The organism is Nocardioides sp. YIM B13467 (assembly GCF_042788075.1).
GTDB lineage: Bacteria > Actinomycetota > Actinomycetes > Propionibacteriales > Nocardioidaceae > Nocardioides.
Genome location: NZ_JBHZPJ010000011.1, coordinates 1 through 55,229, shown reverse-complemented (window position 1 = coordinate 55,229; position 55,229 = coordinate 1). Strand labels below are relative to the sequence as shown.

58 protein-coding genes and 1 tRNA gene (1 of these 59 running past the window's edge) are annotated in these 55,229 nt (G+C 69.3%); 45 read left to right on the top strand and 14 right to left on the bottom strand.

Translation table 11 applies throughout. The features are described from left to right. Window positions 1-448: the 3' portion of an NAD(P)-dependent alcohol dehydrogenase gene (locus ACFX43_RS03210; RefSeq protein WP_378816932.1), read on the top strand. The gene continues 659 nt to the left of window position 1, outside the view; 448 of the gene's 1,107 nt are visible here — the last part of the coding sequence; its start codon lies off the left edge, out of view; it ends in the stop codon at window positions 446-448. Between the two features lie 92 nt (window positions 449-540). Further along, the gene (locus ACFX43_RS03205) at window positions 541-1,842 is read left to right on the top strand and encodes an MFS transporter (RefSeq protein ID WP_378816929.1); all 1,302 of its coding nucleotides are present in this window, start codon (window positions 541-543) and stop codon (window positions 1,840-1,842) included. 64 nt (window positions 1,843-1,906) lie between these two features. Here the strand turns inward: ACFX43_RS03205 and ACFX43_RS03200 are convergent, their stop codons facing one another. Beyond that, on the bottom strand, window positions 1,907-2,377 hold the full coding sequence (locus tag ACFX43_RS03200; RefSeq protein ID WP_378816926.1) for a winged helix-turn-helix transcriptional regulator: 471 nt from the start codon (window positions 2,375-2,377) through the stop codon (window positions 1,907-1,909). A 96-nt stretch (window positions 2,378-2,473) separates the two neighbouring features. On the opposite strand from ACFX43_RS03200, the gene ACFX43_RS03195 reads away from it, so the two are divergent. The 7 genes from ACFX43_RS03195 (at window position 2,474) to ACFX43_RS03165 (ending at window position 8,560) form a co-directional block, all read left to right on the top strand. Beyond that, window positions 2,474-2,938, top strand: a complete 465-nt coding sequence (locus ACFX43_RS03195) for an SRPBCC domain-containing protein (RefSeq protein WP_378816924.1) — start codon at window positions 2,474-2,476, stop codon at window positions 2,936-2,938. Between the two features lie 128 nt (window positions 2,939-3,066). Then, entirely contained in the window at window positions 3,067-4,257 is a 1,191-nt protein-coding gene (locus ACFX43_RS03190) for a sensor histidine kinase (protein ID WP_378816920.1), read from the top strand. Further along, window positions 4,254-4,916, top strand: coding sequence for a response regulator (locus ACFX43_RS03185; protein WP_378816917.1), 663 nt, complete (start codon window positions 4,254-4,256; stop codon window positions 4,914-4,916). The genes ACFX43_RS03190 and ACFX43_RS03185 overlap by 4 nt, the downstream gene beginning before the upstream one ends. Window positions 4,917-5,081: 165 nt before the next feature. Then, window positions 5,082-5,906: an alpha/beta hydrolase gene (locus ACFX43_RS03180; RefSeq protein WP_378816914.1), complete on the top strand. Its 825-nt coding sequence runs from the start codon at window positions 5,082-5,084 to the stop codon at window positions 5,904-5,906. Further along, window positions 5,903-6,643 (top strand): ABC transporter ATP-binding protein, encoded by a 741-nt coding sequence (locus ACFX43_RS03175; RefSeq protein ID WP_378816911.1) that lies wholly within the window; start codon window positions 5,903-5,905, stop codon window positions 6,641-6,643. The genes ACFX43_RS03180 and ACFX43_RS03175 overlap by 4 nt, the downstream gene beginning before the upstream one ends. Window position 6,644: 1 nt before the next feature. After that, complete coding sequence (locus ACFX43_RS03170) at window positions 6,645-7,493, top strand: ABC transporter permease (RefSeq protein ID WP_378816908.1); 849 nt, start codon at window positions 6,645-6,647, stop codon at window positions 7,491-7,493. 5 nt (window positions 7,494-7,498) lie between these two features. Next, window positions 7,499-8,560, top strand: a complete 1,062-nt coding sequence (locus ACFX43_RS03165) for a fatty acid desaturase family protein (RefSeq protein ID WP_378816905.1) — start codon at window positions 7,499-7,501, stop codon at window positions 8,558-8,560. A gap of 11 nt (window positions 8,561-8,571) precedes the next feature. On the opposite strand, the gene ACFX43_RS03160 is transcribed toward ACFX43_RS03165, so the two are convergent. The 3 genes from ACFX43_RS03160 to ACFX43_RS03150 form a co-directional block, all read right to left on the bottom strand. Beyond that, complete coding sequence (locus tag ACFX43_RS03160; RefSeq protein ID WP_378816902.1) at window positions 8,572-9,129, bottom strand: hypothetical protein; 558 nt, start codon at window positions 9,127-9,129, stop codon at window positions 8,572-8,574. A gap of 64 nt (window positions 9,130-9,193) precedes the next feature. Next, the gene (locus ACFX43_RS03155) at window positions 9,194-9,601 is read right to left on the bottom strand and encodes a hypothetical protein (protein WP_378816900.1); all 408 of its coding nucleotides are present in this window, start codon (window positions 9,599-9,601) and stop codon (window positions 9,194-9,196) included. An 84-nt stretch (window positions 9,602-9,685) separates the two neighbouring features. Then, the gene (locus ACFX43_RS03150) at window positions 9,686-10,849 is read right to left on the bottom strand and encodes a beta-1,3-glucanase family protein (RefSeq protein ID WP_378816897.1); all 1,164 of its coding nucleotides are present in this window, start codon (window positions 10,847-10,849) and stop codon (window positions 9,686-9,688) included. A 184-nt stretch (window positions 10,850-11,033) separates the two neighbouring features. Between ACFX43_RS03150 and ACFX43_RS03145 the strand changes: the two genes are divergently transcribed. Genes ACFX43_RS03145 through ACFX43_RS03130 form a run of 4 tightly spaced genes read left to right on the top strand, consistent with a single transcriptional unit; the run spans window position 11,034 to window position 15,160 of the window. After that, the gene (locus tag ACFX43_RS03145; protein WP_378816894.1) at window positions 11,034-11,729 is read left to right on the top strand and encodes an NAD-dependent deacylase; all 696 of its coding nucleotides are present in this window, start codon (window positions 11,034-11,036) and stop codon (window positions 11,727-11,729) included. Window positions 11,730-11,760: 31 nt separating this feature from the next. Beyond that, complete coding sequence (locus tag ACFX43_RS03140; protein ID WP_378816891.1) at window positions 11,761-12,477, top strand: hypothetical protein; 717 nt, start codon at window positions 11,761-11,763, stop codon at window positions 12,475-12,477. A gap of 43 nt (window positions 12,478-12,520) precedes the next feature. Next, on the top strand, window positions 12,521-13,966 hold the full coding sequence (locus ACFX43_RS03135; RefSeq protein ID WP_378816889.1) for an MDR family MFS transporter: 1,446 nt from the start codon (window positions 12,521-12,523) through the stop codon (window positions 13,964-13,966). A 45-nt stretch (window positions 13,967-14,011) separates the two neighbouring features. After that, window positions 14,012-15,160 carry an acyl-CoA dehydrogenase family protein gene (locus ACFX43_RS03130; protein ID WP_378816887.1) on the top strand — a complete coding sequence of 383 codons (1,149 nt, stop codon included), beginning with the start codon at window positions 14,012-14,014 and terminating at the stop codon, window positions 15,158-15,160. 72 nt (window positions 15,161-15,232) lie between these two features. Here the strand turns inward: ACFX43_RS03130 and ACFX43_RS03125 are convergent, their stop codons facing one another. Together ACFX43_RS03125 and ACFX43_RS03120 are read right to left on the bottom strand one after the other, a co-directional pair. After that, the gene (locus ACFX43_RS03125) at window positions 15,233-15,640 is read right to left on the bottom strand and encodes a hypothetical protein (RefSeq protein ID WP_378816884.1); all 408 of its coding nucleotides are present in this window, start codon (window positions 15,638-15,640) and stop codon (window positions 15,233-15,235) included. Continuing rightward, window positions 15,640-16,506, bottom strand: a complete 867-nt coding sequence (locus ACFX43_RS03120) for a nucleotidyltransferase domain-containing protein (protein ID WP_378816881.1) — start codon at window positions 16,504-16,506, stop codon at window positions 15,640-15,642. The genes ACFX43_RS03125 and ACFX43_RS03120 overlap by 1 nt, the downstream gene beginning before the upstream one ends. Before the next feature lie 177 nt (window positions 16,507-16,683). Here ACFX43_RS03120 and ACFX43_RS03115 point away from each other — a divergent pair, with 177 nt between their 5' ends. The 8 genes from ACFX43_RS03115 to ACFX43_RS03080 all read left to right on the top strand — a co-directional run bounded on the left by ACFX43_RS03115 (window position 16,684) and on the right by ACFX43_RS03080 (window position 23,193). After that, a complete protein-coding gene (locus ACFX43_RS03115; RefSeq protein WP_378816878.1) occupies window positions 16,684-17,865 on the top strand; it encodes a M24 family metallopeptidase in 1,182 nt (393 codons plus the stop codon). Between the two features lie 22 nt (window positions 17,866-17,887). Next, window positions 17,888-19,099, top strand: a complete 1,212-nt coding sequence (locus ACFX43_RS03110; protein WP_378816875.1) for a PLP-dependent aminotransferase family protein — start codon at window positions 17,888-17,890, stop codon at window positions 19,097-19,099. Further along, a complete protein-coding gene (locus ACFX43_RS03105; RefSeq protein WP_378816872.1) occupies window positions 19,096-19,491 on the top strand; it encodes a M20/M25/M40 family metallo-hydrolase in 396 nt (131 codons plus the stop codon). The genes ACFX43_RS03110 and ACFX43_RS03105 overlap by 4 nt, the downstream gene beginning before the upstream one ends. Window positions 19,492-19,499: 8 nt before the next feature. Further along, window positions 19,500-20,738 (top strand): amidohydrolase, encoded by a 1,239-nt coding sequence (locus tag ACFX43_RS03100; protein WP_378816869.1) that lies wholly within the window; start codon window positions 19,500-19,502, stop codon window positions 20,736-20,738. Window positions 20,739-20,740: 2 nt separating this feature from the next. After that, a complete protein-coding gene (locus tag ACFX43_RS03095; RefSeq protein WP_378816866.1) occupies window positions 20,741-21,247 on the top strand; it encodes a hypothetical protein in 507 nt (168 codons plus the stop codon). Then, a complete protein-coding gene (locus ACFX43_RS03090) occupies window positions 21,231-21,965 on the top strand; it encodes a VIT family protein (protein WP_355017597.1) in 735 nt (244 codons plus the stop codon). The genes ACFX43_RS03095 and ACFX43_RS03090 overlap by 17 nt, the downstream gene beginning before the upstream one ends. 33 nt (window positions 21,966-21,998) lie before the next feature. Next, window positions 21,999-22,559 carry an RNA 2',3'-cyclic phosphodiesterase gene (gene thpR / locus ACFX43_RS03085; RefSeq protein WP_378816863.1) on the top strand — a complete coding sequence of 187 codons (561 nt, stop codon included), beginning with the start codon at window positions 21,999-22,001 and terminating at the stop codon, window positions 22,557-22,559. Window positions 22,560-22,659: 100 nt separating this feature from the next. After that, entirely contained in the window at window positions 22,660-23,193 is a 534-nt protein-coding gene (locus ACFX43_RS03080) for a DoxX family protein (protein WP_378816860.1), read from the top strand. Window positions 23,194-23,290: 97 nt separating this feature from the next. On the opposite strand, the gene upp is transcribed toward ACFX43_RS03080, so the two are convergent. Further along, window positions 23,291-23,932 carry a uracil phosphoribosyltransferase gene (upp, locus tag ACFX43_RS03075; protein ID WP_355017600.1) on the bottom strand — a complete coding sequence of 214 codons (642 nt, stop codon included), beginning with the start codon at window positions 23,930-23,932 and terminating at the stop codon, window positions 23,291-23,293. A gap of 67 nt (window positions 23,933-23,999) precedes the next feature. Between upp and ACFX43_RS03070 the strand changes: the two genes are divergently transcribed. From ACFX43_RS03070 to ACFX43_RS03045, 6 genes are all read left to right on the top strand, one after another. Beyond that, a complete protein-coding gene (locus tag ACFX43_RS03070) occupies window positions 24,000-24,788 on the top strand; it encodes a MerR family transcriptional regulator (protein ID WP_378816859.1) in 789 nt (262 codons plus the stop codon). Continuing rightward, complete coding sequence (locus tag ACFX43_RS03065) at window positions 24,785-25,711, top strand: ABC transporter ATP-binding protein (RefSeq protein WP_378816856.1); 927 nt, start codon at window positions 24,785-24,787, stop codon at window positions 25,709-25,711. Before ACFX43_RS03070 ends, ACFX43_RS03065 begins: the two co-directional genes overlap by 4 nt. Further along, entirely contained in the window at window positions 25,708-27,312 is a 1,605-nt protein-coding gene (locus ACFX43_RS03060; protein ID WP_378816853.1) for an ABC transporter permease, read from the top strand. Before ACFX43_RS03065 ends, ACFX43_RS03060 begins: the two co-directional genes overlap by 4 nt. A 58-nt stretch (window positions 27,313-27,370) precedes the next feature. Then, window positions 27,371-27,883 carry a tRNA adenosine deaminase-associated protein gene (locus ACFX43_RS03055; RefSeq protein WP_160026513.1) on the top strand — a complete coding sequence of 171 codons (513 nt, stop codon included), beginning with the start codon at window positions 27,371-27,373 and terminating at the stop codon, window positions 27,881-27,883. Between the two features lie 26 nt (window positions 27,884-27,909). Further along, window positions 27,910-28,377 carry a nucleoside deaminase gene (locus ACFX43_RS03050; protein ID WP_378817018.1) on the top strand — a complete coding sequence of 156 codons (468 nt, stop codon included), beginning with the start codon at window positions 27,910-27,912 and terminating at the stop codon, window positions 28,375-28,377. Between the two features lie 10 nt (window positions 28,378-28,387). Continuing rightward, window positions 28,388-28,475 (top strand) — tRNA-Ser (locus tag ACFX43_RS03045). Between the two features lie 46 nt (window positions 28,476-28,521). Here ACFX43_RS03045 and ACFX43_RS03040 read toward each other — a convergent pair. The 4 genes from ACFX43_RS03040 to ACFX43_RS03025 form a co-directional block, all read right to left on the bottom strand. After that, window positions 28,522-29,379, bottom strand: a complete 858-nt coding sequence (locus ACFX43_RS03040) for a fructosamine kinase family protein (RefSeq protein ID WP_160026514.1) — start codon at window positions 29,377-29,379, stop codon at window positions 28,522-28,524. After that, a complete protein-coding gene (locus tag ACFX43_RS03035; RefSeq protein WP_378816850.1) occupies window positions 29,376-29,837 on the bottom strand; it encodes a low molecular weight protein-tyrosine-phosphatase in 462 nt (153 codons plus the stop codon). The genes ACFX43_RS03040 and ACFX43_RS03035 overlap by 4 nt, the downstream gene beginning before the upstream one ends. Before the next feature lie 54 nt (window positions 29,838-29,891). Further along, window positions 29,892-30,284 (bottom strand): phage holin family protein, encoded by a 393-nt coding sequence (locus ACFX43_RS03030; protein WP_355224044.1) that lies wholly within the window; start codon window positions 30,282-30,284, stop codon window positions 29,892-29,894. A gap of 76 nt (window positions 30,285-30,360) precedes the next feature. Further along, window positions 30,361-31,062 carry a GntR family transcriptional regulator gene (locus ACFX43_RS03025; RefSeq protein WP_378816846.1) on the bottom strand — a complete coding sequence of 234 codons (702 nt, stop codon included), beginning with the start codon at window positions 31,060-31,062 and terminating at the stop codon, window positions 30,361-30,363. Between the two features lie 136 nt (window positions 31,063-31,198). On the opposite strand from ACFX43_RS03025, the gene ACFX43_RS03020 reads away from it, so the two are divergent. Both ACFX43_RS03020 and hisC read left to right on the top strand, forming a co-directional pair. Further along, complete coding sequence (locus ACFX43_RS03020) at window positions 31,199-32,089, top strand: dimethylarginine dimethylaminohydrolase family protein (protein WP_378816843.1); 891 nt, start codon at window positions 31,199-31,201, stop codon at window positions 32,087-32,089. Window positions 32,090-32,100: 11 nt separating this feature from the next. Then, a complete protein-coding gene (gene hisC / locus ACFX43_RS03015; protein ID WP_378816842.1) occupies window positions 32,101-33,180 on the top strand; it encodes a histidinol-phosphate transaminase in 1,080 nt (359 codons plus the stop codon). A gap of 87 nt (window positions 33,181-33,267) precedes the next feature. On the opposite strand, the gene ACFX43_RS03010 is transcribed toward hisC, so the two are convergent. Further along, window positions 33,268-33,915 (bottom strand): hypothetical protein, encoded by a 648-nt coding sequence (locus ACFX43_RS03010; RefSeq protein ID WP_378816839.1) that lies wholly within the window; start codon window positions 33,913-33,915, stop codon window positions 33,268-33,270. Between the two features lie 462 nt (window positions 33,916-34,377). On the opposite strand from ACFX43_RS03010, the gene ACFX43_RS03005 reads away from it, so the two are divergent. From ACFX43_RS03005 to ACFX43_RS02955, 11 genes are all read left to right on the top strand, one after another. Beyond that, window positions 34,378-37,641: a DUF2126 domain-containing protein gene (locus ACFX43_RS03005; protein ID WP_378816836.1), complete on the top strand. Its 3,264-nt coding sequence runs from the start codon at window positions 34,378-34,380 to the stop codon at window positions 37,639-37,641. Next, window positions 37,638-40,121, top strand: a complete 2,484-nt coding sequence (locus ACFX43_RS03000) for a circularly permuted type 2 ATP-grasp protein (RefSeq protein WP_378816833.1) — start codon at window positions 37,638-37,640, stop codon at window positions 40,119-40,121. The genes ACFX43_RS03005 and ACFX43_RS03000 overlap by 4 nt, the downstream gene beginning before the upstream one ends. 338 nt (window positions 40,122-40,459) lie before the next feature. Further along, entirely contained in the window at window positions 40,460-40,771 is a 312-nt protein-coding gene (locus ACFX43_RS02995) for a hypothetical protein (RefSeq protein WP_378816830.1), read from the top strand. After that, window positions 40,765-41,238, top strand: coding sequence for a hypothetical protein (locus ACFX43_RS02990; RefSeq protein ID WP_378816828.1), 474 nt, complete (start codon window positions 40,765-40,767; stop codon window positions 41,236-41,238). The genes ACFX43_RS02995 and ACFX43_RS02990 overlap by 7 nt, the downstream gene beginning before the upstream one ends. Window positions 41,239-41,352: 114 nt before the next feature. Further along, complete coding sequence (locus ACFX43_RS02985; protein WP_378816826.1) at window positions 41,353-41,931, top strand: hypothetical protein; 579 nt, start codon at window positions 41,353-41,355, stop codon at window positions 41,929-41,931. Between the two features lie 96 nt (window positions 41,932-42,027). Continuing rightward, window positions 42,028-42,939: a transglutaminase N-terminal domain-containing protein gene (locus ACFX43_RS02980; RefSeq protein ID WP_378816824.1), complete on the top strand. Its 912-nt coding sequence runs from the start codon at window positions 42,028-42,030 to the stop codon at window positions 42,937-42,939. Between the two features lie 16 nt (window positions 42,940-42,955). Further along, on the top strand, window positions 42,956-43,426 hold the full coding sequence (locus tag ACFX43_RS02975; RefSeq protein ID WP_378816821.1) for a hypothetical protein: 471 nt from the start codon (window positions 42,956-42,958) through the stop codon (window positions 43,424-43,426). A gap of 20 nt (window positions 43,427-43,446) precedes the next feature. Further along, the gene (locus tag ACFX43_RS02970; RefSeq protein WP_378816818.1) at window positions 43,447-44,448 is read left to right on the top strand and encodes a putative zinc-binding metallopeptidase; all 1,002 of its coding nucleotides are present in this window, start codon (window positions 43,447-43,449) and stop codon (window positions 44,446-44,448) included. A 53-nt stretch (window positions 44,449-44,501) separates the two neighbouring features. Then, the gene (locus tag ACFX43_RS02965) at window positions 44,502-45,113 is read left to right on the top strand and encodes a CDP-alcohol phosphatidyltransferase family protein (RefSeq protein WP_378816816.1); all 612 of its coding nucleotides are present in this window, start codon (window positions 44,502-44,504) and stop codon (window positions 45,111-45,113) included. After that, a complete protein-coding gene (locus tag ACFX43_RS02960; protein ID WP_378816813.1) occupies window positions 45,110-45,571 on the top strand; it encodes a hypothetical protein in 462 nt (153 codons plus the stop codon). Before ACFX43_RS02965 ends, ACFX43_RS02960 begins: the two co-directional genes overlap by 4 nt. 38 nt (window positions 45,572-45,609) lie before the next feature. Continuing rightward, entirely contained in the window at window positions 45,610-46,575 is a 966-nt protein-coding gene (locus tag ACFX43_RS02955) for a glutathione S-transferase family protein (protein ID WP_378816811.1), read from the top strand. Window positions 46,576-46,589: 14 nt separating this feature from the next. Here ACFX43_RS02955 and ACFX43_RS02950 read toward each other — a convergent pair whose 3' ends face one another. Beyond that, window positions 46,590-47,162: a hypothetical protein gene (locus tag ACFX43_RS02950; RefSeq protein WP_378816809.1), complete on the bottom strand. Its 573-nt coding sequence runs from the start codon at window positions 47,160-47,162 to the stop codon at window positions 46,590-46,592. A 108-nt stretch (window positions 47,163-47,270) separates the two neighbouring features. Continuing rightward, window positions 47,271-48,365 (bottom strand): DUF2855 family protein, encoded by a 1,095-nt coding sequence (locus ACFX43_RS02945; RefSeq protein WP_378816807.1) that lies wholly within the window; start codon window positions 48,363-48,365, stop codon window positions 47,271-47,273. 158 nt (window positions 48,366-48,523) lie between these two features. Between ACFX43_RS02945 and ACFX43_RS02940 the strand changes: the two genes are divergently transcribed. From ACFX43_RS02940 to ACFX43_RS02920, 5 genes are all read left to right on the top strand, one after another. Then, window positions 48,524-49,876, top strand: a complete 1,353-nt coding sequence (locus ACFX43_RS02940; protein WP_378816805.1) for an alpha/beta hydrolase family protein — start codon at window positions 48,524-48,526, stop codon at window positions 49,874-49,876. A 210-nt stretch (window positions 49,877-50,086) separates the two neighbouring features. Then, entirely contained in the window at window positions 50,087-51,223 is a 1,137-nt protein-coding gene (pdhA, locus tag ACFX43_RS02935; RefSeq protein WP_378816803.1) for a pyruvate dehydrogenase (acetyl-transferring) E1 component subunit alpha, read from the top strand. Next, window positions 51,220-52,227, top strand: a complete 1,008-nt coding sequence (locus ACFX43_RS02930) for an alpha-ketoacid dehydrogenase subunit beta (RefSeq protein ID WP_378816802.1) — start codon at window positions 51,220-51,222, stop codon at window positions 52,225-52,227. The genes pdhA and ACFX43_RS02930 overlap by 4 nt, the downstream gene beginning before the upstream one ends. Beyond that, window positions 52,221-53,552 (top strand): dihydrolipoamide acetyltransferase family protein, encoded by a 1,332-nt coding sequence (locus tag ACFX43_RS02925; protein WP_378816799.1) that lies wholly within the window; start codon window positions 52,221-52,223, stop codon window positions 53,550-53,552. Before ACFX43_RS02930 ends, ACFX43_RS02925 begins: the two co-directional genes overlap by 7 nt. A gap of 113 nt (window positions 53,553-53,665) precedes the next feature. Beyond that, a partial coding sequence (locus ACFX43_RS02920; RefSeq protein WP_378816796.1) for a calcium-binding protein occupies window positions 53,666-55,229 on the top strand: 1,564 nt, incomplete at its 3' end.

The window sequence follows — 55,229 nt, the reverse complement described above, 5'->3', positions numbered from 1 at the left end:
CCGGGTGGCCGAGCGGCTCGAGCTGGCCCGCGAGCTGGGGGCGACCGACGTCGTCGACGCCGGCCAGGTCGACGAACTGGCCGCGGCGCTGACGGAGCTGACGGGCGGCGGCGCTGACGGCGTCGTCGAGACGACCGGCAACACCGGCGTACTCCGCCATGGCATCGACGCCCTCCGCGCCCGAGGCACCGCGGTCATCGTCGGGGCGCCGCCGTTCGGCACCGAGGTGGGGATCGACGTGAACGCGATGCTGCCCGGCAAGCGGGTGACGGGCCTGACCCTCGGCGACGCCGAGACCCGCACCCTCATCCCAGCGCTCGCGCGACTGGTCGCCGACGGCCGGCTGCCGCTGGACCGATTGGTCCGGCGCTACCCGTTCGAGGACATCGAGACGGCCGTCGCGGACATGGTCTCGGGCGCCACGGTGAAACCGGTGCTCACCTTCTAGACCGGTCGTGGTGGCTCCTTGACAGGCGTGACGTGCATCACCCAGAATTGACAGGAATCCTGATAAACAGGAATCCTGAATGGAGCCCCCACATGACCCTCACCTCCGGTGGTAGCACGACCGGTCCACGTACGCAGATGGGCCGGATCGTCGCCAGCAGCTTCACGGGCAGCTTGATCGAGTACTACGACTTCCTGCTCTACTCGACCGCCTCGGCCGTGGTCTTCAATGAGGTCTTCTTCTCCAACCTCGACCCGGTGACCGGCACGATCGCGTCCTTCGGCACCTTCGCCGCCGGCTACCTGGCGCGCCCGCTGGGCGGCGTGATCTTCGGCCACTTCGGCGACCGGCTCGGCCGGAAGAGGATGCTGGTCCTGACGATGCTGATCATGGGTGTGGTCAGCTTCCTGATCGGCTGCCTGCCGACGTACGGCCAGATCGGCGCGGCCGCGCCGGTTCTCCTCGTCCTGCTCCGGGTCGTCCAGGGCGTCGCGATCGGCGGCGAGTGGGGCGGCGCGGTGCTGATCACCGCCGAGCACGCCACGTCCCGGCGTGGGCTGTGGGCCTCCTTCACCAACGCCGGCGCCCCGGCCGGCATGGTCCTCTCGACCGCGGTGATGGCGGTGATGGCCTCGGTCACCACGCCCGAGCAGTTCACCGCATGGGGCTGGCGGGTGCCGTTCCTGCTGAGCATCGTCCTGCTCGCGGTCGGCCTGTGGATCCGCCTCAGCGTGACCGAGTCGCCCGCCTTCGAGGCGATGAAGGAGAAGAAGGCAGAGGCTCGTACGCCGCTGCTCGACGTCCTCCGCAACCACCCGCGTACGCTCCTGCTGGCCGTCGGCGTCGGGCTCGGTGCCTTCGTCGTGCAGGGCACGCTGACCACCTTCCTCATCAGCTACGCCATCGGCGCCGGGTTCGAGCGCCCGACGGTGCTCAACGCGCTGACGGTCTCCTCGGCCGGCGCGGTCATCGGCATCATCGGCTGGTCCGCTCTCACCGACCGGGTCGGCCGGCGGCCGGTGGTGCTGGCCGCGGCCGTCGCGACCGCGGTCTTCGCCTACCTGCTCTTCCCGATGCTCGACAGCGGCAGTGTCGCGCTGCTGGTGCTCGCGGTCGTCCTGGGCCAGTCGATCATCCATGCCGCCTTCTACGGCCCGCTCGCCGCGCTGATGAGCGAGGTCTTCAAGACCTCGTCGCGCTACACGGGTGCCTCGCTCGGCTACCAGCTCGCCGGCATGGGCGCGGGTCTCTCGCCGCTCCTCTTCGCCTCGCTGCAGAAGGCCGGCGCGAGCACCGTCATGCTCTCCACCGTCATCGCGGCGTTCTGCCTGCTGAGCGTGTTCTCCCTGGTACGCCTCGGCGAGACCAGCGACCGAGAGCTCGTCGACGCCTGAGACCCCATGGCACAGCAGAGCCCGCCGTACGATTCGCGGCGGGCTCTGCTGTGCCATGGGGTGGTCATCGGTCTCGGATCGGTCGCCGGGCCGCCAGGTACTCGGCGGGCATGCCCGGCCCGGGCTGCACCACGACCTGGTCGGGCGGGACGTCTCCGTGCTGCTCGCACCGGGCCTCGACGTGGACGGGCTCCCCGCAGTCGGCGTGCAGGTAGTCGATGGGCCGTCCGTCGGGTGCGAACCACGTGTCGCCCCACTCGGTGAGCGCGATCAGCGCCGGCCGCAGCCCATGGGCCATCGCCGTCGGCCGGTAGTCGCCGGCGTCGTCGCGCGTCATCAGGCCGGCCTCGACGAGGGTGGCGAGGCGCGTCTTCAGGATGTTGGTGGAGATGCCGAGGTTGTGCTGGAAGTCGCCGTAGCGCGTGACGCCGGCGAAGATCGCGTCCCGCAGGATCAGCAGGGTCCAGCGCTCGCCCACGACTTCGAGGGAGCGGGCGATGGAGCAGATCTGGCCGTCGTACGTCTTTCCGAGCACGAGGACGACCCTAGCAAATCACTTGCATGATGAAAGTGTCTGTGTCTACGGTGAAACTTGCATGATGCAAGTCACATCGATTCCAAGGGGACAGCCATGAGCGACCTGACCGCAACCTTCACCGTCGACGCCACTCCTCAGGAGGCGTACGAGGCCATCAACGACGTACGTTCCTGGTGGGGGCACCACATCGCCGGGCCCACCGACCAGGTCGGCGCCGAGTGGTACTACCTGGTGCCGGACATCCACTACTCCAAGCAGCGCGTCAAGGAGCTGGTCCCGGGGGAGCGCGTCGTGTGGGAGTTCACCGACGGCTACCTCGACTTCATCGCCGACAAGAAGGAGTGGGTCGGCACGACCGGACGGTTCGACATCGCCCGCGACGGCGAGCAGACCCGAATCACATTCACCCACGAGGGACTCGCGCGCGGCGACGAGTGCTTCGACGTCTGCTACGACGCCTGGACCCACTACATCACCGTCAGCCTGAAGGGCCGGATCGAGTCCGGTGAGGGCGCGATCCGGACGCAGGACGAGGACAAGGCCGCCGTGGGCCGATGACGCCTCATCCGCTGGTGAGGAGTGGTCGATTTGGGCTCTCCGGAGGCCATCGAGAGGGCCCATAGTGACCACTTCTCGTGCGGTCGATGCGCAGCCGGTCGTGCTCTCGTGCCTGGTATTACTTGAACATGTTGAAGACCTGGCCCGGTCGCGGTCGTCTGGCGTTGTACGTCGCCGCGACCGTGCTCGGGATCGTGGAGGCCGCGGTCCTGACCACCGACCCCTACGAAGTCGCGGGCGGGGTCGCTCTGCTCATCGGGGTCACGCATGCTGCCTCGATTCCGCTGGCGCTCCGGCGTCCGGTGGAGGCGGCGGGGCTCTCCTTGGTCGCGGTGACCGTGGCCGCGCTGGCGGTCGCGAGGGTGGGCGAGGAGGGGTGGCCGTGGATGATCCCGCCGCCGACGCTGACCCAGCTGTTGGTGCTGGTGGTGCTGACCCTGGTCGCCGGCTGGCGGCTGGCGGCGACCACCCTCGGCATCCAGGTCGCCATCGGGGTGGTCCTAGCGGTGGTCGGGATGGCCTGGAACGACCTCGTCCCCTCACTCATCGAGGTGGCCAACTTCGCCTCGCTCGCGCTGCTGATGGGAGCTCTCGCCACGGTCGCCAGGCGGCTCTCGGAGTCGCGCAGCGCGTTGCGCGAGGAGCACGAGCGCCGCTCGGTCGTCGAGGAGAAGGCCCGCATCGCCCGCGAGCTCCACGACGTGATCGCCCACAACATGTCGCTGATCACCGTGCAGGCCAGATCGGCGCCGCACCGGGTCGACGACGTCAGCCCGGCGGCCGAGGCGGAGTTCGCCGAGATCGCCGACCTGGCGGCCTCGGCGCTGCGGCAGATGCGCGGGGTGCTCGACGTGCTGCGTACGGAGGAGGGGCAGTCGGGCCGGGTCCCGGTGCCGGGGATCGACGGGCTGGCCGAGCTCTTCGAGTCCGCCCGCGGGACCGGGCAGCTGGTCGACGTGCGTGGTGACCTTCCGGAGCTGACCGACGTTGCCCCCGAGGTCGGCACCGCGGCCTACCGGATCGTGCAGGAGGCGCTCAGCAACGCCCGCCGCCATGCGCCGTCCGAGCCCGTCGGCGTCGACCTGACGTTGGGGGAGGAGGACCTCGAGATCCGGGTCGCCAACGCGCTCGACGGCGCCGCCCCGGCCGCCGCGGACAGCGCCGGGGGTCATGGACTGATCGGGATGCGCGAGCGGGCCGGCGCCGTAGGAGGCAGCCTCACCGCCGGCGCCGCCGCCGACGAGTTCGTCGTCGAGGCGCGGCTCCCCACGCAAACCGCGGTGCACACACCCGCCAAACGCGGTAGGAAGACCCCGTGACGGTGAAGATCGTGGTCGTCGACGACCAGGAGATGGTGCGCTCCGGCTTCGTGGCGCTGCTCAGCACCCAGCCGGACATCGAGGTGGTCGGCACCGCCGCCGACGGCTCCGAGGCGCTGCAGGTGGTGCGGCGTACGCATCCCGACGTGGTGCTGATGGACGTCCGGATGCCGGTGATGGACGGGATCGAGGCGCTCCGGCAGCTCTCCGAGAACCCGGCCACCGCACAGACCAAGGTGGTCATGCTGACCACGTTCGACGCCGACGAGTACGTCCACGAGTCGCTGCGCCTCGGCGCCAGCGGCTTCCTCCTCAAGGACGCCTCGCCCGACGAGCTCGCCTCCGCGATCCGCGTCGTCCATGCCGGCGAGGCCCTGCTCTCGCCATCGGTGACCCGACAGGTGATCGCCCAGTTCGCCCGCGCCCCGCGCCGCCGGAAGGCGGACCCGCGCCTCAAGCAGCTCACCGAGCGCGAGCGCGAGGTGCTCGAGAACATCGCCCGCGGCAGCTCCAACAGCGAGATCGCCGCCGAGCTCTTCCTGGCCGAGCAGACCGTGAAGACCCACGTCAGCCGCATCCTCGGCAAGCTCGGCCTGCGTGACCGTGCCCAGGCCGTGGTGTTCGCCTACGAGAGCGGCCTGGTCGCGCCACACGTCTAAGAGCGCGTCCGGGAACCCGGATACGCCGGCCGGGCGCCGCCCAGCACGCACGCTCGACGGGTTCCCGGACGCGCTCTCAGGGACATCCCGCACTACCCCGGTAGGGGGTCGAATGGCTCCCGAGAGTGACGCGCGGGTCGGCACCTGATTCCTACCGTCACGGCCATGACAGTTGTGACGCCGCTCAGATACGGCCTCAACGAGGCCGACGGATCCATCGGACCCCGCCTGCTCGCCTGCGACCCGCCCGGAGGGGCACGGGTCGTGGAGGTCTTCGGGGATGCTGCGACCGCCGACCATATCGCGGTCATCGTGCCCGGAAACGGCCACCACCTCGGCAACTACTTCACCAGCACCGAGGCCCACAGTCCGCGATCCCGTGGGCAGCTGCTGCTGCGTACGATGCAGACGATCGCGCCCGAGAGCCGGTCGGCCGTCGTGGTCTGGCTGGGTTACCACTCGCCGCCGGAGTGGTACAACGCGATCACCAACGTCCCCGCCTACGCCGGGGCGCAGGACCTGGCGAACCTGACCCACTACCTGCCGCGTGCCGCGCACCTCACTCTGATCGGCCACAGCTACGGGTCGACCGTCGCCGGCCTTGCTCTCGCCAGCGCCCGCGCCGAGGACTACGTGGCGCTGGGCAGCGCCGGGATGGGTGCGGTGCGGCGCTCCGAGCTGGGCACCGGCACCCGGCTCTGGGCCGCGTACGGCGAGACCGACCGGATCCGGCTGGTCCCGCGGGTGCGGGTCGGGCGTCTCGGTCTCGGTCGCGGCCCGCTCGAGCTCGGAGCGACCAGGTTCGGGACCGGCGACATCCCCGGCCACTGCGGCTACTACGCCGAGGGCAGCGAGTCGCTGCTCAACATCGCCCGGATCGCACTGGGCCGCTACGACGAGGTGACGCCGGCCGGTGTCACGACAAACCCGCGCGCGTCCCGGGCCGTCCGGCCCGCCGCGCCGATCGCAGACATGGAGACCGCAGCATGATCACCGACGAACCCGCCATCTGGACCCAGGGGCTCCGCAAGAGCTACCCCGGTCGCGGTGCAGCCCTGGACGGCATCGACCTCGCCGTCCCCGCCGGCACCGTCCACGGTCTGCTCGGCCCGAACGGCGCCGGCAAGACCACGACCGTACGCATCCTTGCCACGCTCGCCTCGTTCGACTCGGGCCAGGCCTGGGTGGCCGGCCGCAACGTCGCCCGCGACCGGGCGGGCGTCCGAGCGCGCATCGGCATCGCCGGACAGTACGCCGCGGTCGACGGGATCCTGAGCGGCCGGCAGAACCTGGAGATGTTCGCCCGCCTGCACCGGATGCGGGCCCGGGAGGCACGAGCCCGCGCGGACGAGCTGCTCGAGCGCTTCGACCTCGTCGAGGCCGCCGGCCGCCCGGTCCGGGGCTACTCCGGAGGCATGCGCCGGCGGCTCGACCTGGCCGTCAGCCTCATCCGCAGCCCCCGGGTGCTCTTCCTCGACGAGCCCACCACCGGCCTCGACCCGCGCAGTCGGCTCGAGGTCTGGGACGCGGTCCGCGAGCTGGCCGACTCCGGCACGACCGTGCTGCTGACCACCCAGTACCTGGAGGAGGCCGACCGGTTGTGTTCACGCATCACGATGGTCGACCGCGGTCGTGTCGTCGCCGAGGGGTCGCCCGCCGAGCTGAAGTCCAGCGTCGGCGGCCGTGACCTCGACGAGGCGTTCCTGCTGCTGACAGAGGGGGCCTGAGATGACTGTGCCCATTACTGGGGCAATGACCGATGTCGCCGAGACCCACGGATCACGCATCACGTGGGCGGCGGTCGACACCTGGGTCGTGGCCAAGCGCCACCTCCTCCACCTCGTACGCCGCCCCGACGAGCTCCTCGGCACCCTGATGATCCCGGTGATGGCCGTGGCCATGTTCGGCTTCGTCTTCGGTGAGGCCTTCGGGGTCGCGATGGACGTGCCGGGGGCGGAGTACCGCGAGTTCCTGCTCCCCGGCCTCTTCGCGCTCACCATGGCGTTCGGCATCGGCAACACGACGATCTCGGTCGCCGAGGACGTACGCGGCGGGGTGCTGGACCGGATGCGATCCCTCCCGATGTCGCCGGTGGCGGTGCTGGCCGGGCGCGCCCTGGCCGACATGATCCTGGCGGTGGTCGAGCTGACCATCCTGCTCGCGCTGGGGACACTGTTCGGCTGGCAGGCCCATCTCGGGCTCGGTGCGGTGATCGCCGCGCTCGGGCTCCTGGTCCTCCTCAGGATGGCCTTCTCCTGGGTCGGCATCCTGCTCGGCCTGCTGGTCAGTGGTCCCGAGGCGGCGATGAAGTACTTCGCGCTCGTCTTCCCGCTCGCCATGGTCGCCGACACGATCGTGCCGACTGACCTGATGCCGGGCTGGCTCGCCCTCCCCGCCGAGTGGAACCCGCTCTCCTCCACCGTCATCGCCACCCGCGAGCTCTTCGGCAACATGGCCGCCCCCGCCACCACCTGGGTCGGCGAGCACGCGCTGACCATGGCCGTCCTCTGGCCGGTCGCCATCATCGCGGTCTGCCTGCCGCTGGCCATGGCGCGGCTGCGCCGCCTGGGGCGGTGACCACGATGACCACGCTCCCGGGCCAGTCACACCGTCAGGTCAACGCCTACACCGAGCTGATGAGTCGCGTCAGGCAGGAGGGTCTCCTGGCGCGGTCGCCGAGGACGTACGCCCGGCGTGCGGCTCTCCTCGGCACCGGCTTCGCGCTCGCGCTGCTCGCCCTGCTCGCCCTCGGACAGACCTGGTGGCAGCTGCTGGTCGCGGCGGCCTTCGGGGTCCTGTTCACCCAGACGGCGTTCCTCTCCCACGACGGCGCCCACCGTCAGATCTTCGCCTCGGGCCCGAAGAACGAATGGGCCTCCCGCATCCTCGGCAACCTGGTCGTCGGGCTGAGCTACGGCTGGTGGATGCGCAAGCACACCCGCCACCACGCCAACCCGAACAAGGTCGACGCGGACGAGGACATCCGCCCCTCGGTCCTGCTGTTCACACCCGAGGACGTCGAGCGACGCACAGGTCTCAAGCGGTGGCTCACCGCCCGGCAGGGATGGCTGTTCTTCCCGCTGCTGACCCTCGAGGGCCTCAATCTCCACGTCGGCGCCGTCCGCACCGTGATCGGTGACCGGGACCTCAAGCATCGCCGTACGGAGGGAGCGCTCCTGGCGCTGCGGCTGATCGGCTGGCCGGTGCTGGTCTGCTCGGTCCTGGGCCTCGGCCTCGGCGCGGCGTTCCTCGGCGTGCAGCTGGCCGTCTTCGGGGTCTACATGGGTGCCAGCTTCGCCCCGAACCACAAGGGCATGCCGCTGGTCCCGCGCGACACCAGGATCGACTTCCTCTCCCGCCAGGTCCTGACCTCCCGCAACATCCGCGGCGGGCGCTGGGTCGACTGGCTCATGGGTGGCCTGAACCTGCAGATCGAGCACCACCTCTTCCCCAGCATGCCGAGCAGCAGCCTTCGCCGCGCCCAGCCGCTGGTCCGTGCCTACTGCGCCGAGCAGGGCGTCCCCTACACCGAGGCCGGTCTCCTGGAGTCGTACGCCATCGTCGTCCGCCACCTCAACCGCGTCGGCCTAGGCGACCGCGACCCCTTCGCCTGCCCGTTCGTCGTGGTCAACAGGACGGGCTGACCGGGTGGGCCCTACGGGACCGGATCGGCGAGCACCGCTGCCCGGACCCGCCCGTGATCGGAGTAGTCCGGATCGGCCTCCACGGTGCCGGCGCCACCGAGCTCCCTCTCCCACTCCCGGGTGAGGGACTCGGTCTCGCCCTCCTCGTCGGCCCGCCGGTCGAAGGTGACCCGGGTGACGTACCCGTCGTCGGACCAGACCAGCACCCCGTCGACCTCGGCCTCGAAGCGTTCGCCGTCGGGCAGCACCAGGTCGATCCGGTCGCTGTTGTAGTCGCGCATCCCCGGGAACTCCTCGTTGTCCTCGGGCAGGCTGGAGAGCTGGATCGGCTCGCGCAGGTCGAGCTCGATGGTGTCGGGGTCGCGGGTGACCTGGGCCCACACGACCAGCGTGGCGATGAAGAGCACCGGCACCGCGAGCACGCCGACCCCGGACCAGGCCAGCGGCTTGGGGTTCTTCCCCGACAGCCGCACCGCTCCGGCCGCCACGAGCAGGATGAGTCCGACCGCCACGAAGAACAGCAGGATCGCCCCGACGACGATGATCAGAACCGCCCCACCCGCACCCATGGCCTCAGTATCCCGGCAGAGGCAGTGCGCCGCACCGCCAATGCCTCGCTGAGCCGAATCCGCCCTAGACGGTCTCGATGATGCAGACGGCCAGTGTCGAGAAGAAGACGACGCCGGCGAACATGGCGTGGAAGCTGACCCGGAAGGGCAGTCGGCCCTTGAACATCGAGCGGAGGGCGAGCTTGTAGGTGTTGACCGTCGAGAGGTGGCTGCCGCCCATCCGTCGGGTACGCCTCAGGAGCATGTTGTCCCCGAAGCCGTTGCCGATGGCGATGAGGACGAAGGCGGCCCACGCCCACAAGACGCGGTCGGTCAGGACGTACGTGATCCAGGAGGCGACGCCGAGGACGGAGAGCGCCACGTGCGTGACGACGATCCGCGGGTGGGTGCGGCCATGCCGGAGCCAGCCCGTGAGCAGCAGGACTCCGACCGCGGCCTGGACGAGCCACGCCACGAGGACGACGTACGACATGGTGCGACCGTACGGGCCCTCGTGGCGCGGTGGGCGAGCCGAGCCGGCGATCCCCGATAGAGGGGATCGCCGCCCGGACCTGCCTCAGAACGGGGTCAGCGTCACGGCCATCTCGGAGGCGTTGTCCTCGACGTACGAGGCGAAGCCGCCGACGTCGTCGAAGGCGAACCCGTAGGCCTTCCCGTCGACCGTGTTGTCGTGCATCGCCTTGCAGTACGCATGGACCGGCTCGCCCTGGTAGAAGCCGCCCGGGTCGCCCGTGGGCTGGTCGGCGGCGGCGAGCAGTGTGGTCCGGTTGAAGCCGGCGCCGAGCACGGCGGCGACCGGACCGGTGATGCCGTCGTTGGGGGCGGCCAGGGCGCCGTCGCAGAAGAGCACGTCCCGGGTCGATGGCCGGCTGAACGCCTTGACCCCGCCGTCGAAGACGAACTGGTCGCCGCTGACCCGGCCGGTGAAGGTGGTGTTGTTCGCCTTCACCACGAGCGACTCACCGGCGTACTTCGACCACACCTGGTCGATGTAGGAGTCGAAGAAGGTCGTGGAGAACCGCCCTGCGTCCAGGCCATGCCCGGGCGCGATGATGCGACGGTCGTCGACGACGAGGGAGCCGAAGTCGGGGGAGGCCGAGACGGCGGAGAAGATCTTCGCGCGGCCGCCCTCGACGAGGGTGCCGGTGGTCGGCGACTCCTCGCCGGTCAGCGCGATCGAGAGCGGGACGCTGAACATGTCGACCATGGTGGTGTTGCAGTAGATCCGGCCGCTCTTGTAGGTGAACTCGACGCAGTCGTGCAGGACGCCGTAGCTGGGGTCGGACTCGACCCACGCTGCCGGATAGGCGAGCGCGTTGCCCTCGTTGACCTTGAACTTCAGCTTGTCGCCGAGCGAGAAGTAGATCCGGCCCGACATGTCGGCGGGGATCTGGGAGAGCGTGTCGCCGCTGCCCGAGAACGGGATCGCGTAGTCGGCGTAGCCGTCGGCGCCGTTGTCGGCGAGCGAGACGGGTACGAGGGTGCCCTCGGGCGTGACCCGGGACTGCTCGCCCGTCGCCAGGTTGGTGCCGACGATGTAGAAGTGGATGGAGGCGTTGTCGTACGCGCCGGTCCGGTTGACGAAGCGGAGCTGGATGGTGGCCTGGGCTCCGATTCGTTGCGGGCGCATGGCTTGTGCGGGCTGCCAGTGGGTCCCGCCGAAGAGCGGCACGGCGAAGGCGGCAGAGGTGGCGGCGAGTACAGATCGTCTGGTCAGCATGGGACCTCCCGAGTGGGGAACTGTAGGAACCCGAATTACAGTAAGGGTCCTTTACAGTAAAAGTCCATACCCTCGCGGAGTGGCGTCGGGACGGCGTCGGTTCGATCACAAGTACCGATCGAGTGACCAAAACGGCCTTCCGGGGGCAGCGGATGTTTCGTCAACCTCGCTAGCCTGAATCCTTGTGAAAGTTGTCGTGCTCACCGGAGCCGGGATCTCCGCCGAGAGCGGCCTCGCGACCTTCCGGGACGCCGATGGGCTCTGGCAGGGTCACCATGTCGACAAGGTGGCGACACCCGAGGCGTTCCATCGTGATCCCGCGACGGTCCATCGGTTCTACGACGACCGCCGCCGGGAGTTGCGCGCGGTGGTGCCCAACCCGGCCCATATCGCGCTGGCCAGGCTCGAGCAGGTCCTCGGCGACGAGCTGCTGGTGGTCACCCAGAACGTCGATGACCTGCACGAACGCGCCGGCTCACGGCGAGTGGTGCACATGCACGGCGAGCTGCTCTCGGCCCTCTGCGACTCCTGTCAGGGCCGGTTCGCCTGGGACGACGACCTCGGCGACGCCCCCGCCTGCCCGGGTTGCGGCAACGACACGCTGAGGCCCGATGTGGTGTGGTTCGGCGAGATGCCCTACGACCTCGATCTGATCGAGCGGGCGCTCGCCCAGGCTGACCTCTTCGTCGCCATCGGCACCAGCGGCGCGGTCTACCCGGCCGCCGGTTTCGTACGCATGGCCGCCCACGCCGGCGCCAAGACCCTCGAGCTCAACCTGGACCCGTCCGAGACCTCGCACCTCTTCGACGACGCCCGTCAGGGGCCCGCCGGCAAGCTGGTGCCCGAGTGGGTTGCCGACGTACAGGGCCTCGTGCGTTGACCCCTTCGTAATTTCTGTCACGATAGGCCGCGTGTTTCGCCATGCCGTGCTCACGACCGCCCTCATCGTCGCGCTGACCAGCGCTCTCGCCGGCTGTGGTGACGAGGAGGGATCGCTGTCCCAGGCCCGTGACTACGCGAAGGAGCCTGGCAACCAGATCGCCGAGGACGCCCGCACGGCGATGCACGACATCAAGACCGTGCATGTCGAGGGTGACGTGCTCGACTCGGAGAGCACCAAGATCACCGTCGACCTCGACGTCTCCGCTGACGACGCGTGCGTCGGCAAGGTCAGCATCGGCGACGGCCAGATCTCGCTGCGCTCCATCGACGGCTCGGCCTGGTACCAGGGCGACAAGGAGTTCTGGAAGGCGATCGCGCCGGCCAAGGGCGAGGGCGAGCGCATCGCCAAGAGGGTCGGGAAGAAGTGGGTGAAGCTCGAGGGCGAGCTGGCCAGCCTGCGCGCCTTCTGCAGCATCGACAGCCTCACCGCCCAGATGGTCCCGGCGGAGGCCGAGGCCCAGGCGATCGGTCCGGCGATGGCCGCCGACGGCCCCGCCGTCCGTCTCGACGTCACCCACGGCGAGACCGAGAGCCGGACGTACGTCCTGGCCTCCGAGCCCCACCGGATCGTGAAGTGGACCCAGGGCAGCTCCGGCGAGCTCACCTTCTCCGACTTCGACAAGGAGTTCCAGGTCGAGGAGCCCCCCGCCGACGAGGTCTTCGACCTCGCCGAGCTGGAGGAATGACTCCACAGGAATGAATGGGCAGTCGTGAGGATTGCTAACCAATGTGCCCACCTCGACGACCAGACCCACGCGCAGCTCGGTAGGACTTCGTAGCGAACGCGGGCCGATCCTGCTCGCGGTGATGGTGTCGCTCAGTCTGGTCGCGATCGACATGACGATCCTGGCGACGGCGGTGCCGAGCGTGGTGAAGGACCTCGGCGGCTTCGAGCAGTTCCCGTGGCTCTTCTCGATCTACGTGCTGGCCACCGCGGTGACCACGCCGCTGTACGCCAAGGTCGCCGACCGGCTCGGGCGAAAGCCGGTGATGATCGCCGGGATCGTGGCGTTCCTGGTCGGGTCGCTGCTGTGCGGTCTGGCGTGGTCGCTGACCGCGCTGATCGTCTTCCGGGCGATCCAGGGGATCGGCGCCGGGGCGATCCAGCCGATGGCGATGACGATCGTCTCCGACATCTACACGCTGGAGGAGCGCGCGGTCGCGACGTCGTACGTCGCCTCGGTCTGGGCCACCGCCGCCATCGTCGGGCCGACGCTCGGCGGCCTCTTCGCCGACTACCTCGACTGGCGGCTGATCTTCCTGATCAACCTGCCGGTCGGGGCGGTCGCGCTGTGGCTGCTGCGGCACTTCCACGAGGACCGTCGGGCTGTCGCCGACGATCGAGCCATCGACTGGGCCGGTGCGGGACTGCTGACGGTCGGCGGGATCGCGCTGCTGCTCGGCCTGCTCGAAGGCGGGCACGCCTGGGCGTGGGCCTCCTGGCCGTCCTACCTGATCTTCGCGGTCGGCATCGCGGCGCTGGTCGCCTTCGGGTTCGTCGAGCGCCGTGCCGCCGACCCGGTGCTGCCGACGTGGGTCCTCGGGCACCGCGTCCTCGCCCCGGCCAACGCCGCCAGCCTGATCGTCGGTGTGGTGATGCTCGGGCTGACGACGTACGTCCCGCTCTATGCCCAGAGCGTGCTCGGTCACTCGGCGCTGGTGGCCGGGTTCGCGCTCGCCGGGATGAGCATCGGCTGGCCGATCGCCGCGGCTACGGCTGGCCGGATCTACCTCTCGAAGGGTTTCCGGACCGCGGTCGCCCTCGGTGCGTTGCTGGTCATCGTCGGCGGGCTGGTGCTGGTCACGGTCGGCGAGAGCTCGTCGATCTGGCACCTTGCGATCCCGTGCTTCGTACTCGGCCTCGGCTTCGGCTGGTCGGTCAACCCGGGCGTCGTCGCCGCCGGGTCGGCGGTCGACTGGGAGGTGCGCGGGGTGGCGACCGGGTCCAACATGTTCGCCCGCTCGGTCGGCTCGGCGCTGGGCGTCGCGCTCTTCGGGGCGGTCGCGAACGGCCTGGTCAGGCGTGAGTACGCCGGGGGAGAGGTGCCCCCGCTCGAAGCCCTGCCCGCCGATGTCCTCGCGCCGGCGCTGCACGTCGTCTTCGTCGTCGGCCTGGTCGTCTCGGTTCCGCTGCTGGTGGTGGCGTGGCGTACGCCGGTCCGGATCACCAGGTGAACAGTGGTTACCACCGAGTAACCACTGCGTCGTAGACTCCGACGCATGCTGAAGCGCGACCACTATGAGGAAGACCACGAGGACTTCCGAGCCTCCGTCCAGCAGTGGCTGGAGCGTTCGGTCAAGCCCCACACCGACAAGCACATCGCCGACAAGGCGCTGCCCCGCGAGTTCTGGCTCGAAGCCGGTGAGAACGGCTTCCTCGGTCTCGCTATCCCGGAGGAGTACGGCGGCGCCGGCGCCGACGACTTCCGCTTCAACGCGGTCCTCGCCGAGGAGCTCGCCAAGATCGGCGCGGCCTACCCGACCTGCGTCGGCATCCACTCCGACATCACCGCCCCGTACCTGGTCCGCCTCGGCACCGAGGAGCAGAAGCAGCGCTGGCTCCCGGGCGTGGCCTCCGGTGAGATCCTGCTCGCCATCGGCATGACCGAGCCCTCGGGCGGCTCCGACCTGGCCGCGCTGAAGACCACCGCGGTCCGCGACGGCGACGAGTGGGTCATCAACGGCTCCAAGACCTTCATCACCAACGGCTACTCCTGCGACCTGGTCATCACCGCGGTCCGCACCGACCCGGAGAAGGGCGCCAAGGGCATCACCCTCTTCGCGATCGAGGCGGACAAGGAGGGCTTCTCGCGCGGCCGCAAGCTCGACAAGGTCGGCATGGAGGAGTCCGACACCGCCGAGCTCTTCTTCGAGAACGTACGCGTCACCGACGCCGAGATCATCGGCGAGCTCAACCGCGGCTTCATCCACATGATGGAGGAGCTCCCGCAGGAGCGCGTCTCGTGCGCCGTCGCCAACGTTGCGCAGGCCAAGCAGATCCTGCTCGAGACCGTGCAGTACGCCAAGGACCGCAAGGCCTTCGGCCAGTCCATCGGTGCCTTCCAGCACAACAAGTTCCTGCTCGCCGAGCTGGTCACCCAGATCGAGGTCGCCGAGGCGTACGTCGACAAGTGCGTCGCCGCGCACGCCCGCGGTGAGCTCACCCCGGTCGAGGCGTCCAAGGCCAAGTGGTGGTCCTCGCAGGCACAGTCCGAGGTCCTCGACCACTGCGTCCAGATCCACGGCGGCTACGGCTTCATGAACGAGTACCGCGTCGCTCGCGCCTGGCGCGACGCCCGCGTCACCAAGATCTGGGCCGGCTCCAACGAGATCATGAAGGAGCTCATCGGCCGCGAGCTCGGCTTCTGAGTCGAACGAAAATTCATTCGTACGCAACGGGCGGCCGTTCCTTCGGGAGCGGCCGCCCGCGCCTGGTCGTGCTCAGTGCTGGAGGTCCTCGGCGAAATCCAGCACCGTCTGGGCGCGACGCACGATGGCGGTAAGTTTCGGTTCGGTGAGTGACTCGCCACCGTACTGAAGCGCCGCCTTCTGGCCGACGACGTTTTGCAGCGCAGAGGCTGCAGCCTCACCACCGGCGACCGACCGGAGGAGAGTGTGTGCCTGCCCGAGGTCGCCCTTCCATACCTGAGCGAGTCGCTGCGCGCACGCAGCGTCGGCCGCCGCGATCGCAGCCAGAATCGCCGACGAGGCCGCGGCCGCACGATCGAACTCGTCACGCGCTGTTTCGGCGCTTGTCTTCGCCTGCGTCATGAACGCTCGCGCGTTCGCGAGCCGCTTGCGGCCGTACGCCTTGTCGACATCGCGAGTGTCTCGTCCGCGCTTCGCCATCAGACGTCTCCCATCTTTGCGACCTCGCGCTGCATCCGCGCGAGCTTCCGCTCGGTCTCGGGGCTGATTGCGTTCCGGATCTGCGCTGCCTGCGCGGCCAGGGCAGAGCGTGTCGTCTCGGGCAGGCCGGACTCCTGAACGATTCTGTCGGCGAGCCTTTTAAACTCCGCTTGATCGCCTAGGAGCCGGCTGAATGACGCGGCAAGCCTGGCACTCTGGGCAGAGACCGCTGCCTGCCGTGCCGCCGCGCTCGCGTCGCGTAGCGCAGGTATGTCGACGCTGCGCACACCGCTGATCGCGTTGGTCTTCGAGGTGGCCACAGGGTCGTTTCGGGCCAGCGCCTCCGCGAACTCTGTGGTGTCCAGGATCAGAATGTCGCAGGCGTTCCCGGTCATCTGCACGACGTGATCATGCAGCGACTCGATCTGGCGGTCCCAGACATCGGACTCTTCATCGTCCAGTTCGCGGCGTACGACGAGCAGGTCGATGTCAGAGGCGGTGTTGGAAGTTCCCTGAGCGACGGAGCCGAACAGTTCGACCGACACTGGTGGGATCTCCCAGTCCGACGTGATCTCTTCGACTCGAGCGGCGAACGTCCGACGGGCGTTGAACATCGCGTCGATGCTGGGCCAGAGCAGGTGACTCCGGTTGGCGGAATAGGTGTATCGAGAGCCCACTCGTTCCTCGATCACGATGCCCTGTTCAACCAAGCGGGTCAGGGTTTTGCGGATCCCTGCCTCGCTCGCGTCCTCGACCTGATTCAGGATCTGGGTCCGGGTCATCCATCGGTCCACTCCGGCGAGCGCGTTCAGCACCGGCCCGTCCAGGGTCGGAGTCAGCACTCGGTACGGAGCGGAGAAGTCCATGTCGAGAGCGTACTATTGTGCACTGGTTCGTACAATAGTACGCGATTCTCTGGCGCGGCGTCGGCGTATTTCGGGTGTTTCGGCGCTGCGACAGCCTGTTGAAATCTCGCGCTGTCTATTGTCAACAATCAGCGCGTTCGGTCACGATGATCTAGTGGCGGGAACGGTGTCGGTGTGGTGAGCGTCGTCGGCCCCGAGGAGTTCGCGGAGCGGCTGGGGAAGGTTCAGCAGCGGATGGCGGAGCGGGGCTGGGCGGCGCTGGTGGTCGCGGACCCGGCGAACCTCTACTACCTGACCGGCTACAACGCCTGGTCGTTCTACGTGCCGCAGTGTGCGGTGGTGCCGGCCGAGGGAGAGCCGCACCTGTTCCTGCGGGCGATGGACGCGCACGGGGCCATGCACACGTCGGTGCTGTCGCAGGAGCGGATCCACGCCTATCCCGAGGAGCTGGTCCACCGGCCCGACGTCCACCCCTACGACCACATCGCCGCACAGGCCCGGGAGCTGAATCTATTTGTCGACAGTCCTGACGCGGTCGTCGGGATGGAGCTCGATGCCCACTATCTGCCGGTGCGCGGGTTCCTGGCGATGCAGCGGGCCATCCCGCGCACGTGGATCGTCGACAGCGGCGAGTTGGTCAACTGGGTACGCCTGGTGAAGTCGGCGGCCGAGCAGGATGAGATGCGCGCCGCGGGCGAGGTCGCCCAGCGGGCGATGACCGCGGCCCTGGAGGGGGTGAGGTCGGGGCGGCGCGAGTGCGACGTCGTCGCCGACATCCAGGCGGCGCAGACGGTCAGCGTCGGCGGAGTCGGCGGTGACTACCCGGCGCTGGTGCCGCTGCTGCCGACCGGCGTCAGCGCGGACACACCCCACCTGACCTGGACCGACAGGGTCCTGAGGCGGGGTGAGGCGACCACGATCGAGCTCGCCGGCGTACGCAACCGCTACCACGCCCCGCTCGCGCGGACCGTCTGCCTCGGGCCGCCGTCGGCCAAGCTCCTCGACTGCGCTACCGCGACCGCCGAGGGCATGGAGGCCGCGCTCGGCTCGATGAAACCGGGCGCGGCCGGCGCCGACGTGCATGCCGCCTTCACCCGGGTGATCGCCGCCCACGGGCTCAGCAAGGACTCCCGGATCGGGTACTCGATCGGCATCGGGTTCCCACCCGACTGGGGTGAGCGGACGGTCAGCCTCCGGGCAGGCGAGGAGACGGTCCTCGAGCCCGGGATGGCCTTCCATGTGATCCTCGGGATGTGGATGGACGGCTGGGCCTATGAGCTCTCCGAGTCGGTCCTGGTCACCGAGCACCTGCCCGAGCCGCTGACCTCGATGCCGCGTCAGTTGATCGTCAACGAGTAGTCCACCAAGGAGGAGATGTCGAATGTCGACGACAATCCGCACGGACATCCGGCTGCCCCTGGCAGCACGCATCGAGCACCTCGTGGGTTCGGTGATCGACTCCAGTACGTCGCTGCTGGCCGAGCAGACCCACGACATCGTCCGCCTCGCCATGGGCAGCCCGGCCCAGGACGCGATCCCGTCCGCCGCGCTGGCCGCGGTGCCGCTGGAGTCGCACGCCTTCGACTACGCCGCCACCGAGGGCGATCCGGCGCTGCGTGAGGCGCTGCTGGCCCAGTTGGCCGGCACCAGCGACGAGACCACCTCCGACCGGCTCACGATCACCTCCGGCGGGATGCAGGGTCTCGACCTCGCCCACAAGCTCTTCACCGACCCCGGCGACCTTGTCGTCGTCGAGGCGCCGACCTACACCAACGGCAGCGCGACCGCGCTGTCCTACTCGGCCGAGCTCCTCGAGATCCCGGTCGACGAGGAGGGCCTCGACGTGGAGCGGCTGGAGGCAGAGGTACGCCGCACCGGCCGCCGCCCGAAGTCGATCTACGCCATCCCGACCTTCCAGAACCCGTCGGGGGCGACCCTGTCGTTGGAGCGCCGGATCCGGCTCATCGAGCTCGCCCGCGAGTGGGGATCGATCCTGATCGACGACGACCCCTACGGTCTGCTGCGGTTCGCCGGTGACCCGTTGCCGACGCTGCACGAGCTGGCCGAGGGGGACCCGCTGGTCTTCTCGGTACGCACCTTCTCCAAGACCGTCGCCCCGGGCCTGCGGGTGGGCTGGGTCGATGCCGACCCGTCGCTGGGGCAGCTGCTGATCAACGCCAAGCAGGCGATGGACACCTGCACCAACCTGCCGGCGCAGCGGCAGCTCGCCGGGTTCCTCGATTCGGGTGGGTTCGACGCCCATGTGACCGATCAGCGGATTGTCTACAAGGAGCGGAAGGAGGCGATGCGCGCGGCGCTGACCGAGCACTTCGACGGCCGAGCCACCTGGACCGATCCCGACGGCGGCTTCTTCCTCTGGGTCACCTTCGACCCGCCGGTCGACACCACCGCACTGTTCGAGGTCGCCCTCGCCGAGGGCGTCGCCCTGATCCCGGGCAACGCGTTCTCGCACGGCGGGCTCTTCCCGCACGCGATGCGCCTCTGCTTCGCCTCCACCCCGCCCGCGCGGATCGCCGAGGGCATCGCCCGGCTCCGGCGAGCGGTCGACCGTCTCGTCCAGGAGGGCCGGTGACCTCAGTCGATGCCGACGAGGTCGTCGCGCTCGCCCAGCGGCTGGTGCGCGCCCGCGGTCAGAACCCTCCGGGGGAGGAGGCCGCGACCGTCGCGGTGCTCGCCGAGGAGTGTCGCCGGCGCGGGTTCGAGGTCGCTCTCGACGAGGTCGCTCCGGGCCGCGCGAACCTGATCGCGCGGGTCGGCGTCGGGCCCGAGCCCGGACTCCTGATCGTCAGCCACTCCGACGTGGTGCCGCCCGGCGACGGTTGGAGCGCCGACCCGTTCTCCGGTGACCTACGCGACGGCCGGCTGCACGGGCGTGGCAGCGCGGACACCAAGGGCGGCCTGGCGACCGCCGCCCACACCTACGAATCTCTCTTCCGGCGCGTCAGCCACCCGATCCAGGCATGATGACGGCCATGACTCAGCGTTCCTCTGTCGCCATCACCCATGCGTACGTGGTCCCGGTCTCGGCCGAGCCGATCGAGAACGGCACGGTCCTGATCGAGGACGGGGTGATCACCGCCGTAGGAGCCGACGTCGCCATCCCCGACGGCGTCGAGACCATCGACGCGAAAGGCAAGTGGCTGCTCCCGGGATTCGTCGAGGGGCACGGCCACATCGGCACCCACGAGGAGGGCGAGGGCTGGGCCGGCGACGACACCAACGAGATGACCGACCCCGACGGCGCGGCGCTGCGGGCGATCGATGCGATCAACATCGAGGACGAGGGCTTCCGCGACGCCCTCGCGGGCGGGGTGACCACGGCGGTGATCAAGCCCGGGTCCGGCAACCCGATCGGCGGCCAGACGGTCGCGATCAAGACCTGGGGCGGGCGGACCATCGACGAGCAGGTCGTCTCCGACTCGGTCTCGGTCAAGAGCGCCCTCGGCGAGAACCCCAAGCGCGTCTACGGCGATCAGAAGAAGACCCCGTCGACCCGCCTCGGCGTCGCCAACATCATCCGGAAGGCCTTCGTCGAGGCCCAGAACTACGCCGCCAAGAGGGCAACCGCCGAGGAGAAGGGCGAGCCGTTCGACCGCGACCTCGGCAAGGAGACCCTCGCCCGCGTGCTCTCCGGCGAGCTCGCCTGGGACCAGCACACCCACCGCGCCGACGACATCGCCACCGCCATCCGGCTCAGCGAGGAGTTCGGCTACCGCCTCGTGGTCAACCACGGCACCGAGGGCCACCTTCTCGCCGACGTGCTCGCCGAGAAGGACATCCCGGTCATCTACGGCCCGATGTTCGTGAGCCGCTCGAAGGTGGAGGTGCGCAACCGGGCCAACCGCAACATCGCCGCGATGGCCGCCGCGGGCGTGCGGGTCGCGATCACCACCGACCACCCGGTCATCCCTATCAACTTCCTGGTCCACCAGGCCTCCTTCGCCGTACGTGACGGCCTGCCGCGCGACACGGCCCTGGCCGCGATCACCACGAACCCGGCGAGCTTCCTCGGTCTCGGCGACCGCGTCGGGGCGATCGCGCCCGGGCTCGACGGCGACGTGGTCATCTGGTCCGGAGACCCCCTCGACACCGACCACCGCGCAGAGCGCGTCTTCATCACCGGGACCGAGGTCTACGCCTGGGACAGCGAGGCCGACGCGGGGCGCGGAGGCGGGCGCACGCGAGAGCGTGTGACGCGGCTCGGGATCTGACCGTGCGCAACGAACCTCGAACCGCTGACGTACCCATGGGTATGACCCCCACCGAGATCAGCACCGACAAGAGCAAGCGCGAGATCCGCCCCGCGGCGTACCTGCTACCCGTTCTGGCGCTGACGCTGGCACCGATGTTCGCCGGATGTGGCTCCGAGGCGACCGACCCAGGCGCTAACGTGTCTGACGTGCCCACATCGTCCAACCCGACGCCCGCCGAGGACCCGAAGGTTGCAGCCGCGATCGCCGACCTGGCCAAGCGTCAGGGGGTGAAGAGCGAAGAGATCACCGTCGTCTCCAACGACAAGGTGACCTGGCGCGACGGCAGCCTCGGCTGCCCCGAGCCCGGGAAGATGTACACGATGGTCCTGACCGACGGCGTACGCGTGGTGCTCGAGGCCGCGGGGAAGACCTACGAGTACCACGGCGGCGAGAGCGGCCCGGTCCGTTTCTGCGAGAACCCGCAGGAGCCCGTCCCCGGCGAGGCGAGCAGTGACGCTCCCCAGTGAGGGTGCCCACGCGGGCCACGGGGACGCCGAGGAGCGGGCCGACGGCCTGAAGAATCGGCTCAACTGGCTTCGTGCGGGCGTCCTCGGAGCCAACGACGGCATCGTCTCCACCGCCGGTGTCGTGATGGGTGTCGCCGGCGCGACCACCGACGACACCTCGATCCTCATCGCCGGCGTCGCTGCACTGGTGGCGGGGGCGATCAGCATGGCGGCGGGGGAGTACGTCTCCGTCTCGACCCAGCGCGACACCGAGGAGTCGCTGATCGCCAAGGAGCGTCGCGAGTTGCGGGAGATGCCCGAGGAGGAGCTGCGCGAGCTGGAGGGGTTCCTGCGCGAGCGGGGGCTGGAGCCTGAGACCGCCGCCGAGGTCGCGGAGCAGCTCACCGATCGCGACGCGCTGCGCGCCCACGCCGTCCTCGAGCTCGGTATCGACGTCGACGATCTCACCTCGCCGTGGTCTGCGGCCTGGGCGTCGATGCTGTCGTTCACCCTCGGTGCGCTGCTACCCCTGCTGTCGATCATGCTCCTCCCGGACAGCGCCCGCATCTGGGGGACCGTACTCACCGTCACCGCCGCGCTCGCCGTCACCGGCTGGACCAGCGCGCGCCTCGGCTACGCACCGCCCGTCCGCGCGGCGCTGCGCAACGTGGCCGGCGGCCTGCTCGCGATGCTGGTGACCTACGTCGTCGGCGACCTCCTCGGCACACAACTCAGGTGACCCGGCCCCTGGCGCCGGGCACAATGGACATCGATGAATCGAATGTTCGTGGCGGTGATCCCGCCGGAGTCGGTGATCGAGGATCTCGACGAGTTCTTGTCCGTACGCCGCGACGCGGCCGCTTTCCGCTGGTCGACGCCCGACCAGCTCCATCTGACGCTCGCCTTCGCCGAGCACGTCCCCGACAGGTCCCTCGATGACGCGATCGAGCGGCTGGAGACGGCTGCGGGGCGGCGTACGCCTTTCGACCTGACCGTCACCGGAGGCGGCGCCTTCCCCAACGTGGCCGAGGGCAAGGTCCTCTACGCCGGCGTCGCGACCGATGCCGCCGAGGAGCTCGACCGGGTCGCCGCCGGAAGCCGGAACGCCCTGGTCAAGGCCGGGGTCGAGGTCGACGGCGGCCGCTTCCGGCCCCATCTGACGGTCGCCCGGACCGGCCTGCCGACCGAACTCAGCAACTGGGTGCGGCTGCTCGATGCGTACCGTGGCCCGACCTGGACCGTCTCGTCCTTCGCGCTGGTGCACTCACGGCTCGGCGAGGGGCCGAGGAAGCGTCCGGTCTACGAGGTCGTAGCAGCCTTTCCGTTTGGGTAGAGCCCCTTCGGGTGAGAGGAAGCCCCGGGCGGTACCGGTCGGGACCCCACATCGCTACCGTGTGCGCCCTGTTTCTGACCTGACCAGAGGAGAACCGGACATGAGTCGTCGAGTGGGGCGCAACGCCTACACCGGGCTTTTCAACGACGTCGTGCTGCTTGCCGCCCGTGTGGTGGTCGGCGGGATCTTCGTCGCGCACGGCTGGCAGAAGTACGACCAGGGCTTCGCCGGCACCGAGCAGTTCCTGGGCGGCCTGGGGGTCCCGGAGCCCGCGATCGCCGCTCAGGTGGCGACCTACGTCGAGCTCGTCGGCGGCGCCCTGCTGGCGGTAGGCCTGTTCGCCCCGATCGCGGGCGTGCTGCTGGCGGGTCAGATGGCCGGAGCGATCTGGTACGCCCACCGCACCACCGAGGTCTTCGTCGACCAGGGCGGCTGGGAGCTTCCTGCTGTGCTGGGCGCCGCCGCCCTCGTGCTCGGCCTGATCGCTCCTGGCCGGCTCACCCTCGACCAGCTCCTCACCTGGCCCTTCAAGGCGATCTCCGCCAAGCGCAGGGCCCGTGCCGCCGAGGCAGCCGAAGCCGAGACCCCCGAGGCCGAGCCGTACGTCGAGGAGAAGGTGACCATCAAGGCCTGAGCCTCCGCCGCTCGTGTAACACGCTGTTCGTAGGACTACTCGCCCCATGGGAACGACCGGATAGTCCTACGAACGACGTGTTACAGGGGCCGCGAGCTCAGCCCGCGACGCCGTAGAGCCTGTCGCCGGCGTCACCGAGGCCGGGGACGATGTAGCCCTTCTCGTTGAGCTTCTCGTCCATCGCGGCGGTGACGACGCGGACGGGGGCATCGATGCCCTCGAGACCCTTCTCCAGAGCGGCGACACCCTCCGGGGCGGCGAGAAGTACGACGGCGGTGATGTCGTCGGCGCCGCGCGAGACCAGGAAGTCGATCGCCGCGGCGAGGGTGCCACCGGTGGCGAGCATGGGGTCGACCACGTAGCACTGGCGGCCGGAGAGGTCGGCGGGGAGGCGCTCGGCGTACGTCGTCGCCTCGAGCGTCTCCTCGTTGCGGACCATGCCGAGGAAGCCGACCTCCGCGGTCGGCAGCAGCCGGATCATCCCGTCGAGCATCCCGAGACCGGCCCGGAGGATGGGGACGATCAGCGGCTGCGGGTCGGTGAGGCGTACGCCCTGGGTCGGAGCTACCGGCGTGACGATGTCGACCGGAGCGACCCTCACCCCGCGGGTCGCCTCGTAGGCGAGCAGCGTGACGAGCTCGTCGGCGAGACGACGGAAGGTCGACGAGTCGGTCTCTTTGTTGCGCAGGGTGGTGAGTTTGTGGGCGACGAGGGGGTGGTCCACAACGAGGGTCTCCATGGGGCGAAACATTACGTCACCAGTCAGACCTTGACCTTGACGCTCCGTCAAGGTCTTGACTGGTCTCATGCGGATCGGAGAGCTTGCGGCAGCGGCGGGGGTGAGCACCCGCACGGTGCGCTACTACCACCAGGTCGGACTGCTCCCTGAGCCGGAGCGATCCGCGTCCGGATATCGCGTCTACGGCATGCGGGACCTGGTGCTCCTCAGCCACGCCCGACGGCTCGTCGAGCTCGGCCTCGGCCTCGACGAGGTGCGGCAGGTGCTGGCGGACGAGGAGGGGCGCGACCTCGGCGAGATCGTCGCCTCGATGGACGCCGCCCTCGCTCTGCAGCAGGAGCGTCTGGCCGCCCAGCGGCGACGCCTCGCCGAGCTGCAGGAACGGGTACGTGACGGTCGCCTCGCGCTCGACGACCTCCCCGACCCGAGGCTGGTCGAGTTCTTCACCCGCGTCGAGGCCGCCGGCGCCACCGGCCCGATGGCCCGGCTCGACCGTGACGTACTCGCGTTCATCCCCGGCGCCGACGCGAGCCGCTGGATCGCGCCGATGCTGCCGCTGCTCGGCGACGAGGACTTCACCCGGCGCCTGGTCGGGATGTACGACGAGTTCGACCGTCTCGCGGACGCGGACCCGGACGACCCGGCGGTCACCACGCTCGTCGACCGGATCCTCGATCTGCTTCCGGAGGAGTCGTTGTGCGCCCTGTCCGAGCACGACCTGGTGAGCGCCGGCGGCGAGTTCGTCATCGACGCGGTCATCGAGGAGCTCACCCCCGCCCAGGCGGCCGCCGCTCGCCTGCTGATCGAACGCACTCGTGCACCGCACACCGTCACCCAGGAGGAGAAGGAAGAATGACTGCCATCGAGATGACCGGACTGGTCAAGACCTTCGGCAGCGTACGAGCTCTCGACGGTCTCGACCTGCACGTCGAGACCGGCGAGGTGCATGGCTTCCTGGGCCCGAACGGCGCCGGCAAGTCCACCGCCATGCGCGTGCTGCTGGGCCTGATCCGCGCGGACAGCGGCAGCGTGCGACTGCTCGGCGGTGACCCGTGGCGCGACGTCGCCACGCTCCACCGTCGGATCGCGTACGTGCCTGGCGACGTACCGCTGTGGCCCAGCCTCACCGGTGGCGAGGTGATCGACGTGCTGGGCCGGCTGCGAGGCGGCCTCGACGAGAAGCTGCGCGGGCAGATGGTGGAGCGCTTCGAGCTCGACCCGCGCAAGCGGTCGCGCACCTACTCCAAGGGCAACCGGCAGAAGGTCGCGCTGGTCGCGGCGTTCAGCGCCGAGGCCGACCTCTACCTGCTCGACGAGCCGACCGCAGGCCTGGACCCGCTGATGGAGGCGGTCTTCCAGGAGTGCGTCGAGGAGGTCATCCAGCGGGGCGCCACGGTGCTGCTGTCCAGCCATATCCTCGCCGAGGTCGAACGGCTCGCGGACCGGGTGAGCATCATCCGGTCCGGCCGCACCGTCCAGACCGGCACGCTGACCGAGCTGCGAACGCTGACCCGCACCACGGTCGTCGCCGAGACGCGGACCCCGGTCACCGACCTGGCTTCCCTCCCCGGTGTCCATGACCCCGAGTACGACGACAGCCACGGCACGCACACGGTCACCCTGGCCGTCGACACCGCCCATCTCGACGAGGTGGTCGGCATCCTGCACCGGGCCGGGATCGTCTCGCTCCAGGCACACCCGCCGACTCTGGAGGAGCTGTTCCTTCGCCAGTACGGCGACGTGGTGTCCGGCGACGACGAAGGCACGGCGACCCGATGAGTGCCCACGAGCTCTTCGCCGGTACGCCGACCCTGATCCGGCTGGCACTGCGACGCGACCGGGTGCGCCTCCCGCTCTGGACCCTCGGAATCGTCGGGATCTCGGCGGCCAGTGCGGCCACCGTGAAGAGCACGTACGACACGCCTGCCGAGATCGCCACGTACGGACCGACGGCGGGCGTGAGCGCGGCGTCACGAATCACCGGTGGCCGGCAGGTCGCCCTCGACACGATCGAGGGGATCATCGCCAACGAGATCACCCTGATCGTCACGCTCGGCATCACGCTGCTGGTCGTCTTCACGGTGGTCCGGCACACGCGTGCCGAGGAGGAGTCCGGGGCGGCCGAGCTGGTCCGCGCGGGCGTCGTGGGGCGTCACGCCGCACAGGTGGCCGCACTCGTGGTCGCGCTCGCTGCGACGGTCGTCATCAGCGGGCTGCTGGCCGCGGTGCTGGTCGGCCTGGGCCTGGAACGGACCGGGTCGCTGGCCTACGCGGCGGAGGTCGCGATGCTCGGCCTCGTCTTCGCCGGCCTCGCCGCGGCGGCCGCCCAGGTCACCGCGGCGGCTCGCGGCGCGCTCGCGATCGCGGGTGGTCTGCTGGGGGCGGCGTACGTCGTCCGCGGCGTCGGCGCTGTCGGCGACAGCGCGCTCTTCTGGGTCTCGCCCTTCGGTTGGGCCCAGGGGGTGAATGCGTTCGGCGAGGAGCGATGGTGGCTGCTGGGGGTGCTGCTCGCGGCCGCGGCCGTCTGCTTCGGGCTGGCCGTGGTGCTGACCGCGCGACGCGATGCCGGCGCCGGCCTGTTGCAACCGCGACCCGGTGCCGCGCGCGCCTCCGCCATCCTCGGGAGGCCGTGGGGTCTGGCGCTGCGCACCCAGCGGGGCCTGGTGATCGGCTGGGCGGTCGGGCTGGCGGTGCTCGCCGCGATCTATGGCTCCGTCATCCCGGATGTGCCCGACATGCTGGAGGGGAACCCCGACATGCTCGAGGCGATGGGTCTGGGGGCCGGCGCGGGCGACGCCCTGATCGACGCGTTCCTCGGCTACGTCAATCTCACTCTCGGAGTGGTCGGCGCGGTCTTCGGCGTCGCCTCGGTGCTGCGGCTCCGGGCGGAGGAGGACACCGGGCGGCTGGAGGCGCTGATCGCCACCCCGCTCACGCGGACCCGTTGGCTGGTCGGCTCGCTCGCCGTGACGGTCGTCGGCATGGTGCTGGTGGCACTGGCGATGAGCGCGGGGATGGTGCTGGGGTACGTCCCGGTCGCCGGCGAGGTCTCCGGCTCGCGCGTCTCCGAGCTGATCCTCGGCGTTCTCGCCCAGCTGCCGGCGATGCTGCTCGTCGCAGCCCTCGCCCTGCTGATCCTGGCGTGGTTGCCGCGGTTCGCCGTCCTGGCGTGGGCGCTGGTCGCATGGGTGGTGCTGGACGCCTTCCTCGGAGAGACGCTCAAGCTGCCCGACGGGATCCGCTCGCTGTCACCCTTCTTCCACCTGCCGGCGTACCCGACCGAGACCTGGACCGCCGGTCCGACGGTCGCGCTGCTGGCGGCGTCGTCGGTCGTCGCGGCACTGGCCCTCGTCGGCTACCGGCGTCGAGACGTGGGCTGAGCGTGGATTTCAGAGATACGGCCTAGACCCACGGCGGTTTCGGTGTCACTCTGGTCGTGTGTCTGATCAGCTGGAGCAGATCGAGGGTGTTGACTTCGCCGTCGCGATGTATCGCGAGGACGGCGCCTGGGTTGTGCGCGAACTCGCTCACGACCTCCTGACCGATGTCGAGACTCTGACGCACGCGCTCCACCGCTTCCCAGGCGATGGCGGTGCGATAGCGATGGCGGCGATCGACGAGGACTTCTTCGTCATCGTCCGGGTCCACGGGGCAGCGACCAAGGTGCTGCTCTCCGACGTGACCGCTGCCGACGAGTGGGAGCTGGCCGCGTCGGCTCTCGACGTGCTCGGGCTTCCGTTGCCCGAGGAGGTCGAGGACGAGGAGGAGCCCGATCCCGCCGGCGACCTCGGCATCCTCGCCGACTTCGGGATGAGCGCGGTCGAGATGGGCATGCTGCTCGACGACATGTTCGAGGACGACCTCTACCCCGACGAGACGCTCTCCGAGATCGCCCGGGCGATCGGCTGCGGCGAGGCCTTCGACGACGCCGTCGGCCTCATGCCGGCGTGACCCCAGCCAACCGCTGGGAGGCCCCGATGCGGGCCGCTCTCGATGAGGGTCGTGCTGCGCTGGCGACCGGTGACGTGCCGATCGGCGCGGTCGTCGTCGACCCGTCCGGCGTGGTGATCGGGAGGGGCCGCAACGTACGCGAGGCCGAGGCCGACCCCACCGGACATGCCGAGGTGGTCGCGCTGCGCGAGGCGGCCAAGGCACGTGGCGAGTGGCGCCTGGAGGGCTGCACGCTCGTGGTGACGCTGGAGCCGTGCACGATGTGCGCCGGTGCCGCGGTCCTGGCCAGGGTCGAGCGGATCGTCTTCGGCGCCTACGACGACAAGGCCGGCGCGGTCGGCTCGCTGTGGGACGTCGTACGCGACCGCCGGCTCAACCACCGGCCCGAGGTCGTCGCCGGGCTGATGGCCGAGGAACAGCGAGCGCTGCTGGAGGACTTCTTCGGATCCCAGCGAAGCGGCCCCGATTTCGGCGAAGACCCCCCGAGGTTGTAACTTATTCGGCGGTGACGTGTCCGAGCGGCCGATGGTGCAACACTCGAAATGTTGTGTAGGGAGACCTACCGTGGGTTCAAATCCCACCGTCACCGCCATCTGAAAACCCCTGGGTAACCAGGGGTTTTCTGGTTTCCCAGGGAATCAGAGGTAGCGAGCGGCCACCGTGGCGGCGCGGGCGCCGTAGCCGCCGCCGAACATGGCCGCGTGGACGAGCAGCGGGAACAGCTGGTGGAGACCCTGGCGGTCCTCCCAGCCCTCGGCGAGGGGCGTCGCGTCCTCGTAGGCGGACATCATCCGCTCCAGGTGGGGCAGGCCGAAGAGCGCGAGCATGGCGAGGTCGACCTCACGGTGACCGGCGTACGCTGCGGGGTCGATGAGCCAGGCCTCGCTGCTCCGGTCCCAGAGCACGTTGCCGTTCCAGAGATCGCCGTGGAGCAGGGCGGGCGGCTCCTCCGGGATCAGCGACGGCAGCTTCCCGACGACCTGCTCGACGCGCTCGGCGCCGGCGGCGTCGATGGCGCCGCGGTCACGCGCGGCCCTGAGATAGGGGAGCAGGCGGCGTACGGCATAGAACTCGGCCCAGGTGTCCGCGGGCTTGTTGGGCATCGGCAGCCGGCCGATGAACCCGTCCCTGTCGGCACCGAAACCCGAGACCGGGGTGCTGTGCAGGCGCGCGAGCGCGCGGCCGAGCTCCTCGGCGGTCTCGGCGTTGGGTCGGCCGGGCTCGATCCAGCGCAGGACCAGGCAGTCGGGCTCGGCGGCGAGCACCTCGGGGACCTTCACGGCCCCCGACTCCTCCAGCCAGCGGAGCCCGCGGGCCTCGGCGGCGACGAAGTCGTCACGCGGCGGGGAGAGAGCCTTCATCAGCACCAGCGAGCCGTCACTGAGCCGGATCTTGGTGGCGGTCGAGATGTCACCGCCCGCGACCGGAGATGTGCTCACCACCGCCGCCCCGAGCAGCTGCTCGGCACGACGGGCGACCGCGGGCTGACGGGTCACGAACCGGGCCTCGCCGAGGCGACGGATGCAACGATCGCATCACTCGTACGCTCCACCATCGCCAGCACCTCCCGGAATCCCTCGGCACCACCGTAATAGGGATCGGGCACGTCGCCGGGGCCTTCGGGATCGAAATCACGGAACATCCGCAGCCCGCTCTCGGGCGCCTGACCAGCCAGATCGGCCAGATTGTCGGCATCCATCGCGAGCACGAGGTCGTACGTCTCGGGGTCCCCGACCGGCCACTGCTGAGCCCGGTGGCGCTCGGGGTCGTAGCCCGCCTCGATCAGCGTCGCGGCCGCCCGGCGGTCCATCTTCTCGCCTGCATGCCAGCCGCCGGTGCCGGCGGAGACGAGCTCGACGTCGTCGAGCTTGGCGGCGTCGAGACGGTCCCGCAGCACCACCTCCGCCATCGGAGAACGGCAGATGTTGCCCAGGCAGACGACCGCGATCTTCATGGCCCGAGTTTTACATTTCCGCCAAGAACGCGTGGCGGATGTGGAATCTGGGCCTCACTCGTCGCTCTCCGGCCACACGCGATCGAGGCCCCAGCCGACGATCGAGATGATGATGCCGCCGAGGACCGCCGCCCAGAACCCGTCGACGTGGAAACCCACCCCGGTCGGGCCGAGGATCCACGCGGTCAGACCGAGCATCGCCGCGTTGATCACCAGCAGGAGCAGGCCCAGGGTGAGCAGGATGAACGGGAACGCGAAGAACGTCACGATCGGCTTGACGAAGGAGGACACGAGGCCGAGCACGAGGGCGACGATCAGCAGCGGGAGCAGCTTCTGCTTGACCTCGTCCATGCCGCTGGTCGGGCCGTCGAAGTAGATCCCGCCGACGAGCCAGGTCGCCACGGCCAGGGCGACGGCGTTGGTGATGAGCCAGGTCACGATGCGCATGTTGGTGAGTGTGGCAGGCTCCGTGGGACGTACATAAGGGGCGCGCGCGAGGTGTGGCGACTGTGTTACCCCGGATTCACCGCTCCAGGCCGAGCGCCTTGCAGATGGCGTGGGCGGCATCGGAGAGGTGCTTCTCCAGGAACTGCTCGGCGTGTTCGATGCGGTCGGCGTCGAGGAGGCGGACGAGGGCGGCGTGGTCCTCGGCCTGATCGTGGGCGTTGCGGCGGATGCGGTCGACCTGGGCGAGCGAGAGCTTGAGCTCGAGCACCAGATGCTCCTGCATCGCGACCAGCCGCGGTGACCCGGTGAGGGCAACCAGTGAGAGATGGAAGGCGAGGTGGCGCTCGTTGAGCTCGCGGTAGGTCGAGCGCTCCGAGTGAACCGCCGAGATGTACGCATCGAGCGACTCGTGCACGGCCCGGCGCGCCTCGGCGGAGGCGCTCCGCCAGTTGCGCACCCCCGCCCCTTCGAGCACCCAGCGGGCGGCGCAGACGTCACGGACCGAAGCCGCCTCGGGGGTGGCGACGGCGACGCCCTTGTTGGGTGCGCGGGTGGCCAGGCCCTCGGCGACCAGGATGGTCAGCGCCTCGCGGACCGTGGAGCGGCCGACGCCGAGCGAGTCGGCGAGACCGTGCTCGCGCAGCGGAGTGCCCGACTCCAGCTCGCCCTCGAACACCGCCCGGCGGAGCTCGTCGGCGACGCGGTCGACCGTCGATGCGGGTTCGTCCAGGGTGAGCGACTCGAACGGCGCTGGTTGCTTCGGGCTCTGCTTCAGCATGTGACCCATTGTCCTATCTGCGCCGTCTTCCGGTGATGACCGTTCGTGCTCTAGCCTATCGGCACAGGATTGTCTGACAATCAGTCAATCAGGCAATCGGACGATCTGAAGTCAATCAGACCTGAGAGGGGTACGAGTGAGCACATCGCTGAGCTGGGGCCGTCACTACCTGATGACCGAGCCGACGCACTACCGCATCGACTACGCCATCAACCCGTTCATGGACACCGAGATCCAGCCGGATCCGGTCCGTGCTCGCGCGCAGTGGGACACCCTGAAGGCGACCATCGAGGAGCTCGGCGGGCGCGTCGACGTCATCGCGCCGCGCGGGGACAGCCCCGACATGGTCTACGCGATGAACCTCGGCTTCGCGGCCACCCTCGCGGACGGCCGACGCCACGTGCTCCTCTCCCACATGCGCTTCCCCGAGCGCCGCAACGAGACGAACTCCGCGGTCGAGTGGTTCGCCGCGAACGGCTGGGGGACGGCGTACGTCGGCAAGGACGGGGTCGGGCCGACCTTCGAGGCGGGTGACGTCTTCCCGTACGCCGGCCACCTGGTCGCCGGCACCGGGCCGCGCACCGACGAGATGGCGCTGAAGACGCTGGCGACCGAGATGGGCGTGCGCGTCCTGGGTGTACGGACGACCCACTCGGGGATGTACCACCTCGACCTGGCCTTCTGCCCGCTCGACGAGCGCCGCGCGATCATCTGCCCGGACGCGCTCGCTCCCGAGTCGGCCCAGGCGCTCCTCGACCTCGTCCCGGAGCCGCTCGTCATCACCGAGGAGGAGGCGCTCAGCACCTTCGCCGCCAACTCGATCGTGATCGGCCGCACCATCGTGATGCCGTCCTGCCCGGACCGCGTCCGCACCGTCCTCGAGGGCTGGGGCTTCACGATCCGGATCGTCGAGATGAGCGAGCTCCACCTCGGTGGCGGGTCCGTGCGCTGCGTCACCAACCCGCTCGACATCGTGGTCGGCCGCGACGTCCCCGTGGTTTACGGGGGCGAGGTCATCCCGACCTAGGATCTCACGATATGAGCACCCCACAGCCCCGTCCCAGTGTCGCTGCGATGCCTGCGTACGTCGCGGGCAAGCCGCCGGTGGAGCGGCCCGGTCTGGTGACCTACAAGCTCTCGTCCAACGAGAACCCCTACCCGCCGCTGGACGGCGTGGTGGAGGTCGCCGCCGAGGCGGCGGGGCGGGTCAACCGTTACCCCGACGCGGGCAGCACCGAGCTCTACGAGGCGCTCGCGACGGCCTACAAGGTGCCGGCCGAGGAGCTCGCCCTCTCGACCGGCGCCGTGGCGCTGATCTTCCAGCTGGTCTCGGCCTACTGCGGTCCCGAGGACGAGGTCGTCTTCGCCTGGCGCAGCTTCGAGGCCTACCCGATCGCGGTGCTCGCGGCCGGCGCGACTGCGGTGAAGGTGCCGGTCACCGGGGACGGTCATCACGACCTGGACGCGATGGCGGCCGCCATCACGGAGCGTACGAAGGTCGTCTTCGTCTGCACGCCCAACAACCCCACCGGCACCTCGGTCACCCAGACCGAGCTCGACGCCTTCCTCGCGAAGGTTCCCGAGCACGTGCTGGTCGTGGTCGACGAGGCCTACGCCGAGTTCGTACGCATGGACGATGCCGTCGACGGTGTGGCGACCTATCGCGCGCGGGCCAACGTGGTGGTGCTGCGTACGTTCTCCAAGGCCTACGGGCTGGCCGGCTTCCGGGTCGGCTACGCCTTCGCGCCGGCCCCGATCGCCGCCACCCTGCGGGCGATGGCGCTGCCCTTCGGCGTCAACGTGGTCGCCCAGGCCGCCGGTGTCGCCTCGCTCGAGCGGCAGACCGAGCTGCTGGCGCGCGTCGACGACGTGGTGGCCGAGCGGATCCGGGTGGTCGAGGGCGTCCGCGCCGCCGGCTGGGACATCCCCGACGCGCAGGGCAACTTCGTCTGGTTCGCCTTCGGCTCCCCCGAGCGCTGCGCCGAGTTCGCCGCGGCTGCCGACGAGGTCGGCCTGATGGTCCGTCCCTACCCGCCCGAGGGCGTACGCGTCTCGATCGGCGAGGCCGAGGCCAACACCCGCCTCATCGAGCTCGCGGGTTCGTTCCCGAAGGGCTGAGACTCGGCCCTGCTCGGCGAAATAGCAGAGGTCCAACAGCATCGATGCTGCTGGACCTCTGCTGGTTGAGTGTGACGGTGCATGCCTCTACGGCAGCGGGAGCTTCCCGAGGATCGAGTTGAGCAGGTCGGTCAGGACCGGGCCGACGACCGGGAGGCTGTTGATGATGCCGAGCAGGCTGTCGGTGACGCCAGGCAGCTCGGGAACGCCGGGAACTCCGGGGACGCCGGGAACCTCGGGGATCGGAACGTCCGGGATCGGAACGTCCGGGACCGGAACGTCTGGGACCGGGACATCCGGGACGGGAACGTCTGCGGCAGGAACGTCTGCGGCAGGGCTGTCCGGAACGGGAACGTCCGGAGTCTCCGGGATCCCGGGGCCGTCTGGTACGTCCGGGATCGGTGTGTCCGGTACGTCCGGTGTGTCGGGGACCTCCGGTGTGTCAGGTACGTCCGGGGTCTCGGGCACGTCCGGGGTGCCGGGTACGTCCGGGGTCTCCGGGGTGTCGGGCACGTCCGGAGTGCCGGGAACGTCCGGGGTCTCCGGGGTGCCGGGAACGTCCGGAGTCTCCGGGACGTCTGGGGTGTCGGGCACGTCGGGAATCGGGGTGCCCGGAGTGCCGGGGACCGGAGGGTCAGGGATCGGTGGTGGAACGGGGCTGGCCATGACTGGTGCGGCGACCGTGGCCAGTGCGAGTCCAGCGACGACAGCGGCGATTCGAGTCCGAGAATTCACGAAATCTCCTTAGCTTGCTGTTGGGTCCTGCCCGATGAATCCTGAAGCGATTTGAACCATAATGTCAAGAACGCTAATGAACTGGTTATTTCCTATACCAAAGCCGGTTTGCATGACGTAAACTCATCGGTTCGCATTCCAACTGGCGTTGAAATCCCAGTCTTGTCCCAAGCGAAGAGTTTCGCTGTTCATGCCCGACCTGCGGGGATGGGCGAGCGCGATATCGCTTGCGGTGGCTGATGGGCCGGCCCGTTTCTGATGTACCTCCGGGGGTAATAGAGCCGTTCGAACTGGCGAATGGGTAATTTCCTGGGCGCGACAACCCGGCATTTAGTCCGGGTGAAATGCGTTTACCAGTCGGCGAATTCGGATCCCGTCGATTCGCCTTCGTGGTATGCCGCATTTCGAGCGCGGCGGCGGTTCGTTACCCCGGTGCAACCTCGATCGGTCAGTCTTGACCCCATGTCGATCAAGGTTGCGCTCGAACATCGGACCACCTACGAGTTCGCGCAGCCGGTGGGGGTCGGTCCGCACGTCGTACGCCTGCGCCCGGCGCCGCACACCCGGACCCCGATCGAGGCCTACTCACTGTCGGTGACGCCGTCGGCGCACTTCATCAACTGGCAGCAGGACCCGTTCGGCAACTGGCTCGCGCGGCTGGTCTTCCCGGAGAAGACCGACAAGCTCGAGGTGACCGTGGGACTGGTCGCCGACATGGTGGTGATCAACCCGTTCGACTTCTTCGTGGAGGAGTACGCCGAGACCTTCCCCTTCGACTACGAGCCCCAGCTGAAGGCCGACCTGGCTCCCTACCTCCGCGACGTGGAGTCGGCGACGGCGGCCGACGCCTGGCGGCAGCGGCTGCCGGCCCTGCCCGAGGACGGCCTCCGCACGGTCGACTTCCTGGCGAGCGTCAACCAGGCGGTCAACTCGGACGTCGCCTACTCGGTGCGGATGGAGCCAGGCGTACAGACTCCCGACGAGACCCTGCGGCTGGGCATCGGCTCGTGCCGCGACTCGGCGTGGCTGCTGGTGTCCCTGCTGCGTCAGTACGGCCTCGCGGCGCGGTTCGTCTCCGGCTATCTGGTGCAGCTGGCCGCCGATCAGGAGTCGCTCGACGGTCCCTCCGGCCCGACCGAGGACTTCACCGACCTGCACGCGTGGTGCGAGGTGTTCGTCCCGGGAGCCGGCTGGATCGGGCTCGATCCGACCTCGGCCCTGTTCGCCGGCGAGGGCCACATCCCGCTCTCGGCGACGCCGCACCCGTCCTCCGCGGCCCCGATCGAGGGCGCCACCGACCCGGTCGAGGTCATCTTCTCCTTCGCCAACGAGGTCACCCGGATCCATGAGGACCCGCGGGTGACGCTGCCCTACACCGGCCAGGAGTGGGCCCGGATCGACGCCCTGGGCGAGGCGGTCGACCAGCGTCTCCAGGCAGCCGGCGTCGAGCTGACCATGGGCGGCGAGCCGACCTTCGTGTCGCTGGACGACCAGACTTCGGCGCAGTGGAACACGGACGCAGACGGTCCGCACAAGCGCGAGCTCGCCACTGATCTGGCCGAACGTCTGCGCAAGATCTACGGCAAGGGCGGGATCGTCCACCGCGGCCAGGGCAAGTGGTACCCCGGCGAGCCCCTCCCGCGCTGGAACATCGACCTGCAATGGCGTACGGACGGCCAGCCGCTGTGGAGCGACCAGACCCTCTTCGCCGACCCCTGGGCCGCTGGTCGAACCGTGAGCGCCAGCGAGCGTGTCGAGACCAACACGGTCGCTGTCGCGCGGAGGATCGCCGAGATCCTCGGGCTCCCCGCGGAGCAGGTGTTCGCTGCGTACGAGGACCCGCTGGCGAAGATCGCCCAGGAGGTACGCCGCCCCGACGGCCCCGAGCCGGACGACGCCGCGAACCGGGGCGATCTGAATGTCACCGAGCTCGACAAGGAGGTCACCGAGCCGGTCGGGTGGGTGATCCCGATCAACACCAACGACGGGGAGTGGACGAGCCCGCAGTGGCGGTTCCGCCGCGGGCGGCTGGTGCTCGCGCCGGGCACCTCGGCGGTCGGGCTGCGGCTGCCGCTCGACTCGATCTCGTGGCACGACCCGGAGTTCCCGGGCGAACCGTCCTACCTGACCGCGGGCGAGCCGCTGGACCCCGAGATCCCGCGGGTCACCGTCACCGACCCCGACGAGGCGCCGACCACCGCGCTCGCGATCGAGGAGCGCGACGGGCTGGTCCATGTCTTCCTGCCGCCGACCGATCGGCTGGAGGACTACGTGGCCCTGCTCCGGGTGATCGAGCAGGCTCTCACCGAAGTCGGCACACAGGTCGTGCTCGAGGGGTACGGTCCGCCGCCGGACGCCCGCCTGGCACGGCTGACGGTCACCCCGGACCCCGGCGTGATCGAGGTCAACGTCCAACCGACCGCCACCTGGGCGGAGCAGCGGGAGCTGATCACGACGCTCTACGAGCAGGCCCGGCAGGCCCGCCTGTCCACCGAGAAGTTCGACCTCGACGGGCTCCACACCGGCACCGGCGGCGGCAACCACCTCACCCTCGGCGGACGGAGCCCCGAGCGCAGCCCCCTGCTCCGGCGGCCCGACCTGCTGGCCAGCCTGATCCGCTACTGGCAGCGCCACCCTTCCCTCTCCTACCTCTTCTCCGGCCGCTTCATCGGCCCGACCAGCCAGGCGCCGAGGTTCGACGAGGGCCGCCCGGAGGCGGTCTACGAGATGGAGATCGCGCTCCAGGAGGTCGCCCGGATCACCCGTGAACAGGACGACCCCCGCCCATGGATGATCGACCGGGCCCTGCGCCACCTGCTCACCGACCTGACCGGCAACACCCACCGTGCCGAGTTCTGCATCGACAAGCTCTACTCCCCGGACTCCTCCCGAGGACGCCTCGGACTGCTCGAGCTCCGGGGCTTCGAGATGCCGCCACACCCGCAGATGGCCCTTCTCCAGTCGCTCCTGGTCAGGAGCCTGGTCGCGTGGTTCTGGGAGGAGCCGTACGAGGCGCCCCTGGTCCGCCATGGAAGTGCCCTCCACGAGGACTTCCTGCTCCCGCAGGGGTGCCTGCGTGACATCGAGGAGGTCGTGGCCGACCTGCGCCGCCACGGGATCCCGTTCGAGTCGCAGTGGCTGGCAGCGTACGCGGAGTTCCGGTTCCCGCGGATCGGGTTCGCGAGGGTGGGGGACATCGAGCTCGAGCTGCGACAGGCGATCGAGCCGTGGAACGTGCTGGGGGAGGAGGCCACCGGGTCGGGGACGGCCCGCTACGTCGACTCGTCGGTCGAGCGGGTCCAGATCTCGGCGAGAGGGATCGACCTCGACCGGCAGCTGGTGACGTGTCAGGGTGTTCCGGTGCCGCTGACCCCCACCTCCGTCCCAGACACCTTCTACGCGGGCATCCGGTTCAAGGCGTGGAGCCCGTGGTCGAGCCTGCACCCGAGCATCGACGTCCAGGCGCCGCTGCACTTCGACGTCGTCGACATCGCCTCCGAGACCAGCCTCGGCGGCGCGACCTACCACGTCGTGCACCCGGGCGGCCGCAGCTACGACCACCCGCCGGTGAACGCCAACGAGGCCGAGGCGCGCCGCGCGAGCAGGTTCGAGGCGCGCGGCCACACCTCCGGCCGGCTGGACGTCGCGGAGATGCGCGAGCGCGCGGCCCGCGGCACCACTCCCGACAACCCGCACACCCTGGATCTCCGACGGGTGGTGCGGTGACCGTCCTTCGCGAGTACGCCGACGCCCTCGGCCTCCTCGACGCGACCGACCAGCCCTACGACGAGGTCGTCGGGCCCGACGGCACCCTGCGCCCCGCGTGGAAGCCGATGGCCGAGACGGCCGTCTCGATCACGCCGGCGACGCTGAGCCGGATCGGCCACGACGTGGAGCGGTTCCTCGCCGATGACGGGGTCACCTACCTGCGTCCCGGCGCCAAGCCCGAGCCCTGGCGGCTCGACCCGGTGCCGCTCGTCATCGATCAGGCGCAGTGGCGCATCCTCGAGGTCGGCCTGGCCCAGCGCGCCGAGCTGCTCAACGCGATCCTCGTCGATCTCTACGGCCCGCAGCGTCTCCTTCAGGACGGGATCGTCCCGGCGGCAGTGGTCTTCGGCCATCACGGCTTCCATCGCGTCGCCGCCCGCGCCAGCAACCACGACCCGCGGCCGCTCGTCCTGGCCGCCACCGACCTGGGCCGGACCCCCGAGGGTGAGTGGCGGGTGCTCGCCGACCGCACCCAGGCGCCGAGCGGGATCGGCTACGCGATGGAGAACCGCCGGGTGATCAGCCGGGTGCTCCCCGAGCTCCACCGCGACGCCGGGCTGCACCGGATGGAGCCCTACTTCGCGGCTCTCCGCAGCGCGCTGCTGGAGTCGGCGCCCGGTGACCAGGCCGACCCCCGGGTCGTCGTCCTGTCCCCGGGAACCCACTCCGAGACCGCCTATGACCAGGCCTTTCTCGCCTCGACGCTGGGCTTCCCGCTGGTCCAGGGAGCCGACCTGACCGTACGCAACGGCGAGGTCCTCATGCGTGGCCACGGCGACCGGCTGGAGCGGGTCGACGTCATCCTGCGTCGTGTCGACGCGACCTGGTCGGACCCCCTCGAGCTCCGCGGCGACAGCCAGCTCGGCGTGGCCGGCCTGATCGAGGCCGTACGCCGCGGCAACGTGCGCGTGGTCAACGGGCTCGGGGCCGGCGTACTCGAGAACCCGGGGCTCGTTCCCTACCTCCCCGCAGCCTGCGAGGCCCTGCTCGGGGAGCCGTTGCGGCTGGCCTCGCTCGGCACCTGGTGGTGCGGCGACCCGGACCAGCGCGCGGAGGTCGAGCGCCGCTTGGCCGCGGACGACCTGGTTGTGCGGACGCTGGAAGGGACCATCGTCAGCGGGACGCCCGAGGAGCTGAGCGCCAGGATCGCGGCCGATCCCTACCGTCACGTCGGGCAGGAGAGGATCACGCTCTCCCAGGCCCCGACGTGGGCCGAGGGACGCGGCGCGGTCGGCCGGCCGCTGACGCTGCGTACCTTCTCGCTCCGCTACGGCTCGGCCTACCGCCCGCTGGTCGGTGGCCTGGCCTCGATCCGGGCCGACGAGACCGGGCTGCCGCCGTGCAGCAAGGACGTCTGGGTGCTCAAGGAGTCGCCGCAGGACGCCGACCAGGGCTTGGCCGACGTGCTCCCGATGACCCATTCGCGCTCGGTCACGGTGCTCGTCCCGCGCGCGCTCGAGGACATGTACTGGTCGGGCCGCTACGCGGAGCGCGCCGAGGACCTCATCCGGCTCATCCTGGCCACGCACGTGCTGGCCGAGGCCCCGAAGAAATCAGCCGGCAGGACCAGGCCGCGTACGTCCGGTGGCATCAGCCTCGAGGTGATGCTGAGCGCGCTCGACCGGCTGGGCGGGCACGGCCACGCGGACGCCGACATCGACGCCGAGTTCCGCTCGATGCTGTTGGACGCCGACCGTCCGGGGTCGGCCGCGCAGTCGCTGGCCGGGATGCGACAGGCCTTCAGCGGCGTACGCGACCAGCTCAGCCCGGACATGTGGCGGATCTTCTCCGCGACCGACCGGGCCGCCGAGGAGCTCCGGGTCAACCCGCACTCGCTGCAGATCGCCGAGTCGGGTGCCGAGATGCTGCACGGCATCCTGGCGATGCAGGGGATCGTGGCGAGCATGATCCGCGACGAGGGCTACCACTCGATCCGGCTGGGACGGTTCCTGGAGCGGTCGATGCAGGTCTGTCAGCTGCTCCGCGCGACGACCACGGTGCGGAGGGGGCTCGAGGTCGACCGGGCCGTGCTCAACGCGGTCCTCGCCTCCGCCGAGTCCGCGGTCACCCACCGCCGCCGCTACCGGGGCTACGTACGCACCGGGGGAGTGCTCGACCTGCTGATCATGGACCGCGACAACCCCCGCTCGCTCGCGTTCTGCCTGCACGAGCTGCGGCTGCATCTGACCAAGCTCCCCGGTTCGACCGGCTCGTCCCGCCCCGAGCGGCTCCTCGACGACATCACCGACATGCTCGACCGCACCGAGGTCGCCGGCCTCGTCGCCATCGGCGGTGTCGGCCGCCCCAACCTGGAGTCCTTCCTCGACCAGGTCCAGGCCCAGCTCGTCCGCCTCGCCGACGCCATCAGCGACGTCCACTTCGCCACCGGCCCCGCCCCGCAACCTCTCAACGCCCTCCCGGCGCAATCGCTCACTTGAGCAGAGCCGCGGCCGTTACCACGAGCGGGCGGCTGAGAGCCGGCGATGCTCCAGAAATTGCAGCAGCGACGATTACACGGGCTCCGTAACGTAGTGACCTCGTCAGGATACTTGCCGCACAATTCGGCGACATTCTTGGGCAAACTCACTTCAACGGGGAGATTCAAGTGAATTTGGTACATGCAGCGGCGTGCGTCGCTGCCATCGCCGTCGCAGGAGCCTTGGCGCTAACCCCGATGGCCAACGCCGCGACTCGTGCTGGCGCTTCGTCCAGGGGGTTGACAGAGCCGGATGCCGTAGGTGCGGTTGAGCAGCCGGCGGGGCACAAGCAGGACATCGTGAAGGTGCTGCTCGCGCACGGCGTGTCCGCCAAGCGAGCAGCAGCAATAGCGGAGGACGACCTCGCGGGCGAGGCGCTGCTGGCCGCAGCGCCTGTGCCGGCATGTGTGACTGCTACGTACTCGAACCCGGCTGGGCCGTACCAGAAGGTCAAGGTCAAGAACGGCTGTGCGATGAGCGCCCGGGTAAAGGTCCTCTGGGCCTTCGCGACCGACAGCGCCTGTCACAAGATCGCCGCTGGTTCGTCGTGGACCGACCGCCATCTCAATCAGACTGGTCCGGATCGCTGGGACGGGGTCGCATCATGCTGAGGCTGATCGGGCGGGTCGCCACGGCGCTCGCTGTCACGGCGTCGATGTGGGCTGTCACCTGCGTGCCGGCCAATGCCCAGGCGACCGATGCCGTTTACGGGTGCGGCGCAGACGTCATTGACAATGAGTCGGCCTATGTGTCCCCGAGGGTGAGGGGGCACAGACTCTGGAGGATCACGACAACTAGGGAAGGTTCCGTCGCGATCAAGTGCGGGAACGGCTCGACCTGGGGTGCCGTGCACGTAGAGTTGAAGCACGAAGTGCCCAACTGGGCGGACGCTTTGACATGTATCAAGAAGACGATCAACCGAGGAGCAGCCTCGGACGGCGAGAACGGCAAGAGGAACTACACATACCGGATCAGCGGCGCGAGCATCGTTGTCGTAGTAGGAGATAGCGGTGTTGTGACCGCCTACCCGAGAGGCACGGGTGTCGTGAGGAAGTGGCAACTTTGCTCCGCGTCCTAGGTTGGTGGCATGGGCAGCGCGTCTGATCACCAGCCGCAGGAGCCGTTCCCTGCTCCGCCACGTGGTCGCCGGATCGTCTGGGTGGGGAAGCGTCCTCCTGTCGAAGGTGGTCCCTTGGCGCTGCCAGGGGTTGTCGTGGATGACTTGCCTGACGGCTGGACGTTCGTGTCGTGGCTCGACAAGGACGGTTGGTACTGCCCTGACGCGGTCTACGAGGTAAAGAACCTTCGAGTGGTCTCCGATGCGGAGTTTGAGGACTTGGTGTGCACCACCCGCGACAGCCCCGGCTGGAAGGGGATTCCGCACGATGACGTGAGTGAGTCGGAACCTACGCCGTTTCACGTCGGTGACCTGGTCCAGTGGGTTGGGCCGGTCCTCGGGGAGGACGACTGGGACCCCTACTACGGTCCCTGGCGCCAGGGGCAGGTCGTCCCCTGGCAACAGGGGCAGGAGGCGTACAACTATGCGTCTGGACTGACCCGTCACCATCCGGGGCGGATCGTCGAGCTCCGCGGTCTTGTCCGTGCGCCGCGAGTGCGGTGGATCGACAAGGACGGCGAGTTCGATGGGCGAGGCTCCGTCAACCACAGCGACCTGGAAGCGATCGACGAGATAGAAGCCCAGCGCCTCGCAACGCGACTCCGCCAGTCGGACTGGCCAGGATTCGTCGTGGTGCTCGAGGAGTCTCTGTAAGCACTGCACGGGTGGGCGAAGGTGGCAGGCCGGGGCGTGTCCGAGCGGCCACTTTCGCCCACTCGTGGCGGCCGTGGGCGGGATACGATGCCGCGCGTGAGATACCGGGTCAGCCACACGACGACGTACTCCTATGACGAGGATGTCACCAACTCGTTCGGCATCGCCCATGTCACTCCGAAAGAGCTGCCGCACCAGGCGGTGCGGCAGACACGCGTACGCATCACTCCTGCGCCCGCGGACCAGTCGAGCGATGTCGACTTCTATGGCAACACGGTGACGTACTTCCAGGTCCTCGAGCCGCATCGGCTGCTCGAGATCACGGCTGCCTCTGAGGTCGACGTCAGCACCCCGGTCTATGACGAGACGAGCTTCGACCAGCCGTGGGAGCGGGCGCGGCCGCTGGTGGACCCGAGCCTGCCGGGCGCCTGGCGGGCGGCCGATCTGGCGGTGGCCTCGCCGCTCGTGGAGCACACCCAGGAGGCGTACGACTTCGGTGCCGTCTCGCTGACGGAGGGGCGCGGGATCGTGGCGGCGGCGGAGGATCTGATGCACCGGATCCATGCCGGGTTCGACTACGACGACACCGCCACGACCGTCACCTCGACGATCCCGGAGATCTTCGAGGCCGAGGGTGGTGTCTGCCAGGATTTCGCTCACCTGATGTTGGCCTGTTTTCGAGCGCACGGGCTCGCGGCCCGCTATGTTTCCGGCTACCTCGCCACCACCCCTCCGCCGGGGAAGCCGCGGCTCGTCGGAGCCGATGCGTCCCATGCCTGGGTGGAGGTGTGGGTGCCCCACTACGGGGCAGACCTCGGCGGGGCGGGGACGGGCCAGTGGCTCGCCCTCGACCCGACGAACGACACCAGGGCCGATGATCGCTACGTGAGCGTCGCCTGGGGACGTGACTATGCCGATGTGCCTCCTGTGAAGGGGGTCATCTACACCGAAGCCACCACCTCGACCTTGACCGTCTCTGTCGATGTGGCCCCCGACCAGCAGGAGTGAAGTTACGGTGTTGCTCGTGGGACAGCCTCCGCAGCGGGCGAGCATCGTGACCCGCGGCAGCCGCTGGCGTCGCGGAGTACGCATATCCGGAGTGCTGGTGGTCGCCGCGGCTCTCACCGCGCTCACGCTCTGGCTGCTGGCGCGCGGCTCGACCCCGGCCGAGGTCACCCGCGAGTTCATGGAGACCACCTCCGTCGCCACCCTCTACGAGCTGGCCTCCGACGAGGGCGACGAGCTTCTCGACGGGGGCGGCGCCAGCGCGATGATCGACGCCGCGGAGGGGAAGCGGACCTACGCCGACCCCAACCCGCGCGCAGTGAGCCGGGATATGGTCTTCGGCGAGCCGGAGTTGTACGGCGACGCCGCCCAGGTCACCGTCAGGGTCTCCTACACCGCCGAGGACGGCTCCGTACCGGACGAGTCGATGGTCGTGGTCCTCGTCCGTGAGGACGGCGAGTGGCGCGTCGAGAGCTGGGGGACGGCCTGAGACGGCCGATGATTGGTGACATGGAAGCGTTCACCTGTCGGAAGTGCGGCAACCGTCTCTACTTCGAGAACTCGGCGTGCGTCTCGTGCGGCACCCGGCTCGCCTACTCCCGCGAGGAGCGCGCGATCGTTCCGGTCTCACCCGAGGGCAGGTACGTCGACAGCGACGGCTACATCTGGTGGGTCTGCACGAACACGCTCGAGACGGGATGCACCTGGCTGGCCCGCATCGAAGGCGGCATCTGCTTCGCCTGCGAGCTGACCCGGACCCGGCCCAACGACGCCGCACCCGAGTTCGTCCAGCAGCAGTACTCCCTTGCCGAACAGGCGAAACGTCACCTCGTGGTCGAGCTCGACACCCTCGGTCTGGAGATCCGTACCAAGGCCGAGGACCCTGCCGAGGGGCTCACCTTCGACCTGCTGGCCAGCGACGGCGTCGCGTCCACCCCCGACGTGGTCATCGGACACGACGGCGGAGTGATCACGATCGACCTGGCCGAGTCCGACGACGCCTACCGTGAGCACGTCCGGGCGACGCTCGACGAGCCCTACCGCACCCTGCTGGGCCACTTCCGGCACGAGGTCGGCCACTACTACGAGTGGCAGCTGGTCCGTGGGCCCGAGCTGATGGAGCGCTGCACCGAGGTCTTCGGCGACGAGTCGGTCTCCTATGAGGAGTCGCTCCAGCGCCACTACTCCGAAGGACCGCCCGCGGGCTGGACCGAGAACTACATCTCGACCTACGCCACCATGCACCCCTTCGAGGACTTCGCCGAGACCTGGGCCCACTACCTGCACATCCGCGACACGCTCGGGTCCGCGGCGGCGTACGGGCTCACCGACCCGGTGCCCGCCGAGATGCCGTTCCGGCAGGTCGTCACCGACATCTGGGTGCCCCTCTCGGCCGCACTGAACGTGATCAACCGGTCCATGGGCCACGACGATCTGTACCCCTTCGTCATCCCGCCCGCGGTCCTGGACAAGCTCGACTTCGTCGCCTCCCTGGTGCGCGACCCGGGCTGAGCCGCGCGCCTGTTCGACCGGGCTACGCCCATCGGCACTCTATGCTCCGCACCATGATCGAAACCGCCGTCGTCCTCGACGCCAAGGAGCGCGCCCGACCCGAGGCGGAACGGCTGTGGACGTCGGCGACGGTGATCACGTTCGTACGCACCATCGTGTCCGTCGCGCTCGCAGCGAGCGCCGCGTATCAGGAGAGCTTGAAGCTCCTGGTCATCGCGCTGGTCGTCTACTGGGTCGGGGACAGCCTCGACGGGGCGGTCGCTCGATGGCGCGATGAGGAGACGCGGATCGGCGGGGTGCTCGACATCTTCTCCGACCGTCTCTGCGCGGCGGCGTTCTACGTCGGGCTGGCGTTCCTGCAGCCGGACCTGTCGCCTGCGATCTTCGTCTACCTCGCGGAGTTCATGGTGATCGACTGCTTTCTCTCGATCTCCTACCTGGCCTGGCCGATCAAGAGCCCGAACTACTTCTACGTCATCGACCGGACGCTGTGGCGGTGGAACTGGTCCCACCCGGGCAAGGCGGTCAACTCGGGGCTCTTCGCGATCCTGCTGCTGGTCACCGGGTGGATGTGGGTGGGCCTGGCGATCGCCACGGCCCTGCTGATCATGAAGTGCGTCTCGCTGGGACGGCTCCTCAGGATCGGCTTGCCCGTGCCTCGATGAGACTTCTGATCGGGACCCTGCTCTTCTGTCTCGGCTCGGCGCTCATCCCGGTGATGAACGCCGAGGCGTACCTGTCCGTCGTCGCCCAGAACTCCGGTTGGTGGCCACCGTTGCTCGGGTTGGTCGCCGGGCTCGGCCAGACCGGCGGCAAGGTGGTCTGGTACTACGCCGGTCGTGGATCCACCAAGATCCCCTGGATCAGGAAGAAGCTCGAGTCGCCCAAGTGGCAGGGCTCCTATGACCGCTGGTACGCCCGGACCTCAGGGCGCCCGGTTCTGGCCACAGCACTCCTGGCCGCGTCGGGCCTCTCCGGCTTTCCGCCGCTCGCGGTGATGTCGGTGCTCTTCGGCGCGCTGCGGTTCAACCTGCCGATCTTCACGCTCACGGTGCTCATCTCGCGTGCGTTGCGGTTCTGGGTGATCCTGGAGGCTGCGGGTCTCGCCTGGACGTACCTCTGATTCGCTTCAGGATTCAACCACAACGTTAGAGTGAGCCCATGCAGGAGCAGGCGACCTACGTACAGCCCGGCAACGAGTTCAACCGGGACATGAACTACATCCCGGACCGGATCACGCGGGACGCGCGGACACCTGAGTTCGGGCCGAGCGACGTGCCGTTGTGGCCGGTCGAGCCGGGGCGCTACCGGCTGGTCGCGGCCGCCGCGTGCCCGTGGGCCAACCGGGCGATCATCGTCCGCAACCTGCTCGGGCTCCAGGACGTCATCTCCCTCGGTCTCGCCGGCCCGACGCACGACGCCCGGTCGTGGACCTTCGACCTCGACCCCGGCGGTGTCGACCCGGTGCTCGGTATCGAGCGGCTGCAGGAGGCCTACTTCAAGCGCTACCCCGACTATCCGCGCGGCATCACGGTGCCGGCGATCGTCGAGGAGGCCTCCGGCAAGGTCGTCACCAACGACTTCCCGTGGATCACCCACGACTTCTTCCACGAGTGGACCGACTTCTTCGCCGACGACGCGCCCGACCTGTGGCCGCGCGCGCTGCGCGAGGAGATGGACGAGGTCAACCAGCGGGTCTTCACCGAGGTCAACAACGGGGTCTACCGGTGTGGCTTCGCCGGCTCCCAGGAGGCGTACGACGCTGCGTACGAGCGGCTCTTCACGGCTCTCGACTGGCTGGAGGAGCGGCTCTCCGGGCAGCGCTACCTGGTCGGCGACCAGCTCACCGAGTCCGACATCCGACTGTTCACGACGCTGGCCCGCTTCGACGCGGTCTACCACGGCCACTTCAAGTGCAACCGGCAGAAGCTGGTCGAGTTCCCCGCGTTGTGGGCCTACGCGCGCGACCTCTACCAGACCCCCGGGATCGGCGAGACGCTCGACTTCGACCAGATCAAGCAGCACTACTACGTCGTCCACACCGACCTGAACCCCACACAGATCGTCCCCGCCGGCCCCGACCTCTCCGGCTGGGACGAGCCGCACGGGCGCGAGTCGCTCGGCTGAAAGAAACTCTTCTTTCAGCCGGCGTAGTAGCCGGTGCGCTGCCGCTTCCTCGCGGCGCCGACCGCACTGAAGTACGCCGAGGACGGCCGCACCCACAGCAGCACCAGGATCGCGATCACCAGCAGCGGGTCGATGACCGCGAGCGCGACGCTGAGGGGTGACATCGGCATGGAGGCGCCGCCGAGTGCCGCGTTGCCGGCGAGGTTGCCCACGCTCGACAGGCTGCCGGCCAGCGAGAGCGCGCCGAAGACGGTGGCGGTGATGCGGGCCCAGTTGCGGCCCTTGCCGTTCATGACCGCCATCCAGATCCAGAGCCCGAGCGCGATCGCCCCAAAGACGGCCCCGCCGATCTGGATGATCGGGACCATGACGTCCACCATCTCTCGCGCGTCGAAGACTGAAGGGTCGTACGTCGGCTGCTTCTCCATCTCCGTCACCATCAGCGACTTCATCTCGGTGGTGTCCATGGTGAAGAGGAGTGCTGTCGAGACGATGCTCAGCAGGCCGCCGAGCCACATCCCGTAGACCGCGTACGTCAGGGTCTTGGGCCGTTCGACGGGCTGGCTGTAGCCGTACGGATCGGACATGGTGCGCCTCCGGTGGTCTAGGGGGCGCGACTCTAGCGGCGCCCCACGGCCGCGACCACGGAAATTCAGGCCCTCGGCAGCAGTCGCCGGGTGGCGTGGTCTGAGCGATCAGCCCGCGTTGGGGATGAAGATGTGGCCGACGGCGGGATCCGTCGATCCGTCGTGGAAGCCGGCTATCACGGCCGGGGCGTCCTCGAGACCGGCGTGTTCGAGCAGCTCGATGGATGGCCGCTCCGGGCGCCCCACATGCTCCAGGAAGCCACGCTCGTCGTGCTGGTAGCGCTGCATGAAGGCACGCGACTGGCCCTCGGCCTTGTAGGCGTCGAGCTGGAGCGCGGCGAAGAAGAAGACCGGGGCCGGTCCCACGAGGCTCTCGTCCTCCTCGGGGAGATGATCGGCATGGGTCGATCCGATGAGGCAGTCGAAAGCGAGCTGGTCACCGAAGTGCTCGTGAACCCGGCGGCGCAGGGCGGGGTCACCTGACAGATCGACGTAGACGGTCCGCTTGGTCGGGTCGACGGCGGTCAGATCGGCGTACTCGTGGGTCGCGGTGTAGAGGCCGAGGCCGTTCACGAAATCGATGTTGCGGGCGGAGGTGAGCGCGATCTTCGGTGCCGGCGAGTCGGTGAGGCAGTAGGCGGTGCCGTACGCCGTCTTGCTCGACGCGCTGGAGACCACGAACTGCTCGGCGTCGAAGAAGTCGCGCTCGCGCAGGTAGTCCGCGGCGGTGTAGGAGGTGATGAACAGGGGGCGGTAGATGGCCGTGAGGCTGTCCTGCCGGGGATCGGTGTCCCGAGGCTGGAGCTCGTAGAGGTTGTAGACGTCGGGCGTGCCGGTGCGGTGGGCGGCACCGTCGACGAAGCTGCGGGCGGTGACCGTCGTGGGTCGCATCCGCAGGTGGGTCGCGATGGGGAAGTAGCCGAAGATCCGCGTCCCCGTGGTGACGTCGGACGCCCTCGACTCGACGATCTCCGCGAACCCCCATGCCGGCATGCAGCCGTATCCGGCTTGCGCGGCCGGGAACAGATTCCAATAGCCCAGGGCGTCACCGTAGACCGCGTAGGTCATGTTGTTCGTGGTGAGGGCGATGCGTTCGATTCGCGCCATGACCTCACCCTCGTCGAGCTGTGGTGCCGGGAGGTCCACCAGATCAGCCACTCCGAGGTCGCTCTTGAGCGACTCCACACGGGCATACCGAGTCATCGTCTTCCTCATCTCCTGGGCCGGGGATCGCGTCCAGCCAACTTACTAAGCGCTTGCTTAGTTGTCTACCTGTGCCAAGCGTCCTTGACAGGAGTGATGCTCGTCACCAAAATCAGCAGGAATCCTGTCAATCAGGATCCTGTCAAAGGAGATGTCTCGTGCGCCTCACTCGTTCCCTGACTCTTGCCGCCGCGATGTGCGCCGGCCTGGTCGCCTCACCGCTTGTCCCCGCGGCTGCGGTTGACCCGGCGTCCACCACCCTCACCGGCTCGCTGCCCAACGGCACGACCTGGCAGGCCGAGGTGCCCGAGGACTGGGACGGCACGACCGTCCTGTTCTCCCACGGCTTCCGGGTCGGCACCGACAACCCCGCCTGGGACAACGGCTTCGCTCCGACCGCGCAGGCACTGGTCGACCGTGGCACGGCGGTGGTCGCCTCGTCGTACGCCACGACCGGCTGGGCCCTCGGCACGGCCGTGCAGGACCAGATCGACGCGCTGGCGGCCTTCGAGGCAGAGGCCGGGGACTCCGACCGGGTGATCGCGATGGGCCGGTCGATGGGCGGCCTGGTCACCAGCCTGATCGCAGAGCGCCCCGATGCTGGGGTGGACGCGGCCGTCAGCACTTGCGGCCTCGTCGGTGGCGGGGTCGCGCTCAACAACTACCAGCTCGACGCGGCGCACGCCGCGGTGCGGCTGCTGGCGCCTGACGCCGACGTCCCGCTGGTCGGATTCACCTCGCCCGAGGAGTCCCAGGCGACCGTAGACACCATCGTGACGGCGCTCGACGAGGCGGCCGGCAGCCCGCAAGGACGCGCCCGCGTCGCGCTGGTCGCGGCGTTGCTGAACACCCCGACCGAGCTCCCTGAGGTCGATCAGAGCGATCCCGAGGAGCTGGCCGCGGCCCAGGCCGAGCTGGTCCGGGCGACGCTGCCGGAGGTGATCCGGCGTCGCCACACCATCGTCGACGCGGCCGGCGGTGACAGCGGCTGGACCGCCGGCGTCGACTACCAGCGGCTGCTCCGCCAGTCAGCGCAGCGCGGCCAGGTCCAGGCGCTCTATCGCGGGGCCGGACTGAGCCTGGGCGCCGACCTTCGCCGACTCACCGCCACCGCCGACATCGAGCCCGATGAGGACGGCCTGCGCTGGATGAGCCAGACCTCGGTCCCGACCGGCGACCTGCAGGTCCCGGTGCTCACGACCCACACCCTCGTCGACATCCTGGCGCCGGTGGAGTACCAGGAGGAGTACGCCGAGACGATCCGGGGCGCCGGCCGGTCCTCGTTGTTGCGCCAGGCCTACGTCGACACCGTCGGCCATTGTGCGTTCACCGTCGCCGAGGACCTCGCCGCGGTCGAGGCCGTCGAGCACCGGCTCGACACCGGACGCTGGGGCGCCGCCGCCACCGCGGAGGTCCTCGATGCTGCCGCCGAGCGGTATGGCGAGGGCCGCTACGTACGCTTCCGGCCGGCCGAGTTCGTGAACGACCGCACCTGGGGAGGCGAGCACTGATGACCGGCCTCGGGCGCCGCGTCCTGGCGGACACCACGAGCTCGCCGAACCCGCCGCGTGACGTGGTGCCGATCCGGGTCTTCGCGCTCACTTGAGCCCCTTCCTGCACGCGGGGCGGGTACCGTTTGGCTATGCCGATGTGCCACGGGTCACAAGCCCGTGATCGGCGTAGCCAGCGGTGGCAACCCCACCCCGTGTGAAGGAAGCGTGATGACTGAATTTCTGGATCCGAGTCCCAGCCACACCGACATGGTGCAGCTGCTGAACCCCGAGGGAGAACGGGTCTCGCACCCCGACTTCGAGTTCTCACCCGACCGACCTGAGGACGAGGCCGTACGCGGCTTCTACCGCGACATGGTGCTGACCCGCCGCCTCGACGTCGAGGCCACTGCGCTGCAGCGCCACGGCGAGCTGGGCCTGTGGGCACAGCTGCTCGGCCAGGAGGCGGCGCAGATCGGCGCGGCCCGCGCCCTCGCGCCCCAGGACTTCGTCTTCCCGACCTACCGTGAGCACGGCGTGGCCTGGTGTCGCGACGTCGACCCGATGCAGCTGCTCGGACTCTTCCGGGGCACCGACCAAGGTGGCTGGGACCCCGCCGAGCACAACTTCGGGCTCTACACGATCGTCATCGGCGCTCAGACCCTGCACGCGACCGGCTACGCGATGGGTGTCCAGATGGACGGCCTCGTCGGCACCGGCGACCCGACCCGCGACACCGCCGTCGTGGCCCACTTCGGTGACGGTGCGTCCTCGCAGGGCGACGTCAACGAGGCGATGGTCTTCGCCGCCTCCTACAACGCCCCGGTCGTCTTCTTCTGCCAGAACAACCAGTGGGCCATCTCCGAGCCGGTCGAGCAGATGGTCAAGGTGCCGCTCTACAAGCGCGCCCAGGGCTTCGGCTTCCCCGGCATCCGTGTCGACGGCAACGACGTGCTGGCGACGTACGAGGTCATGAAGTCGGCGCTCAAGCGGGCCCGTGAGGGTGGTGGGCCGACGATGATCGAGGCCTACACCTACCGGATGGGCGCGCACACGACGACGGACGACCCGACCCGCTACCGGGTCTCCGACGAGGTCGAGGCGTGGAAGCTCAAGGACCCGATCGCCCGGGTCGAGGCCTATCTGCGCCGCGGCGGCGGCGCCTCGACGTCCTTCTTCGCCAAGGTGGAGGCCGAGGCCGAGGAGTTCGGCGAGCGCCTGCGCGCCGGGATCCACGCCCTGCCCGAGCCTGATCCGGTCAAGCTGTTCGACAACGTCTACACCGAGCTGACCGACGAGCTGCGTGAGCAGCGTGACGGCTACGCGGCGTACCTCGCCTCCTTCGAGCACGAGGGGGCCTCCCGATGACTGCGCACACTGCCTCGGGCTCCGCTTCGGCCAAGATGACGCTGGCGAAGGCCCTCAATGCGGGCCTCCGACGCGCGATGGAGGACGACGACAAGGTCGTCCTGATGGGTGAGGACATCGGCCGGCTCGGCGGTGTCTTCCGGATCACCGACGGGCTGCAGAAGGACTTCGGCGAGGCGCGGGTCATCGACACCCCGCTGGCGGAGTCGGGGATCGTCGGCACGGCGGTCGGGCTCGCGCTGCGGGGCTACCGGCCGGTGGTGGAGATCCAGTTCGACGGGTTCGTCTACCCGGCCTACGACCAGATCGTGTCGCAGGTGGCCAAGTTCCACTACCGCTCCGGCGGCCGGGTCGCGATGCCGATGGTCATCCGGATCCCGTTCGGCGGCGGCATCGGCGCGGTGGAGCACCACAGCGAGTCGCCGGAGGCGCAGTTCGCGCACACCCCTGGTCTCAAGGTCGTGGCCTGCTCGGACCCGGTCGACGCCTACTGGATGATCCAGCAGGCGATCTCCCATCCGGATCCGGTGATCTTCCTGGAGCCGAAGCGGCTCTACCACTCGACCAAGGCCGACGTCGACGTCGACGCCACGCCTGGTCCGCTGTTCGCCTCGCGGGTGACGCGGACCGGCACCGACCTGACGGTGCTCGCCTACGGACCCACCGTGAAGACGGCCCTGACCGCCGCCGAGGCGGCCGCGGGGGAGGGCAAGTCGGTCGAGGTGATCGATCTGCGCACGCTCTCGCCGCTGGACATGGCTCCGGTCTACGAGTCGGTGCGGCGTACGGGTCGTGCCGTCGTCGTCCACGAGGCCCACGTCAACCTCGGCCTCGGTGCCGAGCTCGCCGCCCGGATCGCCGAGACCTGCTTCCACTCCCTCGAGGCTCCGGTCCTGCGCGTGGGCGGATTCGACACGCCCTACCCGCCCGCGCGGGCCGAGGAGTACTACCTCCCCGACCTCGACCGAGTCCTCGACGCCGTCGACAGGAGCCTGGCATGGTGACGTCCAACGAGTTCAAGCTGCCCGACGTCGGCGAAGGGCTCACCGAGGCCGAGATCGTCGAGTGGCACGTCGCGGTCGGTGACGTCATCAAGGTCAACGACCCCGTCTGCGACATCGAGACCGCCAAGTCCGTCGTCGAGCTCCCCTCGCCCTATGCCGGGGTCGTCCAAGAGCTCCTGGTCGAGGTCGGCACCGAGGTCCAGGTCGGCACCCCGATCATCCGCATCGGCGACGCCCCCGCCGAGACGTCAGCCCCGTCGGCCGAGGCGTCAGCCCCGTCGGCCGAGACGTCAGCCCTGTCGCCCGAGACGTCAGGTCCTGAGCCGGAGGAGGCCGAGAAGCCGCTGACGCTGGTCGGCTACGGCTCCAAGGAAGACGCGGTCGTACGCCGCAACCGCACGGTCTCCGCGCCGGCCGCCGCCGCGGGCACAGGTGTGCTAGCCAAGCCAACCGCCCGGAAGTTGGCGCGCGACCTCGGTGTGGACCTGGCTACCGTCACCCCAGAGCGGGACGACGGCGTGATCACCACCGCCGACCTGGAGAATCTGACGGCTGCTCCGGCGTCGTCGACCGAGCCGGCAGCGCCGGTAGGTGGTGAGCGTCGCGAGCCGATCAAGGGCCTGCGCAAGCAGATGGGCCAGGCGATGGTCGACTCGGCATTCACGGTGCCGCACGTGACCGTCTGGACGACGGTCGACGTCACCCGTACGTCCGAGCTGGTCGCCGGCCTCAAGGCCAACCGCGACTTCGCCGAGGTCCGCGTCAGCCCCCTGCTGATCGTGGCGAAGGCGACGCTGCTGGCGATGCGACGTACGCCGATCATCAACTCCTGGTGGGACGAGGCCGCCCAGGAGATCGTCTTCAAGGACTACGTCAACCTCGGGATCGCCGCGGCCACCCCCAGGGGTCTCCAGGTGCCGAACGTGAAGGGCGCCGACCGGATGTCCCTGGTCGATCTCGGCACCGCGATCAATGAGCTCACCGCCACCGCTCGCACCGGCAAGACCCCACCGGCCGACCAGACCGGCGGGACGTTCACGATCACCAACATCGGTCCGTTCGGCATCGACGGCGGCGCCCCGATCATCAACCCGGGCGAGTCCGCGATCCTCTCCGTCGGCGCGATCAAGCGTCAGCCGTGGGTGGTCTCGACAAGCTCGACCCATCGCGTCGGCACCGGCGAAGACGAGCGCATCGAGCCCCGCGACGTCTGCACCCTCGCGCTCAGCTTCGACCACCGCCACATCGACGGCGAGGCCGGCTCCCTCTTCCTCGCCGACGTGGCCAGGATCGTCGGAGACCCGAGCACGGCCCTGTTGTTCTGACCCGTTCGACAATCGCTCCACAGAATCCCAATTCACTACCTCGAGGGGTATCGGATCTGGAACGATCCTCAGGCCCGCGCTGACGCGGGCCTGAGGATCTTCTGGAGGCAGGAATGGTGCTCCTGACGGGGCGCAGGCTGCTTGCCGGGATCGTCGCGATGGCCGCCTCGGCGACCGTACTCGTGGCGAGCCCCGCGAGCGCGGCGACAACATCCACCGGCGTACGCTGCACGATCGTCGGCACGTCCGGCGCTGATGTCCTGCGAGGCACATCTCGCCGCGATGTCATCTGCGGCCGTGGCGGCGGAGACATCATCTACGCCAAGGGCGGCGACGATCTCGTCGATGCCGGATCGGGCGGCGATCACATCTATGCCAGCTACGGGGCCGACCGTGTGCTCGCCGGGAGCGGCGAGGACTGGATCCACGGTGGTGGCGGGCCGGACAGCCTCAACGGGGGCACCGGGCAGGACAACATCTGGGGCGAGGACGGCGGTGACGTCATCTCCGGCGGAGACCACTTCGACGTGATCTCCGGCGGAGCAGGGGCGGACCGCATCTACGGGGGCGCTGCCGGCGACAGCATCAGCGGCGGGACGAGCGGCGACGCCATCTCGGGAGGCGCAGGGTCTGACTCCATCAACGGAGGAGATGGCAACGACTCGGTGTCCGGCGGAGACGGCAACGACCGGCTTGCCGGCAACGACGGCGACGACCAGCTCCATGGGAACAACCACCTGGACACCGTCAACGGTGGTCCGGGCCACGACCGGCTCTGGGGCGAGAGCGGTGACGACACTCTCAACGGTGGCGACGGCAACGACAAGCTGTCCGGCGGGACCGGGTTGGACGATGTCCACGGCAACGCTGGCACCAACACCTGCTACTACGACGTCTACGACTACCTCTACGGATGCTTCCGCGACGCCACCGCGCCGGTGATCGTCGAGGCTTCCTTGTCCCCGACGACGGTCAACTCGGACTCCGGCGACACGAAGGTCCGGGTGCGCATCCATGTCAAGGACGACCTTCGCGTCTCCCGAGTCCAGGGTTGGGTCTCCGGGCTCGCCGACGACAACCCGGCGCAGCTCTACACCAATTTCATCCCCATGGTCTCGGGCGGCGTGCGCGACGGCTGGTGGCAGGGGTACGTCACCGTGCCCAGGTGGACGCCTGGGGGCAAGCTGTCGTTGGAAGCCTCCGCGATCGATACGGCGGACCGCATGACCAACGCTTCCGAGACCGCGTCGATGCAGGTGACCAGCACCAACCCGGACACGGCGCCGCCGGTGGTGAAGCTCAAGAGCCTGAGCGCGACGTCCGTCGACGTGCGTACCGGTGCGAAGACCATCAAGGCGGTGTTGTCCGTGACGGATCGGATCGGCGTGACCGAGATGAACGGGTTGAGATTGCTGAGCGTGTGCTTCGGTCGCACGATGGACGGCGACTTCATCTGTGGGTCCGACCCGGTGCGTACGGCCGGCACAATCTACTCCGGTGAGTGGACGGTGAGTCTGACGGTCCCGAAGGGAGCGCCGACCGGCGTCTATGACCTTCAGATCGATGCATCAGACCGCATCTTGGTCGGCGAGGAGTATTACGGCCCGCACCTCTACCAGGAGTGGGTCGACACCTATCCGAGTTCGATGCGTCCGGAGCAGGAGCTGCCCGGCGCGA

Bases quoted from the DNA above. Each gene is read 5' to 3' on its own strand.
- ACFX43_RS03050 (WP_378817018.1), top strand. From the start codon at position 27,910: ATGCGGGCCGCTCTCGATGAGGGTCGTGCTGCGCTGGCGACCGGTGAC.
- ACFX43_RS02950 (WP_378816809.1), bottom strand. From the start codon at position 47,162: ATGTCCGATCCGTACGGCTACAGCCAGCCCGTCGAACGGCCCAAGACC.
- ACFX43_RS02970 (WP_378816818.1), top strand. From the start codon at position 43,447: ATGGAAGCGTTCACCTGTCGGAAGTGCGGCAACCGTCTCTACTTCGAG.
- thpR (WP_378816863.1), top strand. From the start codon at position 21,999: ATGAATCGAATGTTCGTGGCGGTGATCCCGCCGGAGTCGGTGATCGAG.
- ACFX43_RS03025 (WP_378816846.1), bottom strand. From the start codon at position 31,062: ATGCTGAAGCAGAGCCCGAAGCAACCAGCGCCGTTCGAGTCGCTCACC.
- ACFX43_RS02965 (WP_378816816.1), top strand. From the start codon at position 44,502: ATGATCGAAACCGCCGTCGTCCTCGACGCCAAGGAGCGCGCCCGACCC.
- ACFX43_RS03120 (WP_378816881.1), bottom strand. From the start codon at position 16,506: ATGGACTTCTCCGCTCCGTACCGAGTGCTGACTCCGACCCTGGACGGG.
- ACFX43_RS03175 (WP_378816911.1), top strand. From the start codon at position 5,903: ATGATCACCGACGAACCCGCCATCTGGACCCAGGGGCTCCGCAAGAGC.
- ACFX43_RS03165 (WP_378816905.1), top strand. From the start codon at position 7,499: ATGACCACGCTCCCGGGCCAGTCACACCGTCAGGTCAACGCCTACACC.
- ACFX43_RS03065 (WP_378816856.1), top strand. From the start codon at position 24,785: ATGACTGCCATCGAGATGACCGGACTGGTCAAGACCTTCGGCAGCGTA.
- hisC (WP_378816842.1), top strand. From the start codon at position 32,101: ATGAGCACCCCACAGCCCCGTCCCAGTGTCGCTGCGATGCCTGCGTAC.
- ACFX43_RS03005 (WP_378816836.1), top strand. From the start codon at position 34,378: ATGTCGATCAAGGTTGCGCTCGAACATCGGACCACCTACGAGTTCGCG.
- ACFX43_RS02955 (WP_378816811.1), top strand. From the start codon at position 45,610: ATGCAGGAGCAGGCGACCTACGTACAGCCCGGCAACGAGTTCAACCGG.
- ACFX43_RS02960 (WP_378816813.1), top strand. From the start codon at position 45,110: ATGAGACTTCTGATCGGGACCCTGCTCTTCTGTCTCGGCTCGGCGCTC.
- ACFX43_RS03170 (WP_378816908.1), top strand. From the start codon at position 6,645: ATGACTGTGCCCATTACTGGGGCAATGACCGATGTCGCCGAGACCCAC.
- ACFX43_RS02930 (WP_378816802.1), top strand. From the start codon at position 51,220: ATGACTGCGCACACTGCCTCGGGCTCCGCTTCGGCCAAGATGACGCTG.
- ACFX43_RS03205 (WP_378816929.1), top strand. From the start codon at position 541: ATGACCCTCACCTCCGGTGGTAGCACGACCGGTCCACGTACGCAGATG.
- ACFX43_RS03110 (WP_378816875.1), top strand. From the start codon at position 17,888: ATGTCGACGACAATCCGCACGGACATCCGGCTGCCCCTGGCAGCACGC.
- ACFX43_RS03160 (WP_378816902.1), bottom strand. From the start codon at position 9,129: ATGGGTGCGGGTGGGGCGGTTCTGATCATCGTCGTCGGGGCGATCCTG.
- ACFX43_RS03060 (WP_378816853.1), top strand. From the start codon at position 25,708: ATGAGTGCCCACGAGCTCTTCGCCGGTACGCCGACCCTGATCCGGCTG.
- ACFX43_RS03190 (WP_378816920.1), top strand. From the start codon at position 3,067: ATGTTGAAGACCTGGCCCGGTCGCGGTCGTCTGGCGTTGTACGTCGCC.
- ACFX43_RS03030 (WP_355224044.1), bottom strand. From the start codon at position 30,284: ATGCGCATCGTGACCTGGCTCATCACCAACGCCGTCGCCCTGGCCGTG.
- ACFX43_RS02925 (WP_378816799.1), top strand. From the start codon at position 52,221: ATGGTGACGTCCAACGAGTTCAAGCTGCCCGACGTCGGCGAAGGGCTC.
- ACFX43_RS03070 (WP_378816859.1), top strand. From the start codon at position 24,000: ATGCGGATCGGAGAGCTTGCGGCAGCGGCGGGGGTGAGCACCCGCACG.
- ACFX43_RS03035 (WP_378816850.1), bottom strand. From the start codon at position 29,837: ATGAAGATCGCGGTCGTCTGCCTGGGCAACATCTGCCGTTCTCCGATG.
- ACFX43_RS03130 (WP_378816887.1), top strand. From the start codon at position 14,012: ATGCTGAAGCGCGACCACTATGAGGAAGACCACGAGGACTTCCGAGCC.
- ACFX43_RS03100 (WP_378816869.1), top strand. From the start codon at position 19,500: ATGACTCAGCGTTCCTCTGTCGCCATCACCCATGCGTACGTGGTCCCG.
- pdhA (WP_378816803.1), top strand. From the start codon at position 50,087: ATGACTGAATTTCTGGATCCGAGTCCCAGCCACACCGACATGGTGCAG.
- ACFX43_RS03150 (WP_378816897.1), bottom strand. From the start codon at position 10,849: ATGCTGACCAGACGATCTGTACTCGCCGCCACCTCTGCCGCCTTCGCC.
- ACFX43_RS03180 (WP_378816914.1), top strand. From the start codon at position 5,082: ATGACAGTTGTGACGCCGCTCAGATACGGCCTCAACGAGGCCGACGGA.
- ACFX43_RS03080 (WP_378816860.1), top strand. From the start codon at position 22,660: ATGAGTCGTCGAGTGGGGCGCAACGCCTACACCGGGCTTTTCAACGAC.
- ACFX43_RS02990 (WP_378816828.1), top strand. From the start codon at position 40,765: ATGCTGAGGCTGATCGGGCGGGTCGCCACGGCGCTCGCTGTCACGGCG.
- ACFX43_RS03155 (WP_378816900.1), bottom strand. From the start codon at position 9,601: ATGTCGTACGTCGTCCTCGTGGCGTGGCTCGTCCAGGCCGCGGTCGGA.
- ACFX43_RS03125 (WP_378816884.1), bottom strand. From the start codon at position 15,640: ATGGCGAAGCGCGGACGAGACACTCGCGATGTCGACAAGGCGTACGGC.
- upp (WP_355017600.1), bottom strand. From the start codon at position 23,932: ATGGAGACCCTCGTTGTGGACCACCCCCTCGTCGCCCACAAACTCACC.
- ACFX43_RS03195 (WP_378816924.1), top strand. From the start codon at position 2,474: ATGAGCGACCTGACCGCAACCTTCACCGTCGACGCCACTCCTCAGGAG.
- ACFX43_RS02945 (WP_378816807.1), bottom strand. From the start codon at position 48,365: ATGACTCGGTATGCCCGTGTGGAGTCGCTCAAGAGCGACCTCGGAGTG.